45 protein-coding genes and 1 rRNA gene (1 of these 46 running past the window's edge) are annotated in these 56,831 nt (G+C 72.5%); 28 read left to right on the top strand and 18 right to left on the bottom strand.

Annotated elements, in window-relative coordinates:
• A protein-coding gene (locus ACFC1R_RS00230; RefSeq protein ID WP_375930276.1) for a peptide MFS transporter crosses the window boundary here: on the bottom strand, positions 1-634 show its 5' end (the start). Its footprint begins 878 nt before the window's first position; 634 of the gene's 1,512 nt are visible here — the first part of the coding sequence; it begins with the start codon at positions 632-634; its stop codon lies off the left edge, out of view.
• 729 nt (positions 635-1,363) lie between these two features.
• On the opposite strand from ACFC1R_RS00230, the gene ACFC1R_RS00225 reads away from it, so the two are divergent.
• Entirely contained in the window at positions 1,364-2,038 is a 675-nt protein-coding gene (locus ACFC1R_RS00225) for a response regulator transcription factor (protein WP_375930273.1), read from the top strand.
• 85 nt (positions 2,039-2,123) lie between these two features.
• On the top strand, positions 2,124-3,365 hold the full coding sequence (locus ACFC1R_RS00220; protein WP_375930270.1) for an ATP-binding protein: 1,242 nt from the start codon (positions 2,124-2,126) through the stop codon (positions 3,363-3,365).
• A gap of 75 nt (positions 3,366-3,440) precedes the next feature.
• Here the strand turns inward: ACFC1R_RS00220 and ACFC1R_RS00215 are convergent, their stop codons facing one another.
• Positions 3,441-3,962 carry a GtrA family protein gene (locus ACFC1R_RS00215; RefSeq protein ID WP_375930267.1) on the bottom strand — a complete coding sequence of 174 codons (522 nt, stop codon included), beginning with the start codon at positions 3,960-3,962 and terminating at the stop codon, positions 3,441-3,443.
• 268 nt (positions 3,963-4,230) lie between these two features.
• On the opposite strand from ACFC1R_RS00215, the gene ACFC1R_RS00210 reads away from it, so the two are divergent.
• Genes ACFC1R_RS00210 through ACFC1R_RS00200 form a run of 3 tightly spaced genes read left to right on the top strand, consistent with a single transcriptional unit; the run spans position 4,231 to position 6,846 of the window.
• Positions 4,231-5,361 (top strand): 5-(carboxyamino)imidazole ribonucleotide synthase, encoded by a 1,131-nt coding sequence (locus tag ACFC1R_RS00210; protein WP_375930264.1) that lies wholly within the window; start codon positions 4,231-4,233, stop codon positions 5,359-5,361.
• The gene (purE, locus tag ACFC1R_RS00205; RefSeq protein ID WP_375930261.1) at positions 5,358-5,891 is read left to right on the top strand and encodes a 5-(carboxyamino)imidazole ribonucleotide mutase; all 534 of its coding nucleotides are present in this window, start codon (positions 5,358-5,360) and stop codon (positions 5,889-5,891) included. The genes ACFC1R_RS00210 and purE overlap by 4 nt, the downstream gene beginning before the upstream one ends.
• Positions 5,892-5,901: 10 nt before the next feature.
• Positions 5,902-6,846: a TAXI family TRAP transporter solute-binding subunit gene (locus tag ACFC1R_RS00200; protein ID WP_375930258.1), complete on the top strand. Its 945-nt coding sequence runs from the start codon at positions 5,902-5,904 to the stop codon at positions 6,844-6,846.
• A gap of 67 nt (positions 6,847-6,913) precedes the next feature.
• Here ACFC1R_RS00200 and ACFC1R_RS00195 read toward each other — a convergent pair whose 3' ends face one another.
• From ACFC1R_RS00195 to ACFC1R_RS00185, 3 genes are read right to left on the bottom strand one after another with little or no spacing between them, the layout of a single operon-like run.
• A complete protein-coding gene (locus ACFC1R_RS00195; RefSeq protein WP_375930255.1) occupies positions 6,914-8,317 on the bottom strand; it encodes a sensor histidine kinase in 1,404 nt (467 codons plus the stop codon).
• Entirely contained in the window at positions 8,317-8,982 is a 666-nt protein-coding gene (locus ACFC1R_RS00190; protein ID WP_375930252.1) for a response regulator transcription factor, read from the bottom strand. The genes ACFC1R_RS00195 and ACFC1R_RS00190 overlap by 1 nt, the downstream gene beginning before the upstream one ends.
• A gap of 19 nt (positions 8,983-9,001) precedes the next feature.
• A complete protein-coding gene (locus ACFC1R_RS00185; protein WP_375930249.1) occupies positions 9,002-10,423 on the bottom strand; it encodes an MFS transporter in 1,422 nt (473 codons plus the stop codon).
• Positions 10,424-10,642: 219 nt separating this feature from the next.
• On the opposite strand from ACFC1R_RS00185, the gene ACFC1R_RS00180 reads away from it, so the two are divergent.
• Together ACFC1R_RS00180 and ACFC1R_RS00175 are read left to right on the top strand one after the other, a co-directional pair.
• A complete protein-coding gene (locus ACFC1R_RS00180) occupies positions 10,643-11,845 on the top strand; it encodes a dipeptidase (RefSeq protein WP_375930246.1) in 1,203 nt (400 codons plus the stop codon).
• Between the two features lie 133 nt (positions 11,846-11,978).
• Positions 11,979-12,800, top strand: coding sequence for a MerR family transcriptional regulator (locus ACFC1R_RS00175; protein WP_375930243.1), 822 nt, complete (start codon positions 11,979-11,981; stop codon positions 12,798-12,800).
• 28 nt (positions 12,801-12,828) lie between these two features.
• On the opposite strand, the gene ACFC1R_RS00170 is transcribed toward ACFC1R_RS00175, so the two are convergent.
• Both ACFC1R_RS00170 and ACFC1R_RS00165 read right to left on the bottom strand, forming a co-directional pair.
• Positions 12,829-13,236, bottom strand: a complete 408-nt coding sequence (locus ACFC1R_RS00170; RefSeq protein ID WP_375930240.1) for a CoA-binding protein — start codon at positions 13,234-13,236, stop codon at positions 12,829-12,831.
• Between the two features lie 46 nt (positions 13,237-13,282).
• The gene (locus ACFC1R_RS00165) at positions 13,283-14,623 is read right to left on the bottom strand and encodes a UDP-glucose dehydrogenase family protein (RefSeq protein ID WP_375930237.1); all 1,341 of its coding nucleotides are present in this window, start codon (positions 14,621-14,623) and stop codon (positions 13,283-13,285) included.
• Between the two features lie 223 nt (positions 14,624-14,846).
• Here ACFC1R_RS00165 and ACFC1R_RS00160 point away from each other — a divergent pair, with 223 nt between their 5' ends.
• Positions 14,847-16,001 carry an LCP family protein gene (locus ACFC1R_RS00160; protein ID WP_375930234.1) on the top strand — a complete coding sequence of 385 codons (1,155 nt, stop codon included), beginning with the start codon at positions 14,847-14,849 and terminating at the stop codon, positions 15,999-16,001.
• A gap of 113 nt (positions 16,002-16,114) precedes the next feature.
• Complete coding sequence (locus tag ACFC1R_RS00155) at positions 16,115-17,278, top strand: acyl-CoA dehydrogenase family protein (protein WP_045306354.1); 1,164 nt, start codon at positions 16,115-16,117, stop codon at positions 17,276-17,278.
• A 64-nt stretch (positions 17,279-17,342) separates the two neighbouring features.
• On the opposite strand, the gene ACFC1R_RS00150 is transcribed toward ACFC1R_RS00155, so the two are convergent.
• Positions 17,343-18,686 carry an LCP family protein gene (locus ACFC1R_RS00150; protein WP_375930230.1) on the bottom strand — a complete coding sequence of 448 codons (1,344 nt, stop codon included), beginning with the start codon at positions 18,684-18,686 and terminating at the stop codon, positions 17,343-17,345.
• Between the two features lie 449 nt (positions 18,687-19,135).
• Here ACFC1R_RS00150 and ssuE point away from each other — a divergent pair, with 449 nt between their 5' ends.
• From ssuE to ACFC1R_RS00135, 3 genes are all read left to right on the top strand, one after another.
• Positions 19,136-19,714: an NADPH-dependent FMN reductase gene (gene ssuE, locus ACFC1R_RS00145; RefSeq protein ID WP_375930227.1), complete on the top strand. Its 579-nt coding sequence runs from the start codon at positions 19,136-19,138 to the stop codon at positions 19,712-19,714.
• A 273-nt stretch (positions 19,715-19,987) separates the two neighbouring features.
• Positions 19,988-20,776, top strand: a complete 789-nt coding sequence (locus ACFC1R_RS00140) for an ABC transporter ATP-binding protein (protein ID WP_375930224.1) — start codon at positions 19,988-19,990, stop codon at positions 20,774-20,776.
• 11 nt (positions 20,777-20,787) lie between these two features.
• Positions 20,788-23,352 carry an ABC transporter permease gene (locus ACFC1R_RS00135; protein ID WP_375930221.1) on the top strand — a complete coding sequence of 855 codons (2,565 nt, stop codon included), beginning with the start codon at positions 20,788-20,790 and terminating at the stop codon, positions 23,350-23,352.
• 209 nt (positions 23,353-23,561) lie between these two features.
• On the opposite strand, the gene ACFC1R_RS00130 is transcribed toward ACFC1R_RS00135, so the two are convergent.
• Complete coding sequence (locus tag ACFC1R_RS00130) at positions 23,562-25,214, bottom strand: LCP family protein (RefSeq protein WP_375930218.1); 1,653 nt, start codon at positions 25,212-25,214, stop codon at positions 23,562-23,564.
• Between the two features lie 199 nt (positions 25,215-25,413).
• Here ACFC1R_RS00130 and ACFC1R_RS00125 point away from each other — a divergent pair, with 199 nt between their 5' ends.
• Complete coding sequence (locus ACFC1R_RS00125) at positions 25,414-26,457, top strand: glycosyltransferase family 2 protein (protein ID WP_375930215.1); 1,044 nt, start codon at positions 25,414-25,416, stop codon at positions 26,455-26,457.
• Positions 26,458-26,642: 185 nt separating this feature from the next.
• A complete protein-coding gene (locus ACFC1R_RS00120) occupies positions 26,643-27,254 on the top strand; it encodes an acyltransferase (protein ID WP_375930213.1) in 612 nt (203 codons plus the stop codon).
• Between the two features lie 178 nt (positions 27,255-27,432).
• On the opposite strand, the gene ACFC1R_RS00115 is transcribed toward ACFC1R_RS00120, so the two are convergent.
• The 4 genes from ACFC1R_RS00115 to ACFC1R_RS00100 all read right to left on the bottom strand — a co-directional run bounded on the left by ACFC1R_RS00115 (position 27,433) and on the right by ACFC1R_RS00100 (position 33,312).
• The gene (locus ACFC1R_RS00115) at positions 27,433-29,070 is read right to left on the bottom strand and encodes an LCP family protein (protein WP_375930210.1); all 1,638 of its coding nucleotides are present in this window, start codon (positions 29,068-29,070) and stop codon (positions 27,433-27,435) included.
• A 141-nt stretch (positions 29,071-29,211) separates the two neighbouring features.
• On the bottom strand, positions 29,212-30,870 hold the full coding sequence (locus tag ACFC1R_RS00110; RefSeq protein ID WP_375930207.1) for an LCP family protein: 1,659 nt from the start codon (positions 30,868-30,870) through the stop codon (positions 29,212-29,214).
• Positions 30,871-31,007: 137 nt separating this feature from the next.
• Entirely contained in the window at positions 31,008-32,384 is a 1,377-nt protein-coding gene (locus ACFC1R_RS00105) for an LCP family protein (RefSeq protein ID WP_375930204.1), read from the bottom strand.
• A gap of 136 nt (positions 32,385-32,520) precedes the next feature.
• Positions 32,521-33,312, bottom strand: coding sequence for a TIGR03089 family protein (locus ACFC1R_RS00100; RefSeq protein ID WP_375930201.1), 792 nt, complete (start codon positions 33,310-33,312; stop codon positions 32,521-32,523).
• Between the two features lie 104 nt (positions 33,313-33,416).
• Here ACFC1R_RS00100 and ACFC1R_RS00095 point away from each other — a divergent pair, with 104 nt between their 5' ends.
• Both ACFC1R_RS00095 and ACFC1R_RS00090 read left to right on the top strand, forming a co-directional pair.
• Positions 33,417-34,586, top strand: a complete 1,170-nt coding sequence (locus tag ACFC1R_RS00095) for an N-acetylmuramoyl-L-alanine amidase (protein ID WP_375930198.1) — start codon at positions 33,417-33,419, stop codon at positions 34,584-34,586.
• Positions 34,587-34,774: 188 nt separating this feature from the next.
• A complete protein-coding gene (locus ACFC1R_RS00090) occupies positions 34,775-35,683 on the top strand; it encodes a DNA-3-methyladenine glycosylase family protein (protein WP_375930195.1) in 909 nt (302 codons plus the stop codon).
• A 183-nt stretch (positions 35,684-35,866) separates the two neighbouring features.
• Here ACFC1R_RS00090 and ACFC1R_RS00085 read toward each other — a convergent pair whose 3' ends face one another.
• The 3 genes from ACFC1R_RS00085 to ACFC1R_RS00075 all read right to left on the bottom strand — a co-directional run bounded on the left by ACFC1R_RS00085 (position 35,867) and on the right by ACFC1R_RS00075 (position 38,961).
• Complete coding sequence (locus tag ACFC1R_RS00085) at positions 35,867-37,156, bottom strand: coenzyme F420-0:L-glutamate ligase (protein WP_375930192.1); 1,290 nt, start codon at positions 37,154-37,156, stop codon at positions 35,867-35,869.
• Complete coding sequence (cofD, locus tag ACFC1R_RS00080) at positions 37,153-38,160, bottom strand: 2-phospho-L-lactate transferase (RefSeq protein ID WP_375930189.1); 1,008 nt, start codon at positions 38,158-38,160, stop codon at positions 37,153-37,155. The genes ACFC1R_RS00085 and cofD overlap by 4 nt, the downstream gene beginning before the upstream one ends.
• A 132-nt stretch (positions 38,161-38,292) precedes the next feature.
• On the bottom strand, positions 38,293-38,961 hold the full coding sequence (locus ACFC1R_RS00075; RefSeq protein WP_375930186.1) for a cysteine dioxygenase family protein: 669 nt from the start codon (positions 38,959-38,961) through the stop codon (positions 38,293-38,295).
• A gap of 679 nt (positions 38,962-39,640) precedes the next feature.
• Here ACFC1R_RS00075 and ACFC1R_RS00070 point away from each other — a divergent pair.
• From ACFC1R_RS00070 to ACFC1R_RS00060, 3 genes are all read left to right on the top strand, one after another.
• Complete coding sequence (locus tag ACFC1R_RS00070) at positions 39,641-39,913, top strand: WhiB family transcriptional regulator (RefSeq protein ID WP_045305688.1); 273 nt, start codon at positions 39,641-39,643, stop codon at positions 39,911-39,913.
• A 323-nt stretch (positions 39,914-40,236) separates the two neighbouring features.
• On the top strand, positions 40,237-44,112 hold the full coding sequence (locus tag ACFC1R_RS00065; RefSeq protein WP_375930182.1) for a glycosyltransferase: 3,876 nt from the start codon (positions 40,237-40,239) through the stop codon (positions 44,110-44,112).
• 9 nt (positions 44,113-44,121) lie between these two features.
• Positions 44,122-45,813 carry a DUF5719 family protein gene (locus ACFC1R_RS00060; RefSeq protein ID WP_375930179.1) on the top strand — a complete coding sequence of 564 codons (1,692 nt, stop codon included), beginning with the start codon at positions 44,122-44,124 and terminating at the stop codon, positions 45,811-45,813.
• 156 nt (positions 45,814-45,969) lie between these two features.
• Here ACFC1R_RS00060 and ACFC1R_RS00055 read toward each other — a convergent pair whose 3' ends face one another.
• Entirely contained in the window at positions 45,970-46,428 is a 459-nt protein-coding gene (locus ACFC1R_RS00055) for a metallopeptidase family protein (protein ID WP_375930176.1), read from the bottom strand.
• A gap of 34 nt (positions 46,429-46,462) precedes the next feature.
• On the opposite strand from ACFC1R_RS00055, the gene ACFC1R_RS00050 reads away from it, so the two are divergent.
• The 7 genes from ACFC1R_RS00050 to ACFC1R_RS00020 all read left to right on the top strand — a co-directional run bounded on the left by ACFC1R_RS00050 (position 46,463) and on the right by ACFC1R_RS00020 (position 53,820).
• Positions 46,463-46,930: a DUF3499 domain-containing protein gene (locus ACFC1R_RS00050; RefSeq protein ID WP_375930173.1), complete on the top strand. Its 468-nt coding sequence runs from the start codon at positions 46,463-46,465 to the stop codon at positions 46,928-46,930.
• Between the two features lie 98 nt (positions 46,931-47,028).
• Positions 47,029-48,414 (top strand): phosphomannomutase/phosphoglucomutase, encoded by a 1,386-nt coding sequence (locus ACFC1R_RS00045; protein ID WP_375930171.1) that lies wholly within the window; start codon positions 47,029-47,031, stop codon positions 48,412-48,414.
• Positions 48,415-48,636: 222 nt separating this feature from the next.
• The gene (locus ACFC1R_RS00040; RefSeq protein WP_045305692.1) at positions 48,637-48,819 is read left to right on the top strand and encodes a Trm112 family protein; all 183 of its coding nucleotides are present in this window, start codon (positions 48,637-48,639) and stop codon (positions 48,817-48,819) included.
• A 39-nt stretch (positions 48,820-48,858) separates the two neighbouring features.
• The gene (locus ACFC1R_RS00035) at positions 48,859-50,148 is read left to right on the top strand and encodes an SIS domain-containing protein (RefSeq protein WP_375930169.1); all 1,290 of its coding nucleotides are present in this window, start codon (positions 48,859-48,861) and stop codon (positions 50,146-50,148) included.
• A gap of 223 nt (positions 50,149-50,371) precedes the next feature.
• Entirely contained in the window at positions 50,372-51,370 is a 999-nt protein-coding gene (locus ACFC1R_RS00030) for a cation diffusion facilitator family transporter (RefSeq protein ID WP_375930167.1), read from the top strand.
• 247 nt (positions 51,371-51,617) lie between these two features.
• Positions 51,618-53,066 carry an adenosylhomocysteinase gene (gene ahcY / locus ACFC1R_RS00025; protein WP_375930165.1) on the top strand — a complete coding sequence of 483 codons (1,449 nt, stop codon included), beginning with the start codon at positions 51,618-51,620 and terminating at the stop codon, positions 53,064-53,066.
• A gap of 118 nt (positions 53,067-53,184) precedes the next feature.
• On the top strand, positions 53,185-53,820 hold the full coding sequence (locus ACFC1R_RS00020; protein WP_375930163.1) for a hypothetical protein: 636 nt from the start codon (positions 53,185-53,187) through the stop codon (positions 53,818-53,820).
• Positions 53,821-53,852: 32 nt separating this feature from the next.
• Here ACFC1R_RS00020 and ACFC1R_RS00015 read toward each other — a convergent pair whose 3' ends face one another.
• Entirely contained in the window at positions 53,853-54,830 is a 978-nt protein-coding gene (locus ACFC1R_RS00015; RefSeq protein ID WP_375930161.1) for an RDD family protein, read from the bottom strand.
• Between the two features lie 334 nt (positions 54,831-55,164).
• Here ACFC1R_RS00015 and ACFC1R_RS00010 point away from each other — a divergent pair, with 334 nt between their 5' ends.
• Positions 55,165-56,169 (top strand): stage II sporulation protein M, encoded by a 1,005-nt coding sequence (locus tag ACFC1R_RS00010; RefSeq protein ID WP_375930159.1) that lies wholly within the window; start codon positions 55,165-55,167, stop codon positions 56,167-56,169.
• Between the two features lie 575 nt (positions 56,170-56,744).
• Positions 56,745-56,831 (top strand): 16S ribosomal RNA (locus tag ACFC1R_RS00005); the annotation flags it as partial.

Below are 56,831 nucleotides of genomic sequence, written 5' to 3'. Positions count from 1 at the left end.
GGCGGGTGCCGAGCAGGAACTGGCCGAGGCCGAGCGCCATGCCGACGCCGGCGAGCGCGAAGCCCAGGTGCCAGTTGACGCTCTGGCCGACGGTGCCGATGACCAGCGGGGCCGCGAAGGCACCGAGGTTGATGCCCATGTAGAAGATGGTGAAGCCACCGTCGCGGCGCGGGTCGTTCGGGCCGTCGTACAGGTGGCCGACCATCGTCGAGATGTTGGCCTTGAGCAGACCGGAGCCGATGGCGATGAGGGCCAGGCCGGCGAAGAACGACACGGAGGCCGGGACGGCCAGCAGGAAGTGGCCGATCATGATGATGCAGCCACCGACCGCAACGGTCTTGCGGGCGCCGAGGAAGCGGTCCGCGATCCAGCCGCCCGGGAGGGCCAGCAGGTAGACCATGGCCGTGTACACGCTGTACACGGCGCTGGCGACTGCCACCTTCATGCCGAGGCCGCCCTCGGCGACCGAGGCGGTCATGTAGAGCACCAGCAGGGCACGCATGCCGTAGTAGCTGAAGCGCTCCCACATCTCGCTCATGAAGAGTGTGGCGAGCCCTCGGGGGTGCCCGAGGAAGGTCTTGCCGCTGGAGGGTGCCGACTTGTCGAGGTCAGCAGCCACGGTCGTAGACGCCATAGGTATGGGGTTCCTTGCCTGACGTCGTCCGCACAGAGGGGGGTTGAGGCGGACGGGGACCAGACCACTGTACGTGCCGGTATTCCGGTCATTCAGAGGACAAAACTGGCTATGTACGTATTGTCTAAGTAAAGGATCATGGGTGTCCGCTGCGGCATTCGATGGCAAGTTCGCAATTCTTCCTTCGAACCGCAGGTTTAGCGCCAAAATTTTTCGGCCATGCCCGACCGGCCCGCCGATCGGCGGGGGCTTGGGCGGACTTTGATAACAATCACGCTCTGTGAACTAGTTCACAGTGCCCGTCAGGTGCCGGATCCGGCCCGCCACCAGCGGGAACGCGGCCCCGCACGGCACCGCGGCCGCCCCCCGGGGGGCAGGAGCGCGCGGTCCCGCCGACCGCCCGTCCCGGCTGGGTGGTCCAGCCGGCCACCGCGTCGCCGGTCGCCGTCGAGGGGAACCACGGCCCCGGCACCCGGCCGGTGCGCTCCGCCGGAGCCGGCCTGCCGGTCGGGTGCCGGGCCGGCGGGGGACGGATCCGGGCCGCGTCCGCCCCGCAACTCGGCCGCGCCGCCTGCCATCCGTCCTCCCTGACCCGTCGGCGGTGACCGGTCACGCCGGGAGCCGGGAGCGGCTCCGCCCGGCAGGACGGGGGTGCGATTGCGCCGTCCGGCGAGAATCCGCAGTCCGGGGGGCCTGATCACGGGCCGCCAAGCCGACTACCATCGCCCCATGACCTGTGTGCTGCTGGCCGAGGACGACCCGGCAATCTCCGAACCGCTGGCCCGCGCCCTGCGCCGCGAGGGCTACGAGGTCCTCGTTCGCGAGGACGGCCCGGCCGCGCTCGGCGCCGCCCTCACCGAGGAGGTCGACCTCGTCGTCCTCGACCTCGGCCTTCCCGAGATGGACGGCCTCGAAGTCTGCCGTCGCCTGCGTGCCGACGGCCGCAGCTGCCCGGTGCTGGTGCTGACCGCGCGCGCGGACGAAGTGGACACCGTGGTCGGCCTGGACGCCGGCGCGGACGACTACGTCACCAAGCCGTTCCGGCTGGCCGAGCTGCTCGCCCGGGTCCGGGCGCTGCTCCGGCGCGGCAACGTGGACCAGCTCACCACCGGCGCCCACGGCGTGAAGATCGACATCGAGTCGCACCGCGCCTGGCTCGGCGAGGAGGAGCTGACCCTCTCGGCGAAGGAGTTCGAACTGCTCCGGGTGCTGGTCCGGGACGCCGGGCGGGTGGTCACCCGCGAGGAGATCATGCGCCAGGTCTGGGACACCACCTGGTGGACCTCCACCAAGACCCTGGACATGCACATCTCCTGGCTGCGCAAGAAGCTCGGCGACGACGCGGCCAACCCCCGCTACATCGCCACCGTGCGCGGCGTCGGCTTCCGCTTCGAGAAGAACTGACCCGCCGCCCCGGGGCCGACCGACCAGCCGGTGACCAGCCGGCCACCGACACCGTCAAGCTGAACCGACCAGAGGGTGCGCCGGCGTGAAGCGCAGGATGATCAACTCACTGCTGGGCGTGGTCCTGGTGGTGGTGGCGGTGTTCTGCGTCCCGCTCGCTCTGATCGAGAAGCAGAGCATCGTCAACGCGGCGAACGACCGGGTGGACGCGGCGGCCGTCCGCGTGCTCGGCCTGGTGGAGAGCCGGCTCGCCGCGGGCGAGCCGGTCACCGGGGAGAAGTTCGCCGCCCAGGTCACCGACGGCAGCTTCGTCACCGTCGACATCCCGGGGCAGCCGCTGATCGCCGTCGGCCGCCCGGTCAGCGGCCCCGCGCTCACCGCCACCGAGCAGGGCCTGAGCGGGGAGACCGTCACCGTCGTCCAGTCCAGGACCGACGTGGACCACGAGATCGGCAACATGCTGCTGCTGCTCGGCCTGGTCGCCCTGCTCGCCGTCCAGGCGGCGGTCGCCCTCGCGGTCTGGCAGGCCAAGCGGCTCGCCCGCCCGCTCACCGACCTCGCCGAGACCGCCGAACGCCTCGGCTCCGGCGACCCCCGCCCGCGCGACCGCCGCTACGGGGTCCCCGAACTCGACCGGGTCGCCGAGGTGCTGGACACCAGCGCCGAGCGGATCGCCCGGATGCTCACCGCGGAGCGGCGCCTGGCCGCCGACGCCTCGCACCAGCTGCGCACCCCGCTCACCGCGCTCTCCATGCGGCTGGAGGAGATCACCGCACTCGCCGAGGAGCCGAACACCGTCCGCGAGGAGGCGACGATCGCGCTCCAGCAGGTCGAGCGGCTCACGGACGTGGTGCAGCGGCTGCTCACCAACCAGCGCGACCCGCACAGCCCGACCGCCGTGGTCTTCGACCTGGACGACGTCATCAAGCAGCAGATCGAGGAGTGGGGCCCCTCGCTCCGCGAGACCGGGCGCAGCCTGCGGATCGAGGGCCTGAAGAGCGTCTCGGTGATCGGGACCCCCGGTACGGTCGCCCAGATCCTGGCCACCCTGATCGAGAACTCCCTGATGCACGGCGCCGGGGCCATCACCGTCCGGGTCCGCCCGTCCGGGAACTCGGTCGTCGCGGAGGTCCAGGACGAGGGACCAGGTGTCCCGCCCGAGCTCGGCAACCGGGTCTTCGAACGTGCCGTCAGCGGCCGCAACTCCACCGGCATCGGCCTCGCCGTGGCCCGCGACCTCGCCGAGGCCGACGGCGGCCGGCTGGAGCTGCTCTCGCTCCAGCCCCCGGTCTTCGCCCTCTTCCTCAGCCGCAGCGGCGTGCGGTAGCGGCGCGCCGCGTCGGCTGCGGCCGGTGCGCCCGGCTGCTCGGCGCCTGTGCCGGTTGCCCGGTGCTTGGCCCGGTTACTTGGCGTACTGCGGCTGCTCGGCCGCGAGGAGCAGTTCGGCCTCGCCCGCGACCTGCGGCTCGGCCAGCTCCGGCATCGCCTTGAACACCCAGGTGCGGTAGGAGAAGAAGCGGAACACCGTCCCGGCGGCGAGGCCGACCACGTTCTTGGCGATCAGCTGGCTGCCGGGCGAGGTGTAGTGCAGGACGTGCACCGAGAAGGCCAGGATGCCGTTCTCGATCAGCATGCCGATCCCGCTGAAGATCAGGAAGAGCGTGATCTCCCGCTTGCGGGAGGCCGCGTCGCGCTCGCGGTACAGCCAGTACCGGTAGCCGAGGTAGTTGGTCCCGATCGCGACGGCGGTGGCGATGAAACCGGCCAGCGAGTGGATCAGGCCCTCGCCCTGGAGGCAGACCCAGAAGACCACGGCGTTCACCACGACGCCGACCAGGCCCACGACACCGAACTTGATCACTTCACCGGAGAGGCCGCGCAACCGCCGGATCAGCGAGGGCTCGGTGCTGGTGGTCGCGGTCATACCCGGCAGTCTCCTGTGCTCGCGTACGAGGGGTAGGTGGGCGCTCGCTGGGGCGCAGCGCGACGGAGCCCCTCGCGTACAAGATCGGATAGTGCTTCTTGGGGCCCGGCCCCCCAGGTTACCCGTTCTCACCAAGCCCGTTGGCGCCCAGGGCCACTCGCGGCCACCGGGCCCCGGGGCCGCCCGGCTCGGTGCACCGCCCGCCACCGGCCCGGATATCCTGGGCAGCGTGACTTTCGCGGGCAATGCAAATTTTCCAGTGGTGGGCATGATCGGCGGCGGGCAACTGGCCCGCATGGCACACGAGGCGGGTATCCCGCTGGGTGTCCGCTTCCGGCTCCTCGCCGACACCCCGCAGGACTCCGCCGCACAGGTGGTCTCGGACACCGTCCTCGGTGACTACCGTGACCTGGACACGCTGCGCCGCTTCGCGGCCGGCTGCGACGTGGTCACCTTCGACCACGAGCACGTCCCCACCGAGCACCTGCGCGCCCTGCAGGCCGAGGGCATCGCGGTGCGGCCCGGCCCGGACGCACTGGTCAACGCCCAGGACAAGGGCGTGATGCGGGCCAAGCTGGACTCGATCGGTGCGCCCTGCCCGCGTCACCGCCTGGTCGCCGATCCGGCGGACGTCACCGCCTTCGCGAACGAGCCGGGGAGTGACGGGGGCGGCTACCCGGTCGTCCTGAAGACCGTGCGCGGCGGCTACGACGGCAAGGGCGTCTGGGTGGTCGACAACGAGCAGGAGGCGGCCGCGCCGTTCCTGGCCGGCGTCCCCGTGCTGGCCGAGGAGAAGGTCGACTTCCTCCGCGAGCTGGCCGCCAACGTGGTCCGTTCGCCCAGCGGCCAGGCGGTCGCGTACCCGGTGGTGGAGAGCCTCCAGGAGAACGGCGTCTGCGCCGAGGTCACCGCCCCCGCGCCCGACCTCGACCCCGAACTCGCCGCCGAGGCCCAGGCACTGGCCCTGCGCATCGCCGGCGAGCTGGACATCACCGGCCACCTCGCGGTCGAGCTGTTCCAGACCCGCGACGGCCGCATCCTGGTCAACGAACTGGCGATGCGCCCGCACAACTCCGGCCACTGGTCCATGGACGGTGCCGTCACCTCGCAGTTCGAGAACCACCTCCGCGCCGTCCTCGACCTGCCGCTGGGCGACCCGCGCCCGCGCGCCAAGTGGACCGTCATGGTGAACGTGCTCGGTGGCGACTACCCCGACATGTACCACGCCTTCCTGCACTGCATGGCCCGCGACCCGGGCCTGCGGATCCACATGTACGGCAAGGACGTGAAGCCCGGCCGCAAGGTCGGACACGTCAACGTCTTCGGGGACGACCTCGACGACGTGCGCGAGCGCGCCCGCCACGCGGCCGCCTACCTGCGAGGGACGATCACCGAATGAGCACCAGTACCAGCCCCGTCGTCGGCATCGTCATGGGCTCCGACTCCGACTGGCCCGTGATGGAGGCCGCCGCCCAGGCCCTGGACGAGTTCGAGGTCCGCTACGAGGTGGACGTCGTCTCGGCGCACCGGATGCCGCGCGAGATGGTCGCGTACGGTGAGCAGGCCCACCGGCGCGGTCTCAAGGCGATCATCGCGGGTGCGGGCGGCGCGGCCCACCTGCCGGGCATGCTCGCCTCGGTGACGCCGCTGCCGGTGATCGGCGTGCCGGTCCCGCTGCGCTACCTGGACGGCATGGACAGCCTGCTGTCGATCGTCCAGATGCCGGCCGGTGTGCCCGTGGCCACCGTCTCGGTCGCGGGCGCCCGCAACGCCGGACTGCTGGCGGTCCGGATGCTCGCCGCCTTCGACTCCGAACTGGCCGAGAAGATGGTCGAGTTCCAGGCCGAGCTGAACACCCAGGCCACCGAGAAGGGCAAGAAGCTGCGCGCCAAGGTGGCCGGCTCCACCTCCTTCGGCTTCGGCGGCTGACCCGGCCGGCATGCCGGACCTCCCGCGCCGCACGCTGCTGGCGCTCGGCGCCCTGGGGTCCGGCGTGCTCTGCGGCTGCTCCGCCGACGGGCCGCGGGCCGCACTGCGCCTGGCAGCCGGCCCCGAGGGCGGGCCGTACGAGACCTTCGGGCAGCGCCTGGCGGCCGAGATCCACCGGGCGGACGGCGGTCTGACCGTGCAGGTGCTCGGAACGGCGGCCAGCGTCCGCAACCTCCGGCTGATCGACGCGGGCGGAGCCGAGCTGGGGCTCACCCTCGCGGACAGCGCAGCCGACGCGGTCGCCGGGCGGGCCTCCTTCACCCGCCCGGTCGCGGTCGCGGCGATTGCCCGGCTCTACCTGAACTACCTGCACCTGGTGGTGCCCGCCGGTTCGCCGGTCCACGAGGTCGGCCAACTGGCCGGCCGTGCCGTCTCGTCGGGGGCGGACGGTTCCGGCACCTCGGTGGCGGCCGAACGCGTCCTGGCCGCAGCAGGGTTGAGCTCCGCCGGCACCCGACGGCTGGGGCTGGCCGATTCGGTGGCGGCACTGCGGGCCGGGCGGATCGACGCCTTCTTCTGGTCCGGCGGCGTCCCCACCCGCGCCGTCGCGGACCTCGCCGTCGGCACCCCGGTCCGGCTGGTCCCGCTCGGCGAGACGGCGACCGCGCTGCGCCGGGCGCACGGTCCGGTCTACGAGAGCGTCTCGATTCCGGCCGGCGCCTACCGGGCGCAGCTGCCCGTCGACACCCTGGGCACGCCCAGCTACCTGGTCTGCGGCGCCGCGCTGGACCAGGACGTGGTCCGGGCGGTGACCGGGACGCTGTTCCGCAGCCGGGACCGCCTCCAGGTGCCCGACGCGCCGGGCAGCCGCCTCGACGAGCGCTACGCGATCGGCACCGGCACGGTCCCGCTCCACCCGGGCGCGGCGGCCTACTACCGCGCGGTCTACGGCTGACCCGGAAGACCCCTCCGGGAGTCCCACCCGACCCGACCCGACCCGCTCGGGCGCCGGGCGCCGGTGGTCACCTCCCGGTCTCGCGCCCGCGGCCGGCCGGGCCGGCCCCCGCGCCCCGGCCGGGTCGGTCCGCGCCCCCGGAGGGCCGGCCCTCCGGGGCCAGGTCGAGCCGGACGACCAGGCCCCGGGGCCGGTTGGGCAGCAGGGCGAGGGTGGCGCCGCAGGTCCGGGCGAGTTCGGCGGCGATGGCCAGGCCGAGGCCGCTGCCGGGGACGTTGCCCTGCCCGGGGGCGCGCCAGAACCGGCCGGGGGCGGCCTCGCGTTCGGCCGGGGAGAGGCCGGGGCCGTCGTCGGCGACGCTCAGGGTCCGGTCGGCGAGGGTGACGGCGACCCGGCCGCCGGACGGGACGAACTTGGCGGCGTTGTCGAGCGCGATGTCCGCGATCCTGGCGACCGCACCGGGCAGCGGACCCTGGTCCGCCAGATCGACCGAGAGCGTGAGCCCCTTCGCCGCGTACAGCTCCTGCCAGCCCGTCAGCCGCTCGTGCAGCCCGCTCGCCGGTCCGCTGCCGGGCAGCCCGGCGTCGGCCTCGACCCGGGCGAGGGTGAGCAGGTCCTCCAACAGCACGGTCAGCCGGTCGAGTTCGGTCAGGGCCTCCTCGTACTCGGACCGCCCGGTGCGGGACAGATGCGGTTCGAGGTTCTCCAGCCGCAGCGAGAGCACGGTCAGCGGGGTGCGCAGCTCGTGCGAGGCGTCGGCGACGAAGGCGCGCTGGCGTTCCAGCGCGGCCGAGATGCCGTCGGCCATCGCGTTGAACCGCTCCTCCAGCCGCCGGAGTTCGACCGGGCCCCGGACCAGGCCGATCCTGGCTTCGAGCCGGCCGTCGGCGATCGCCCGGGTGGTGCGGTCGAGTTCGCCGACCGGACGCAGGATCCAGCCCGCCAGGCGGCGCGCGACGACCAGTGCGCAGCCGAGCGCCGCGAGCGACCCCACCGCGAGGACGGCCCAGACCGTGCCGACGGCCCGTCGCGCCGCGGAGGTGGGCGCCCGCAGCAGGACCACGCCCGAGACCTGGGCGTCCCGCCCGGCGGGCTCGGCGACCAGGACGGCCGACGGTCCGAACGGTGTGACCAGCGGGAGCCCGTCGGTGGTGCGCCCGGACAGCGCCCGCCCGGCGGCCGCCGGTTCGTCGACGCCGCCGCCCGCCAGCAGCCGGCCGTCCCGGTCGCGGATCTCCACCGCCGTCCCGTACAGCTCGGTGTACCGGGAGACCTCGGCACCGAGCCCGGTGCTGTCGCCCTCCCGGATCGCCCGGTCGGTGAGCTCGGCGAACCGGGTGGCGTCGGCCCGGCGGGCGAGCAGCAACTGCCCGGTGCGGTGCGAGGAGTACGCCAGTGCGAGCGGCACCGCCAGCGCCGCCACCAGGCAGACGATCAGCAGGGTGGCGACCAGCAGCAGCCGGCGCTGCATCAGCCGGAGGCCAGCCGGTAGCCGGTCGCCCGCAGCGTCTCGACCAGCTGCGGACGGCCGGTCTTGGCACGGATGCCCGCGATGTGCACGTCCAGCGACCGGGAGGCGGACAGCAGGACGTCGCCCCAGAGTTCGTCCAGGATCTCCTCCCGGCTGCGCACCACGCCGGGCTCGCGGGCGAGCAGCGCGAGCACGTCGAACTCCCGCCGGGTCAGCGGGACCTCGGCGCCGTCCACGGTGACCTGCCGGGTCTCCAGGTCGATCCGGGTGTCGCCGACCTCGACCACCCGCCCGGCGGCGGCGGGCAGCGGACGGGTGCCCCGGCGCAGCACGGCGCCCATCCGGGCCACCAGTTCGGCGGTCCTGAAGGGCTTGGCCAGGTAGTCGTCGGCGCCGGAGCGCAGCCCGCGCAGCACGTCCCGCTCCTCGGTCCTGGCGGTCAGCACGATCACCGGGACGGTGGAGACCCGGCGCAGCCGGCGCAGTGCGTCCAGGCCGTCCATGTCCGGCAGCCCGAGGTCGAGCAGGACGAACTCGGCGGTGTCCTTGAGCCGCAGGGCGTCGTCGGCGCGTCCGGTCCGGACCACCTGGTGGCCGTGCCGGGCGAGCGCGGAGACCAGGGCGGCCGCGAGCCGGTCGTCGTCCTCGACCAGAAGTACTCGCATCACCTCAGCCTAGGGCCCGTCAGGGGCGCGGTCGCCGTGCCCCTACGGGCGTACCGGTTGTCCGGCGGCTCCCCGTGGTGGCCGGTGTGCCGTCGGGCAGGTGTTCGGCGGCCCGGAGCCGGGCGGTGCCGGTCTCGCGCATGCAGAGGTAGACCACCAGCGAGACCGCCGCGCAGCCGGAGACGTACCAGTAGTAGCCGGACTCGGCGCCCGCGTTCTTGAACCAGAGCGCCACGTACTCGGCCGTGCCCCCGAACAGCGCGTTGGCCAGCGCGTACGGCAGGGCGACCCCGAGCGCGCGGATCTGGGTCGGGAACAGCTCGGCCTTCACCACGGCGTTGATCGAGGTGTAGCCGGTCACCAGGACCAGGGCCACCACTGCCAGCAGCAGGGCACCCGCGAAGCTGCCGGTGTGCGAGAGCGTGGTCATCAGCGGCACGGTGCCGAAGGTGGCCCCGACGCCGAAGGTGATCAGCAGCGGGCGGCGGCCGATCCGGTCGGAGAGCGCCCCGGCGAACGGCTGGAGCAGCATGAAGACGGTCAGTGCGCAGAAACTGACCAGCGCGGCGTCGTTCTTGCTCAGCCCGACGGTGTTGGAGAGGTACTTGGTGAGGTACGTGGTGTACGTGTAGTACGCCACCGTGCCGCCCATGGTCAGCGCCATGACCAGGACGAACTCCAGCCTGTGCCGGAGCAGTCGGCGGATCGTGCCGCGCTCGGCGCCGTCCCCTCCCGCGCTCCCGCCGGTGCCCGCGGCCTCCGCCTCGGTGTACGCCTCGGTCTCCACCAGGTTGCGCCGCAGCCAGAAGACCACCGCCGCACCGACCGCACCGACGACGAACGGGATGCGCCAGCCGTACGAGTGCAGACCGGCCGGGGACATGGTGTGCTGCAGCACGATCTGCAGGCCGAGGCCGAGCAGTTGGCCGAGCGTCATCGAGACGTACTGGAAGCTGGAGACGAAGCCGCGCCGCCCGGGCGCGGAGGCCTCGGTCAGGTAGGTGGCGCTGGCCGCGTACTCGCCGCCGACCGACAGGCCCTGGAGCAGGCGGGCCACCAGCAGGACGACCGCTCCGGCGTAGCCGACCTGCCGGTACGTGGGGGCGACGGCGATCAGCAGGGCGCTCAGCGACATCATCGTCACGGTGAGGGTGAGTGCCGCCTTGCGCCCGCGCCGGTCGGCGTAGCGGCCGAGCAGCCAGCCGCCGACCGGGCGCATGAAGAAGCCGACGGCGAAGACGCCCGCGGTGTTCAGCAGTTGGGCGGTGGGGTTGCCGTTCGGGAAGAAGGCACCGGCGAAGTACGTGGCGAAGCTCGCGTAGACGAACCAGTCGTACCACTCGACCAGGTTGCCGATCGAACCGCCGACGACCGCTCTCCAGGGGGTGGCGGTGCCGCGTGCGCCGGGCGCGGTCGCTGCGGACGTGCGTGCTGAGGACATGCGAGGAGACCTCCGGAATCGGCCGGCGGCCGGGGTGGGGCCGCCGCGCTGGTGGCAGCGTCCACCAGCGGGGGAGAGCGCGGCGAGGGGACGGGCCGAGAGCTAACGTCCGGTTAACACAGCGGCCGGTGGCCCGACACGGGCACCCGGCGGCCCAACACGGGGGGCCGGCGACCGGTCCACTGCTCGCGGACGACCCGCTCGGTATAGAACAGGGGCATGACTTCAGAGCTGCTCGACCGCGCCCGCGCCGTCCTCCGCGAGACCCCGGTGGTGGACGGCCACAACGACCTGCCCTGGGCGATGCGGGCCCAGGTCGGCTACGACCTCGACGCGCTGGACCTGGCGGGCGACCAGCGCTCCCGGCTGCACACGGACCTGGACCGGCTCGGCGCGGGCGGCGTCGGCGGCCAGTTCTGGTCGGTGTACGTGCGCAGCGACTACGCGGGCGACCGGGCGGTCAGCGCCACCCTGGAGCAGATCGACTTCGTCCGCGCCCTGACCGAGCGCTACCCCGACCGGCTGCGGCTCGCGTTCACCGCCGACGACCTGGAGAAGGCCCGCTCCGAAGGCCGGATCGCCTCGCTGATGGGCGCCGAGGGCGGGCACTCCATCAACTGCTCGCTGGCCACCCTGCGGGCCCTGCACCAGCTGGGCGTGCGCTACATGACGCTCACGCACAACGACAACGTGCCCTGGGCCGACTCGGCCACCGACGAGCCGGTGGCCGGCGGGCTGACCGCGTTCGGCGTCGAGGTGGTCCGGGAGATGAACCGGCTGGGCATGCTGGTCGACCTCTCGCACGTCTCCGCGGACACCATGCGGGACGCCCTGCGGGTCAGCGAGGCACCGGTGCTCTTCTCGCACTCCTCCGCGCGTGCGGTCTGCGACCACCCGCGCAACGTCCCGGACGACGTGCTCGCCCTGCTGCCCGAGAACGGCGGCGTGGCGATGGCCACCTTCGTACCGAAGTTCATCCTGCCCGCCGCCGTCGAGTGGACGCAGGCCGCGGAGGAGAACATGCGCGCCCACGGCTTCCACCCGCTGGAGACCACCCCCGCGGCGAAGGACTGCCACCGCGCGTACGAGGCCGGGCACCCGCGCCCGATCGCCACCCCGGCCACCGTCGCCGACCACCTCGACCACATGCGCGAGGTCGCGGGCATCGACCACATCGGCCTGGGCGGCGACTTCGACGGGACCGCCTTCCTCCCGGCCGGTCTTGAGGACGTCTCCGGCTACCCCAACCTGATCGCTGAGCTCCTGCACCGCGGCTGGTCCGAGGCCGACCTCTCCAAGCTGACCTGGCACAACGCGGTCCGCGTGCTGCGCGACGCCCAGTCGGTCGCCACCGACCTCCAGCGCACCCGCAAGCCCTCGATCGCCACCATCGCCCAGCTCGACGGCCCCGCCGCGCGGTGAGGGCCCGGGGCGCGGGGAGCCGGACGGCCAGCCCCGCACGTCGGCGCCGCGCCGTCCGCCCGTCGCCTCCCGGGCCGCGCCCTTCCGGTGCCCGGTTGACCTTGCCCCTGGGGCAGGGGGGAGCGTGACGGGCGTGGAGGAAGACGCACTGCTGAGCATCGGCGTGTTCGCACGCCGGGCCCGGCTGTCCCCGAAGGCCCTGCGGCTGTACGACCGGCAGGGACTGCTGCCGCCCGACCGGGTCGACCCGGTCACCGGCTACCGGCACTACCGGGAGGGGCGGCTGGCGGACGCCCGGCTGATCGTGCTGCTGCGCGGGCTGGACATGCCGCTGGCGCAGGTCGCCGAGGTCCTGGCCGCCCCGGACCGGGAGCGTGCCCTGCTGGTGGCCCGCTACTGGGACGGCGTCGAACGGCGGCTCACCGCCCAGCGCGAGCTCGCCGTGCACCTCCGCATCCAACTCTCAGGACGCGAAGGGATTCTGGACATGTACGAGATCCAGCACCGCGAGGTGCCCGACCAGCTGGTGCTCACCGAGCGGCGCAGCGCCGGGCCGCAGGAGCTGCCGGCCTGGATCCCGGCGGCGACCGACCGGCTCACCGAGGCCGCGGCGGCGTACGGCGGCGCGGTCGCGGCACCGTTCGTGATCTACCACGGCGAGGTCGACGAGGACAGCGACGGGCCGGTCGAGGTGTGCGTGCCGATCGACCCGTCCCACGCGGGCACCCTGGCCGTGCCGGGCCGGATCGAACCGGCCCACCACGAGGTGTACACCCGGATCACCAAGGCTCAGGTCGAGTACCCGCAGATCCTCTCGGCCTACGACGCCCTCTGTGCGTGGGCCGAGCGGGAGCGGGTGCCGTTCACCGGACCGGGCCGGGAGGTCTACTTCACCGACTGGGCCGGCACCGGCGACACCGAGCCGGCCTGCGACATCGCCTTCCCGACGGCCTGAGCCGCGACCGCCGCCAGGGGCACCGCCGCTACAGCAGCGGCAGTTCGATCGCCGGGCACTTGTCCATGACCATGTCGAGCCCGGCGGCGGTGGTGCGCGCGTAGGCCGCCTCGTCGACCACGCCCAGCTGGAACCAGACGGCCTTCGCACCCGCCTCGACGGCCTGGTCGGCGACCTCGCCGGCCAGGCCGGAGTTCACGAACACGTCGACCACGTCGACGGCGAACGGGATCTCGGCGAGCGAGGGGTAGCCCTGCTCGCCGAGGACCGTCTCCGCCTTCGGGTGCACCGGCACCACCCGCTTGCCCGCCTCCTGCAGCACCCGGGCCACGCCGTGGGCGGCCCGCGCGGTGTTCGTGGACAGGCCGACCACGGCCCAGGTGTCGCCGCTGTCCCGCAGGATCCTGCGGACCGTTGCCTCGTCTCCGTACGTCATGCCCTGGTCCAACGGCCCCGGAGGCCCGGACATTCCGTACCGCCCGCTACTCGCCCGGACGCCCCATCGCCCGGTACGTCCACCCGGCGTCCCGCCACTTCTGGACGTCCAGCACGTTCCGCCCGTCGACCAGCCGGCGCTCGGCGACCAGGGCACCCACCTCGGCGGGGTCCAGCTCGCGGAACTCCTGCCACTCGGTCAGGTGCAGGACGACGTGGGCGCCCTCGACGGCCTCCAGTGCGGAGTCCGCGTAGGCCAGGCCGGGGAACATCTTCCGGGCGTTGTCCATGGCCTTGGGGTCGTAGACGGTGACCTGGGCGCCCTGCAGCTGGATCTGCCCGGCGACGTTGAGCGCCGGCGAGTCCCGGATGTCGTCCGAGTTGGGCTTGAAGGCGGCACCGAGCACGGCGACCCGGCGGCCGAGGAAGCCGCCGCCGCACTGCTCGCGGGTCAGTTCGACCATCCGCGAGCGGCGGCGCATGTTGATCGAGTCGACCTCGCGCAGGAAGGTCAGCGCCTGGTCGGCGCCCAGCTCCCCGGCGCGGGCCATGAAGGCGCGGATGTCCTTGGGCAGGCAGCCGCCGCCGAAGCCGAGCCCGGCGCCGAGGAACTTGGCGCCGATCCGGTCGTCGTGGGCGAGCGCCTGGCTGAGCTGGACCACGTCCGCGCCCGCGCTCTCGCACACCTCGGCCATCGCGTTGATGAAGGAGATCTTGGTGGCGAGGAAGGAGTTGGCGGCGACCTTGACCAGCTCGGCGGTCGGGAAGTCGGTGACCACGAACGGGACGCCCTCGGCGATCGGCGTCGCGTACACCTCGCGCAGCAGCTGCTCGGCCCGCTCGCTGCGCACGCCCGCCACCAGCCGGTTGGGGTGCAGGGTGTCGCCGACGGCGTAGCCCTCGCGCAGGAACTCGGGGTTCCAGGCGAGTTCGGCGTCGGCTCCGGCGGGGGCGAGCTCGGCCAGCCGGTCGGCCAGGCGGGCGGCGCTGCCGACCGGGACGGTGGACTTGCCGACCACCAGGGTGGGCCGGGTCAGGTACGGCGCGATGGAGTCGAGCGCGGCGTCCACGTAGGACATGTCGGCCGCGAACTCGCCCTTCTTCTGCGGGGTGTTGACGCAGATGAAGTGCACGTCGCCGAAGTCGGCGAGCTCCTGCGGCGAGGTGGTGAAGCGCAGCCGCCCGGTCGAACCCTCCTGCCCGGCAACGTGCTTGAGCAGCAGTTCGCCCAGGCCCGGCTCGTACATCGGCACGCGTCCGGCGGACAGGGCGGCGACCTTCTCCGGGTCGATGTCCAGGCCGAGCACCTCGAAGCCGAGCTCCGCCATGCAGGCGGCATGCGTCGCGCCGAGGTAACCGGTGCCGATCACCGTGATGCGGAGGGTCACGCGCTTCCCCTTATGTCAGGTGTGCCGGAACCGTGCAGGTCTGCGTCCGGCCGCAGGGGTCGATGGTATCCGGCGGCCGGACGGGCTCCGCAGCGGTCCTCGCCGGGCGCCGGGAGCGGCAGGCCGCCGGTCGGTAACGATGTTGTTCCCGCGTGGTTGCGGACCGCCCGGAACTGCCGTTCCGATGACGGGAATCCGTGTGACTGGCGGCAGAATGCCCGGCATGGATTCGAAGGACGACACGCAGCACGACCCGGTCGCGGAGCAACCCGCCCACCTGAGCCTGTTCGACGACCGGTCCGCAGCGGAGTCCGACGGATCCGGGCCGGCGGAGCCGGCCGGCGCCGGGCGCAGGCGCCGCACCCGGCGGGTGCTGCTCTGGGCGCTGGTGGCCCTGCTGGTGGTGCTCGGCAGCGGGGTCGGCGCGCTCTACTGGACGGCGAACCACTACGCCTCCTCGGTGCAGCGCATCCCGAACGCCTTCCCGACCCTCCCGGAGTCCGCCCAGCCGCAGGCCGTTCCGCACAGCGGCATGACCTTCCTGCTGGTCGGCCTGGACGCCCGCTCGGACGTGCCGACCACCGGGTCCGAGGCCAAGGGCCCGGCCTGGAAGGAGGGGGCGGCCCGCAGCGACACCATGATGCTGATGCACATAGCCGCCGACCGCAGGAGCGTCTCGGTGGTCTCGATCGCCCGTGACACCTGGGTGGACATCCCCGGCCACGGCCAGGCGAAGATCAACGCCGCGTACTCCTGGGGCGGCCCGGCCCTGATGGTCCAGACCGTGCAGAACCTCACCGACATCCGGATCGACCACGTCGCGGTGATCGACTGGGACGGCTTCCGTTCGCTGACCGACGCGGTCGGCGGTGTGGACATCACCATCCCCAAGACCATCGAGGCGGTCGGCGGCGCCCGCCACTGGGACGCCGGCACCCAGCACATGGACGGCGACACCGCCCTCCAGTACGTCCGCGAGCGCCACGGCCTGCCCAACGGGGACCTGGACCGCACCAAGCGTCAGCAGAACTTCCTGCGGGCCCTGATGAAGCAGACCATGAACTCGGGCACCCTCTCCAGCCCGACCAGGCTCGGCGGCCTGCTGCAGTCGGTGGGCGACGTGGTCAGCGTGGACGACAAGCTGAGCAACAGCGACCTGTACGACCTGGCCTGGAGCATGCGCAGCCTGCGCGTCGGCGACGTGAGCTTCATGAACGCTCCCTTCGGCGGCTTCGCGACCATCGACGGCCAGTCCGCGGTGAAGCTGGACCGGCAGGCGGCGGCCCCGCTCTGGGAGGCCATGCGCAACGACCGGATGAGCGAGTACCTCGCCGCCCACCGCACCAGTGGTGACGTGCTGGGCGACAGCGTCCGCTGACCGCGGGGCGGGGGTGTCGTGGACGTCACGTACGGGGTAGACAGGGAGCGAGCCTAGAATGAGGGTCAATACTGCTACTTAACGGTAACTAACACGGTCAAGGGGCGAGGCAGATGGCGGGCAACTCAGGGGCGGACTTCGACCTGTTCCGGCTCAGCGACGAGCACGAGATGCTCCGCGAGGCGGTGCGTTCGCTCGCCGAGGCGAAGATCGCCCCGTTCGCGGCCGAGGTCGACGAGCACGGCCGCTTCCCGCAGGAGGCGCTGGACGCGCTGCAGGCCAACGACCTGCACGCGGTCCACGTCCCCACCGAGTACGGCGGCGAGGGCGCGGACGCGCTGGCCACCGTGCTGGTGATCGAGGAGGTCGCCCGGGTCTGCGCGTCCTCCTCGCTGATCCCGGCCGTCAACAAGCTGGGCTCGCTGCCGGTGCAGCTCTCCGGCTCCGAGGAGCTGAAGCAGAAGTACCTCGGCGCCCTGGCGCGCGGCGAGGGCATGTTCTCGTACTGCCTCTCCGAGCCGGACGCCGGTTCGGACGCCGCCGGCATGAAGACCCGTGCCGAGCGCGACGGCGACTTCTGGGTGCTCAACGGCGTGAAGCGCTGGATCACCAACGCGGGCGTCTCGGAGTTCTACACCGTCATGGCGGTGACCGACCCCGAGAAGCGTTCCAAGGGCATCTCGGCCTTCGTGGTCGAGAAGGGCGACGAGGGCGTCTCCTTCGGTGCGCCGGAGAAGAAGCTCGGCATCAAGGGCTCGCCGACCCGCGAGGTCTACCTGGACAACGTCCGGATCCCCGCCGACCGCATCATCGGCGCCGAGGGCACCGGCTTCGCCACCGCGATGAAGACGCTGGACCACACCCGCATCACCATCGCCGCGCAGGCCCTCGGCATCGCCCAGGGCGCCCTCGACTACGCCAAGGGCTACGTCAAGGAGCGCAAGCAGTTCGGCAAGGCCATCGCCGAGTTCCAGGGCGTCCAGTTCATGCTGGCCGACATGGCGATGAAGCTGGAGGCCGCCCGCCAGCTCACCTACGCGGCCGCTGCCAAGTCCCAGCGCCTGGACGGCGACCTGACCTTCTTCGGCGCCGCGGCCAAGTGCTTCGCCTCGGACGTCGCCATGGAGATCACCACCGACGCCGTCCAGCTGCTCGGCGGCTACGGCTACACCCGCGACTACCCGGTCGAGCGCATGATGCGCGATGCCAAGATCACCCAGATCTACGAGGGCACCAACCAGGTCCAGCGCATCGTCATGGCGCGCAACCTGCCGTAGTCACCGGCGACGCGAGGGCCCCGCCGACGGAGCGTCGGCGGGGCCCTCAGTGCTGCCCGGCGGGCTACTTGACGTCCGGCACCGGGGTGTCGTTCCTGAAGGCGTCGAAGACCTCCTTGGACTTCACCGGATCCCACTTGAGCGCCGACTCGCCGTCCGGGGTGCGGTAGTTGGCGTTGCCGACCGGGACGGTGATGGTCTTCCCGCTGCCGCCGGACACGCCCTTCATGGCCAGGAAGAACGAGCCGAGGTCGGTCAGGCCGGTGTCGTTGTCCACGATCAGGGTGCCGAGGCCCGAGCTGATCATCGGGTAGAGCGTGAACGGGTTGAGCAGGGTGGCCGGGGAGGACGCCTGCTTGCCCAGCGACGAGAGGAACTTCTGCTGGTTGCGCATCCGGCCCAGGTCCTGGTCGGCCATCTGGTGCCGCTGCCGGACGAAGGCCAGTGACTGGGTGCCGTTCAGGGTCTGGCAGCCGGCCTTCAGGTTGAGGCCCGAGTCCTGGTCCGAGATGTCCTTGTCGATGCACATGTTCACACCGCCGACCGAGTCCACGATGCCGACGAACCCGGCGAAGCCGATCTCGGCGTAGTGGTCGATGTGGATGCCGGTGTTGGTCTCGATGGTCTGCACCAGCAACTGGCCGCCGCCGTTGTTGAAGGCCGCGTTGATCTTCGCGGTGGTGGCGGGGATCGTCTTGCCGTTCCCGTTGGTGTTCAGGTGCTGCGGGATCGGCACCCAGGAGTCGCGCGGGATGCTCATCAGGGTGTTCCCGCTGTCCCCGATGTGCAGGACCATCATCGAGTCGCTGCGCTTGCCGGTGTCGGTACCGGTGTGCATCGAGTCCTTCTGCGCGTCCGTGAGCCCGTCCCGGCTGTCCGAACCGACGATCAGCCAGTTGGTGCCCTTCCCGGCCGGCGGCCGGCCCGGGTACGAGGCCAGGGTGTTCTCGTGGTTGAGCTTGGAGTCGGCCCAGAAGTAGGTGCCGAGCCCGGTCACCAGCAGCGCGCCGACCACCGCCAGCGCGGTCACCTTGATCTTCCGGCTGAGCGGCCAGCGCGGGTTCGCCCCGCCCCCGGGCGCCACCCGGGGCGGCGGCACCGAACCGGGCGGCACGGAACCGGGGGGTACGGGGCCCGACGGCACGGCACCGGGGGGCACCGCCCCCTGCCGGGGCACGCCCGCGGCCGGCATCCCGCCCTGCCGCGGCGGGTACCCGGGCGCGGCGCCGTAGCCGCCGCCCTGCGGTGCCGCGGGCTGCGGACCCTGGGGCGCGCCGGGCCCGCGCGGGTTGAGCGAGGGCGGCAGCGGCGGCTCCGCGCCGCTGCCCCGACCGTAGGAGCCGGCGCCGTTGCCCTGACCGTACGAGCTGCCGCCGCCGCTCGGGCGGTCCTCCTGCCACGTGTTCATGTGGGGAAGGATGCCCCAAAGCCGTACCCGGCAGTGCGGCCGGGGTGCCCAGCGGCCCGCTTGTAGCAGATTTGATGCACGCATCGGATGGTTCCGCCGCATGGTCACCGCCGTGTTCACCTGATGGGACCATCCTTGACCGGTCCGGAGCACGCGTGTTTGCATGGCGCGCATGGAACAGCGCTGGATCCTCACCCGTCGGCGGCACGTCGACCTGCTGCGGGTGTCCTGTTCGCTGTGTCGTGGCTGACCGCTCGCCACCGTTCGACCCTCGCTCCCGCCGCGGCGCCCGCACCGGAGGCGCCCGCCCCTTCCGCTCCCGCCTGCCCGGCCGCCTGCCCGGCCGACTTCCGTCCGACTTCCGGCCGCCCCTGACTCCCGTGGTCGGGACGGTTCGGGCAGGCGTCCTTGCCCGGTCCTGCGCCGTGCCCTGCCCCGAGGTGAACTCCATGGCCACCGTCCTCTCCGTCTCCGGCTCCCCCTCACCGGCCTCCCGCACCACCCGCCTGCTGCGCCACGTCGACGCCCGCCTCACCGCCCACGGCCACCGGGTGGTCCCGTTCGAGGTCCGCAGCCTCCCGGCCGAGGCGCTGCTCACCGCCGACACCTCGCACCCCGAGCTGGCCCGCGCCCTGGAGCTGTTCGCCCGGGCCGACGGCGTGGTGATCGGGACGCCCGTCTACAAGGCCGCCTACTCGGGCCTGCTGAAGACCCTGCTGGACGTGCTGCCCCAGTACGCCCTGGTGGGCAAGACCGTGCTGCCGCTGGCCACCGGCGGATCGGCCGCCCACGTCCTCGCGGTGGACTACGCGCTGCGCCCGGTGCTCGCCTCGATGGGGGCCGAGCACGTCACCCGGGGCTGGTTCGTGCTGGACCGGCACATCGTGGTCCGCGAGGACGGCAGTACCGCCGTCGAGCGGGAGACGGACGTCCTGCTCACACCGGTGGTGGACGCCTTCGCCGCCGCCCTGGACCGGCACACCGGTACGAGCGCCGAACCGGCCGCCGGAGCGGCCCTGGCGGGCTGACCCCGAGACGGGCGGCCAGGCCCCCTAGGGGAGGGGGCCCGCATCCCGTACAGCGGGCGTCGTCCGGCTTCCTCCCGGCGGATGACGATTCACTCGCGGGGCGCTCCTAACGTGGTGTTTATCTCCCCACTCCACCGGACGGCGGTAACGCCGGCCGCAGCTCAGGGGTGGGGTCAACCCGAGAACGAAGACGGAAGCCTGCACCATGTCGGCGGGCGGGTGGTCTGCGTCAGGCTCGGGTCAACGGGTGGACCACAGATCGAGGAGACTCCAGTGACGACGGCAGCGACAGCCGTACAGGACCCACGGCTTCCCGGCGGTGAGACCGCTCCGGCGGCCTCCGCACGGCAGTTGACCAAGGCGTACGGCGCGGGGGAGACCAGGGTCACGGCGCTCGACTCGGTCGATGTGGACATCCAGCGGGGCCGGTTCACCGCCATCATGGGGCCGTCCGGCTCGGGCAAGTCGACGCTGATGCACTGCCTGGCGGGCCTCGACACCGTCTCCTCGGGCCGGATCTTCATCGGCGACACCGAGATCACCGGACTGAAGGACCGTCAGCTCACCCGACTCCGCCGGGACAAGATCGGCTTCATCTTCCAGGCCTTCAACCTGCTCCCCACGCTCAGCGCGCTGGAGAACATCACGCTCCCGATGGACATCGCCGGCCGCAGACCCGACCGGGCCTGGCTGGACCAGGTCGTGGCCACGGTCGGCCTGGCCGACCGGCTGAAGCACCGTCCGACCCAGCTCTCCGGCGGTCAGCAGCAGCGCGTCGCGGTCGCCCGGGCGCTGGCCGCCCGCCCCGAGATCATCTTCGGGGACGAGCCGACGGGCAACCTCGACTCCCGCTCCGGCGCCGAGGTGCTGACCTTCCTGCGCCGCTCGGTGGACGAGCTCGGCCAGACCATCGTCATGGTCACCCACGACCCGGTCGCCGCCTCCTACGCGGACCGCGTGCTCTTCCTCGCCGACGGCGTCATCGTCGACGAGATGCACGCCCCCACCGCCGACTCCGTCCTTGAGCGCATGCGTCGTTTCGACGGCAAGCGCACCAGCTGAGGGGCCCTCCGATGCTGCTCAAGACCTCACTGCGGAGCTTCCTCGCCCACAAGGGGCGGATGGCGCTCTCGCTGATAGCCGTGGTGCTCTCGGTCGCCTTCGTCTCCGGCACCCTGGTCTTCTCCAACACCGCCACCACGACGTTCGACAAGCTCTTCGCCTCCACGGCGTCCGACGTCTCGGTCCGCCCGCACAGCGACGACACCGCGGACCAGCAGGTCGGCGGAAAGGTCAGGACGGTCCCGGTCCAGACCGTGCAGAAGGTCTCCGGCCTGCCGGGCGTCGGGTCCGTGGTCGGCGAGGTCATGGTGTCCAGCACCGTCCTGGTCGATCCGGCCACCAACAAGACGGTCGGCCCCACCAGCGGCGCCCCGACCCTCACCGGCAGCTGGGTCCAGACCCCGCGCAAGTCCCTGGAGATCACCTCCGGCCACGCCCCGCAGGGCCCCGGCCAGGTCCTGCTGGACAGCGACACCGCCAGGAAGGCCGGCCTCGGCCTGGACAGCCCGCTCCGCCTGATCACCACGACCGGCAGCTACGACCTCAAGATCTCCGGTATCGCCACCTTCAGGACCACCAACCCCGGCGCGGCGCTCGCCTTCCTGGACACCCCGACCGCCCAGCGGCTGCTGCTCGACTCCACCGCCTACACCTCGGTCGAGGTCTTCGGCGACGGCAGCCGCAGCAACGACGACCTCAGGACCGAGGCCGCCACCGCCGTCGGCACTGGCTTCGACCTGAAGACCGCGGCCGAGCAGAAGGCGGAGAACGCCAAGAGCGTCGGCTCCTTCCTCGACTTCATGAAGTACGCCATGCTCGGCTTCGCCGGTGTCTCGCTGCTGGTCGGCGGCTTCCTGATCATCAACACCTTCTCCATGCTGGTCGCCCAGCGCACCCGTGAGATCGGCCTGCTGCGCGCCATCGGCGGCAGCCGGGGCCAGGTCAACGGATCGGTGCTGGTCGAGGCCCTAATCCTGGCGGTGCTCGGCTCGACGCTCGGCCTCTTCGGCGGCATCGGCCTGGCCATGCTGCTGATCCGGCTGATGAGCGCGGTCGGTATGAACCTGACCTCCGCCGCCCTGGAGATCGGTGCCTCCGTCCCGATCGCCTCGTACACCGTCGGCATCGTGATCACCCTGGTGGCGGCCTTCATACCGGCCCGCCGGGCCGGGAAGATCTCCCCGATGTCCGCCCTGCGCGACCACGGCACCCCGACCGAGGCCAGGGCCAACCGGATCCGCGCCGCCGTCGGCCTGGTGCTGACGGCCGGTGGCGCCGCCCTGCTGGTCGCGGCCGCCCGGGCGGGCGAGGCCGCCACCGGCGGTGCGTTCCTCGGCCTCGGCGTGGTGCTGACGCTGATCGGCTTCGTGGTGATCGGCCCGCTGCTCGCCACCGGCCTGATCCGGGTGCTCGGCGCAGTACTGCCCGCACTCTTCGGCCCGTCCGGCCGCCTCGCCCAGCGCAACGCGATGCGCAACCCGCGCCGGACGGGTGCCACCGCCGCGGCGCTGATGATCGGCCTGGCGCTGGTCATCGGAGCCTCGGTCTTCACCTCCTCGATGGTCAGCTCGACCAATGCCCAGATCGACAAGTCCGTCGGGGCCGACTACGTCGTGCAGGGCAACCAGAACGGCCTCACCCCGGCCATGGTGAGCGCCGCGAAGTCCGCCAAGGGCCTCGCCCACCTCACCGAGGAGAAGGAGCTCGCCGCCACCCTCACCCTGCCGGACGGCAGTACGAGCAAGAGCCGGCTGACGGCCGTCTCGCCGACCTTCGTCGACGACTTCCGGCTCCCCGCCAAGGCCGGCTCGGCCACCACGATCACCGGCGGCGGCATCTCGGTGGACGAGGACTTCGCCACCCGGCACCACCTCGCGGTCGGCGACCGGCTCACCGCCGACTACGGCCAGGGCCACACCCAGAGCCTGGTGCTCGGCCTGATCACCGCCAAGGGCAACTCGTTCTCCGACGGCAACCTGTTCGTCGGTCTCGACACCGTCACCAAGGCCGTCCCGGCCGCCGAACTGCCGCAGGACGCCGCGTTGTTCGGCAAGGCCGGGGCGGGCGCGGACAAGGCTGGGACGCTCGACGCCCTGCAGGAGGCGCTCAAGGCGTACCCGCAGCTCACCGTCCAGGACCAGGCCGGTTACAAGAAGATCGTCCAGGATCAGGTCAACACCCTGCTCTACATGGTCTACGGCCTGCTCCTGCTCGCCATCGTGGTCGCGGTCCTCGGTGTGGTGAACACCCTGGCCCTCTCGGTGGTCGAGCGGACCCGCGAGATCGGCCTGCTCCGCGCCATCGGCCTGTCCCGCCGTCAGCTGCGCCGGATGATCCGGCTGGAGTCGGTGGTCATCGCGGTCTTCGGCGCCCTGCTCGGCACCGGTCTCGGCCTGGCCTGGGGCATCACCGCCCAGCGGGTCCTCGCCGACCGGGGGCTGAGCACCCTGGCCATTCCGACCGAGAAGATCGTCGTCGTCCTGCTGGCCTCCGCCGTGATCGGCCTGCTGGCCGCACTGCTCCCGGCCTTCCGGGCCGGACGGATGAACGTTCTCGCGGCGATCGCGACGGACTGACCGCACAGCGACCGGCCGGGAGCGGCCGGATCGGGGAACGGGTGGCCGGGTGCACAAGCACCCGGCCACCCGTTGTTCCAGGAGCGCCGACCGACGGGTGCTGCCTGACCGACTTCCCGGCCGGCTGCGTGACCGACTGCCTGATCAGCTGCCTGGCCGGCTGCGCGGCTGCCGGCGACTGCGGGCCTGCCGACCGTTCCGGGTGCCGGTCACGGGCACCCGATCTCGCTGCCCGTGGCGGCCGAGACGGTCGGCGAACCCGAACCTGAGCCCGATCCCGACGCCAGTCCCGATGCCGGCCCCGCTGCCGACGCCGCTGCCGACGCCGATGCCGGCCCCGACGCCGGTGCCGACGGTGCACCCGGCAGCGCAGTCACCCCCAGGTAGTCGCTGCCCGCGATCACCAGCAGGGTTGCCCCCAGTCCCGGCGTCCGGACCAGCTGCGCACCGGGCAGCGCGGCCGCGATCGTCCGTGCCGACTCGTCCCAGCGCGGGTCGTACCTGACCACCGTCCTGGTCGCGCCGCCGATGCCATCGGCGTTGGACGGCGTCCCAGTGGTGGCGAAGCCGAGCTTGCGCAGGTCACCGTCCGCCCGGGCGCCGAGTCCCGGCGTCCCGGCCCCGTTGAGCACCTGCACCCGGATCTGCCCGGGCTGCACGCTCAACCCGGGGGAGGCGGAAGCATCCGCCGAACCCGCCGAACCCGATGCGCCTGCTGAACCCGATGCGCCCGCCGTACCCGGTGCGGGCGACGGCCCCGTGGGAGCCTCCGGGGGCCCGGTGAGCGGCCTGCCCTCGCGTACGGCGGTGAACAGGGCCTTGGCGGCGCGCTGGTCCCACAGGACGGTCGAGCCCACGCCGGGGACCTGGTGGTCGACGACCGAGAGCGGGACGGTCGCGAAGTCCGCGTTGGCCGCCGAGAGGTCCTTCAGCCGGTCGGCCAGGGCGAGCAGGTCGTCGGCGGAGAGCCCCCTGTCGACCTTGACCGACTTCAGCAGGCTGTCCACCACCCGGCCGAGCCGTCCCGGGTTGAGCAGCGTGCCGGTGTCGGTCGCCTGGCGCAACAGCTGTGCCAGCAAACGCTGTTGACGGTACATCCGGCCGAGATCGGAGCTGCCGTCCACATGCCGGGCGCGGACGTACCTGAGTGCGCCCGCGCCGTCCAGTCGGGTCGTCCCGGCGGGCAGGTCCAGGCCCGCGAACTCGTCCTTCAGCGGCTTGGCGGTGCACACCTCGACCCCGCCCAGCGCGTCCACGGTGGAGACGAAGCCGAGGAAGTCGGCCTGGAGGTAGTGGTCGATCCGCAGGCCGGTGTTCTGCTCCACGGTACGGACGGTGAGCGGTGCGCCGCCCATCCCGTACGCCGCGTTGATCCGGCCCTTCCCGGCCGGGACCCGCCTGCCGGTGGCGGGGTCGCGGTGCGCCGGGATCGTGACGTAGGAGTCACGCGGGATGCTGACCACGCTGGCTCGCCCGCCGTCCCTGGCGAGCTGGACGAGCATCATGGTGTCGGTGCAGTGGCACGACTCGCCGCCCGCGTGCAGCACGTCCTTGAGGGTGGCCTCCGGGATGCCCTCCCGGTCGTCGGTGCCGACCACCAGGATGGTGGTGCCCCCGTCGTCGTCGGGACGGTCCTCGGCCCCGGCGAAGGCGTCCACCCGGCCGATCGAGCTGCCGACCCCGTTGAGCACCGCCCAACCCGTACCGGAGGTGGCCAGGACGGTCGCCGACACGCAGGCGGCCAGCCAGAGCCCGCCCCGGCGCCGGCCGGGACCGGACGGAGCGGGATCGGACCGAGCCGGACCGGACCGGGCGGCGACCGCGCCGGGCGGAGCGGGGGGTCGGCGGGCTGAGGAGGCCATCTCTCGGATGGTAGGCGCGCCGCCGCACGGCCGGTCGGGGGCGCGCCGAGGCGGGCGGACAGGGAGGCGAAACGTTCCGCCATGGCGCCGAAGGAAACCGGGCCGGCCGGGTGACCAGCCGGGGCGGACCGGCCGGGACGATCGCTCGGGCGAACCCGAACCTGACAACGAAGGTGGGCCGCCGGTACGGTTGGCCACGATGAACACCAAGGCTGCTGAGGAGCTGCCGGCGGTCTCCGTGATCATGCCGGTGCTCAACGAAGAACGTCACCTGCGCACCGCGGTCCGGCACATCCTGGAGCAGGAGTACGCCGGCGACCTGGAGGTGGTGATCGCTCTGGGCCCCTCGTCCGACCGTACGGACGAGATCGCCGCCGAGCTGGTCGCCGAGGACCCCCGGGTCCGTACCGTGCCCAACCCCACCGGTCGCACCCCCGCCGGGCTGAACGCGGCGATCCGCGGCTCCCGCCACCCGATAGTGGTGCGCGTGGACGGCCACGGGCTGCTCACCCCGGGGTACGTCGACACCGCCGTCCGCCTGCTCGGCGAGATGGAGGCGGCCAACGTCGGCGGCATCATGCACGCCGAGGGCGAGACCGAGTGGGAGAACGCGGTCGCCGCCGCCATGACCTCCAAGATCGGGGTCGGCAACGCGGCCTTCCACACCGGCGGCCTGGCCGGTCCGGCCGAGACCGTCTACCTGGGCGTCTTCCGCCGTGAGGTGCTGGAGAAGCAGGGCGGCTACAACGAGGAGTTCATCCGCGCCCAGGACTGGGAGCTCAACTACCGCATCCGCCAGGACGGCGGGCTGATCTGGTTCACCCCGCAGCTGCGGGTGACCTACCGGCCCCGGCCCAGCGTGCGGGCGCTCGCCAAGCAGTACAAGGACTACGGCCGGTGGCGCCGGGTGGTCACCCGCTACCACAAGGGCTCGGTCAACCTGCGCTACCTGGCCCCGCCGGCCGCGCTGTTCGGCGTCGTCGCCGGCCTGGTGCTGGGGGCGGCCGTCCACCCCGCCTTCCTGGTGGTGCCCGGCGGCTACCTGCTGGGCATACTCGGCGGCTCGGTGGTCGAGGGGCGCGGGCTCTCCGCCAAGGCCTGGATCCAGCTGCCGGTGGCACTCGCCACCATGCACATGAGCTGGGGCTTCGGCTTCCTCACCTCGCCGCGCTCGCTGGCCCGCCGGGTCATCGACAGCAAGCGTCCGACGCCGATGGGCAGCGCCGCGGCCAACCCGAAGTAATCCGCACTCGGGGTCACTCCCCCAGGGGCGCGGGCAATCGCGCGGGCAACCTGCCGAGGAAGTCGCAGGTTTGGCCGCGTGGTTCCCCGCGCCCCTCTGCCGTGTCCGGCGGGCGCGCACCACTCGGGACATGAACTGCCCGGTATCGCCCTCCCGTTGGGGCGTGGGCCGCTATGTTCGGCGGCATGGCGATTTCTGATGGATCATCAGTGCGTATCGAGTCCGGTGCCGATGTGGACGAGCGGGCCGCGATCGGTCCCGGCAGTACGGTGTGGCACCTGGCGCAGGTCCGCGAAGGGGCCGAGATCGGTGCCGACTGCATCATCGGACGCGGTGCCTACGTCGGCCCCGGCGTCCGGATCGGCGACCGGGTCAAGCTGCAGAACCACGCCCTGGTCTACGAGCCGGCCGTCATCGAGGACGGCGTCTTCATCGGCCCTGCGGCCGTGCTGACCAACGACATGTACCCGCGCTCGGTCGACCCGGACGGCAAGCTGAAGCGCGGCGAGGACTGGCACGCCCAGGGGGTGACGCTTCGCCGGGGCTGCTCGGTCGGCGGCCGGGCGGTGCTGGTCGCCGGGGTGACGGTGGGACGTTGGGCGCTGGTGGCGGCCGGTGCGGTGGTGCACCGGGACGTCCCGGACTTCGCCCTGGTGGCCGGGGTTCCGGCCCGCCGGATCAAGTGGGTCGGCCGGGCCGGCGAGCCGCTGACGGACGCCGGTGGCGGGCGCTGGCGCTGCCCGCGCACCGGCGAGGAGTACGTCGAGGCCGACGGGCTGCTGACCGAGGCGCCCTAGGCTCGGTCCTGCCGGGCGCACGACCTTCCGGGCGCACGACCTCGCGGGCGTGACCGGGCGTCATCCGGCCCGGCGCACCGGCGCACCGGCGAACCGCCCGAGCGCGCCCGGGCCCGGCCCGGCCGAGCTCGGACGGCGCGTCCCGGCCCGGCCGGCCCGGATCCGTCTCGGGTTTGGCTCAGTAGGTGTAGATGTGGCCCTGCGGGTTGACGGTCATGCAGCTCTTCTCGTCGTCCGCAGTGGTGGACTCCACCGACTTCGGCAGCTTGTTCGGCGCCGGCTTGGCACTGCCGGAGGCGCCGCCCGAGGCCGGGTAGCTGGTGCCGCTGGTCCAGTCGGAGCCGATCACCAGGCTGAGCGTCTTGCTGCTGCCGGACTCCTTGAGCGCGTCGGCGGGCAGGTCCAGCGCCGTGGCGATCGCCTGGGCCTGGGCGCTCTGGCCGCTGCCGTACGTGAGCTGGGTGCTCTCCTCCGAGCCGCCGCCGCCGATCGCGGTCGCCTTGCCGAAGCCGGCCTCGACCAGGGCGTCCCTGATCTCGGTGGCGCGGGCGGTGGCGCCGGAGGCGTTCTGGACGGTGACCGCGACCGAGCTCTTGTTGATCTCCCGAGCCGGCGCGGCCGCCGTGGTGCCGCTGGGGGAGGGGCTGGCCGAGGCGCCACCCGAGGCACCGTCACCACCCTTGAGCGACTTGCCGTCGATCGGAGTGTCGGCCAGCAGCATCTTCCAGATCTGGTCGGTGTCCTGCTTGTGGAGCACCAGGCGGTCCGGATCAGTGGGTGCGGTGTCCACCGGCACGGTCAGGCTGGTGGTCCGCTCGGTGGGCACCGAGCGGAGGTCGTTGCCCAGGTCGTAGAGCTTCTTGATGTCGGCGATCGGCTTGTCCACGGTCAGCGACTTGGTGGCGGCCTCGGCCAGCGACATCAGTCGGCCCGGGTCGCTCAGCGAACCGTTCTTCTTCAACTGCCGGATCATCGCGCTGAGGTAGAGGTGCTGCGCCTTGGTGCGGCCGATGTCGTCGCCCCAGGCGTCGCGCATCCGCAGCCACTGCAGGGCCTGCTCGCCCTTGATGTAGGTGGTGCCCTTGGGCAGCTTGAGGTTGGTGCCGCCGACACCGGGCTGGTAGCGGTCGTAGAGGTTCATGTTGACGCAGACCGGGACACCGCCGACCGCGTCGGCCATGTTCACCACCCCGGCGAAGTCGACCATCATGTAGTGGTCGATGTCCAGGCCGGTCAGCTTGACCCAGGTGCCGAGCACGCAGCCGGGGCCGCCGCGCGGCAGCGCCTCGTTGATCATCGTGTGCTTGGTGGCGGGGTAGGTGGTCTTGCCGTCCTCGCTGTGACAGGTCGGGATGTCCACCAGGGTGTCGCGGGGGATGCTGATCATCGAGGCGTTGGTGCGGTCGGCCGAGACGTGCAGCAGCATCTGGACGTCCGCGAGGCCGGGCCGGCCCGCGTCGTCGGCGGCTCCGCCGAGCGCGACGTCCGCAGCGGAGCCGCGGCTGTCGGTGCCTATCAGCAGGATGTTCAGCGGGGTCTGCCCGGCGGAGTTGGGCGCGGTCCTGGAGCCCTTGGCGTCGCTGAGGTTCTTGCTGCCGGACTGGATGTTGCCGTTGAGGTGCTGGTAGTAGAGGTACGCGGCGCCGCAGCCCGCCACCAGGGTCAACCCGAGCGTGGCCGCGGTGATCCGTATCCAGCGGCGGCCGCCCTTGCGCCCACCCTGTCGGGCCGCCTGCCGGGCGGAGGTGCGTCCGCCAAGCTCGGGTATGCCGGAGTCGGCTGAGGACTCGCCGGACATCGGCTCGACGTTGGTCATGACTGGTCAGCTGCCTCTCGTGAATCGGGCCCCCGTCGGCCGCCTCACGGGAACCTACCGGACATCACGAGCTGGACTGAATTTTGTTACATGATCAGAACGTCACTCTTATTGAAGTTTGACTGTGGGTAGAACACTTCGTTACTTGGCGCACACATCGGTGTCGTCGGCCTGAACCCGCTGGAGGTTCTTCGGGGCTTCGGTCGGCGCCGGGGCGGAACCGGACGTCTTGGTGAAGTCTTTGCCGAGCACCAGTACCAGCGGATCGGCCGGCCCGTACCGGGAGTTCTCCCGCACCGCGTCCGCGGGCAGCCCGAGTGCCGCTGCCAGTGCGGCGGCCTGGTCGGCCAGGCCCGGCGGGTGGGAGAGCGTACTGGTCGCAGTCACCTCGGCGTCCCGTCCTGCGGCGGCCCGGTCGAAGCCCCGGCCCTGCAACGCGGTGACGGCTCTTGCGGCCTGGCCCGTCTGTCCGGTGCCGTTGCGCACCGTGAGTCTGACCTCGGCCGGGTCGATCCGCGGGGCGCCGGGAGCGGCGTCCGGGGGGCTCGACGCCGAAGGGCCGGCGGACGGCGAGTGGGCGGCGGTGGTGAGCGGGCGGTCGGCCGCGACCAGCGAGAAGAGGCGGTCCGCGTCGGGCTTGAGGAGCGTCAGCCGGCCCTCCTGCTCGGGGTCGTCGATCACCGGCACGGTGGTGAAGGTGATGTTCCCGGGGTTGACCCGCCGCAGGTCCAGGGCCAGGTTCCTGAGCTTGTCGATGCCCTTGAGCTGCGAGTCCACGGTCAGCGCCCTGGTGCCGGCCTCGGCCAGCCGCCAGAGCTTGGTGGGGCTGGTCAGGGTGTCGCTGCTCTTCATCCTGCGGATCACCGAGCCGATGAACTGCTGCTGCAGCGGGATCCGGGTCAGGTCGCCGCCCAGGCCGACCGAGTGCCGGGTGCGGACGAAGGCCAACGCCTCCTCGCCCTGGACGGTGTGCCGCCCCTTGGTCATCCTCAGGTGCGAGCCCGGGTCGTCGATGTCCTTCGCCGCGCAGACCTCGACCCCGCCCACGGCGCTCGAAAGGGTCTTCACCGCCTCGAAGTTGACCATCACGAAATGGTCGACCCGGATGTTCGTCAGCTTCTCGACGGTCAGCCAGGTGCAGCCCGGGTCCCGGCCGGCCTGGCCCAGGCTGGTGTTGAACATCGCCCGGCTCTCGCCCGGGATCTTCCTGGTGCCGTTCCGGCAGTCCGGGATCCGCACCAGCAGGTCGCGCGGGATGCTGATCACCGTCGCGTTGCTGCGGTCCTTGGCGATGTGGAACAGCAGGGTGGCGTCGGCGTGCCCGGAGCTGCCCTCGTCGCCGTAGTCGCGGCCGAGGCCCTCGCGGCTGTCGGTGCCGATCACCAGGATGTTCAGCGCGTCCGTGGCGCCGGCCGGCCGGTCGGCCTCGTCGCCGAGGTTCACCTCGACCGCGGAGATGTTCCGGTTGAAGTGCTGATACGCCAGAAAGGCGCCGCCGCAGCCGACCACCAGGGCCAGCGAGCCGGCGCCCGCCGTCCATCTGAGGGCGCGTCGGCTGCCGTGCGAGCCTGCCCGGGAGCGGCGGCGGCTGGCTCTGCCACCGGGCGGGCCGTCGTCGGACCGTCGGCCCGTAGCCTCGGCGGGCTCCCCGGTCCGGGGTCGCGGCAGGGTGGGCGGACGGCGTTCCAGGTCCAGCCGGAACTCTCCGGTGGCCGGGTCGAGCACCCACTGGTCGGCAGGGTCGACCTCGTGCGGAGTTTCGTTCGAAATGCCGCGACTGTACCGGTTTCCGCTGTTCACCTGGCACACCCTAGACGAGCCGCCGCAGCCGAACGCCCTTGGCGGACAAGGCAGTCCGGGTGGATGCCGACCGAAGCCGGATGGAACTGCCGTACGTCGGAGCCGGGTTGTCGTCGGCGGACCCGTCCGCCGGGGCGTCAGTGCATGCTGCACAGGTCCCGGTCGGCGGTGCTGCCCTGCAGGGTCGGACCCGTTGCGGGGACGGCACTGCCCGATGCTGACGGCGCACCGGAGGATCCGGGGGGCGCGGAGGGCGAGCCGCCCGCCGTCGGGCCGGCGCTGGACGCCGTGCCGTCCTCGCTGCCCGCGACCAGGTTCGCGCCCGGGGTCACCGGACCGCTCGCGGAGCTGCTCGCCCGGACCCCGGCGCCGGGGGTGACCCCGAGGCTCGGCCCGGGGCTCGTCCGCGGGGCGCCGCTGTCCGCCCCGTCGTCGAGGAGACCGCCCCCGGCGTCGGCGGTGGCGGCCGGGGCCGTGGTGGCGCCGGGGGGCACGGTGGCGGTGTTGGTCGGCGCGGGCGCGTACGGACTCACCGCCACCCGCCGGTCCTCGCGCAGCGCGGCGAACAGCTGGTCGGTCTGCGGCTGGACGAACTGGTCCCGGTCCGCGTTGCCGGGGTACGGGCGGCGCGGGGTGGTGAGCAGTGCCAGGTTCGCCGGAGGGATGTTGCGCAGGTCCTCCGCCAGGTCGTAGAGCGCGCTCAGCTTGCTCAGCCCGGGGTCGGCGGTGACCGCGGAGGTCGCGGCGTCCAGCAGCGGCCAGAGCCGGACCGGGTTGAGCAGCACACCCTGGGACTGAACCTTGCGGGCCAGTGAGGCCAGGAACTGCTGCTGGCGCGCCATCCGTTCGGTGTCGCTGCCGTTGCCCAGGCTCTCGCGGACCCGGACGTAGCCCAGCGCCTGTTCGCCGTGCAGGGTCTGCCGCCCGGCCGCCAGGTCCAGTTTGGCGTCCCGGTCGTGGATCGGCCTCGGCACACAGACCTCCACGCCGCCGACGGCGTCCACCATCTTCTTGAAGCCGGTGAAGTCCAGGATCAGGTGGTGGTCGATCCGGATGCCGCTGAACTTCTCCACGGCCCGGATGGTGCAGGCCGGTCCGCCGAGCTCGAAGGCCCAGTTGAACTGCATGAGCCGGGTGGCCGAGCGGCTGCCGTCGGGCAGCTGACAGGGCGGCACCGTCACCATCACGTCCCGCGGGACGCTCACCGCCGTGGCGTGCTGCCGGTCACCCGAGAGGTGCAGCAGGATCGTGGTGTCCGAGCGCTGCCCGCTGTCCGAGCCCGGTGTGCCGTCCGATCCGTACGCGGCGTTGGCACCGGCCCGGGAGTCGCTGCCGATCAGCAGGATGTTCAGCGCCTGCCCGGCCCGGGTGTCCCGGCTGGGCCGGTTCGGCTCGTCGCTCTGCAGCCGTCGGCCGGTGACGTCGTCCGTCCCGATGTTGCCGTCCAGCTTGCGGTACGCCAGCCAGGCCAGCGCTCCCGCGGTGAGCAGCAGGAGGGCCATGGCACCGGACACGATCAGCAGAAATCGGCGGCGCCCCCCGCCTTTCGAGGTCGGGGGGCGCTCGCCGGAGTCATCCGTACCGGGGTCGTCTCTGGGGTCATCCGCTGCCATGTCGGGGATGCCTACCCACGTGGCCGGGCGGGCGGGGTCAGCCCAGACGCAGAGTCACCCGTTCGGATTCGATCCGCTTGTCCCACTGGGCTGCCGTCAGATCGCCGGAGTTCCGGCAGAGCACCACCGAGGCGCCGACCGACAGCGGGGCCAGCAGACCGGCCTCGAGGCCGGCCCAGTCCTGGTACGAGTGGGTGCTGAGCACCCGGCTGCCGGGGCCCAGGCCGAGCCGCAGCGCGCCCTCGCGGGCGAGCTGGACGGTCTGGTCACCGGTCAGCTTGAGCGGCAGGCCGTCGACGGTGGTCTCCAGCGCCGGGCTGTCCGGGTCGACCGGGGAGTACGGGGCGAAGCGGTCGCCCTGGCCGGGCACCTCGGCGGCGTAGTCGAGGAAGCCGTCCGGGCGCTGCGGGAAGCGGCCGCCCAGCGGGCGCAGGGCGAGGGCGACCCGTTCACCGGTGCAGGCCTGGGCGGCCTCCAGGCCGTCCGGGCCGCTGATGACCAGGTCGGCAGTGGCCGGGTCGCCGCCGGGTACCGCCGTGACGCCGACCGACCAGCAGGCCAGCAGCCAGACGGCGCTCTGCCAGTGCGCGGGCAGCAGCAGGGCGGCCCGGTCGCCGGGCCCGGCGTTGAGTTCGTCCTGAAGGAGGTTGGAGGTTTTGGCCACCCAGTTGTCGAAGGTCTTGGCGGAGAGCTCGACTCTCTCACCGGTGGCGTCGTCGTAGAAGGTGACCAGGGGACGGGAGGGATCCGCATCGGAGGCCCCGGCGCGCAGGTAAGCGTGCAGCAGCTCGGCGGGGGTGCGGGCGTCGGCAGCGAAAGGCGCAGTCATGGTGCCGTCCAGCCTACGACCTTCCGGTAAGCCCCCGAGAGGGGGAGGCGCCACCTTGACCAGTGGCATGGCGTCAGAAGTGATTTGCCCCCAATATCCCCTTTATGCGCATCTCTCTCCTCGCAGCCCTCGGCGCGACCGCTGCCGCCCTGCTCGCCCCGCCCGCCGGCGCGGTCCCGGTCGCGGCCCGCCCGGCGCCGGGGAGCATCACCACCCTGCCACTGGTGCCGTCCCCGCCGGGGACGGACGCCCGGCGCGGGACACCGGCCGGACCGCGGTCGGCCGACCCGTCCGGAGCAGGCGAGACACGTGAGATCCAGGCCCGCCGCACCGGTTCCTTCGCGCTGGTCGGCGTCAGCTGGGACGACCCACGGGTCACTCTTGCGGGTAGCGTCGAGGTCAGGACCCGCAGCGCGGCGACCGGAGAGTGGAGCGGCTGGTACCGGCTCGCCGCCGACTCCGAGGACGGGCCCGACCCCGCCGAGCACTCCAGCCGGGGGGCCACCGCCCCGTTCTGGGTCGGACCGAGCGACGCCATCGCCGTCCGCGCCACCGCCGAGGACGGCCCGCTGCCGGCCGGACTGCGGGCCGAACTGGTCGACCCCGGAACCGACCCCGGCAGGGCCGCGGCCACGCGGCCGGGGGCTCCCGCACGCCGGGCGGCGCACGGTGCACCCCGCCCGGGTATCGTCACCCGCTCCGGCTGGGGCGCGGACGAGTCGCTGCGCCAGGCCGGGTTTGTGTACACGGGCAACGCCAGGACGGTCTTCGTCCACCACACCGACACCGCCAACGGGTACACCTGCGCGGACTCCCCGAAGCTGATCCGGGCGATGTACCAGTACCACGTGAAGACCAACGGCTGGCGCGACATCGGCTACAACTTCCTGGTCGACAAGTGCGGCACCGTCTACGAGGGCCGGGCGGGCGGGGTCGACCAGCCGGTCCTCGGCGCGCACACGCTCGGCTTCAACGCGAACAGCTCGGGGGTCGCCGCGATCGGCACCTACACCGACGCGTCCGTCCCGCAGGACCAGCTGGACGGCATCGCCAAGATCGCCGCCTGGAAGCTCGGCCTGACCGACGTCGACGCCAGGGGCACCACCAACCTGGTCTCCGCCTCCGACAGCAGCCGCTACCCCAAGGGCCAGTCCGTCGGCTTCAACACCATCTCCGGCCACCGGGACGCCTTCGTCACCGACTGCCCCGGCGACGAGCTCTACACCCGCCTCCCCGGCATCCGCTCCACCGCCGCCCACCTCCAGGGCAGGTGAGCCGCCGGGCGCGCCGTCCCGTGCCACCCCGGCCGCCTCCGGGCGGCCGTCGTGCTTCCCCGCCCGTACCGGCCGTCGGAGCCGCCCGGCCTCGCGCGTATCGTTCAGAACCCCGGACCACGAGCTCTCGCAGCCCGGGAGCGGCCGGAACGGGTCGACGACGGTCGGGCGAGAGGCGGTGGACAGGCATGCCGGGAACGGAACGGCGCTGGCAGCCGGGCTACCCGCTCGACCTGGCCCGCACCCTGCTCCCGTTGCGCCGGGGACCGGCCGACCCCGCGTACCGGAGCAGCGGCGACGGTGCGATCTGGCGGGCCTCCCGTACGCCTGCCGGGCCCGGCACCCTGCGGATCGCCGCCCGTGCGGGCGAAGTGACGGCACAGGCCTGGGGGCCGGGCGCCGACTGGCTGCTCGACCGGGTGCCCGCCCTGCTCGGCGCCGAGGACGAGCCGTCCGGGCTGGTGCTGCCGCCGGGGCCGCTGCGCGAGGCGCAGCGCCGTCACGCCGGGGTGCGGCTGGGCCGGACCGGCCTGGTGCTGGAGTCCCTGGTGCCCGCGATCCTGGAGCAGAAGGTCACCACCGACGAGGCGTACCGGGCCTGGCGCACGCTGCTGCGCGACTTCGGCACGCCCGCGCCGGGGCCTGTGGAGGGGATGCGGGTGGCGCCGTCGGCCGGCGAGTGGGCGCGGATCCCGAGCTGGGAGTGGCACCGCGCGGGGGTGGACCCCAAGCGCTCGGCGACGATCCTGCGGGCCGTCAGGCTGGCACCCCGGCTGGAGGAGGCGTCCGCCTTCGGCCACGCCGAGGCGCTCGCCCGGCTCACCGCCGTCCCCGGGATCGGCCTGTGGACGGCGGCCGAGACCCTGCAACGCAGCAACGGCGACCCCGATGCGGTCTCGGTCGGCGACTACCACCTCCCCAACCTGGTCGGTTGGGCCCTCGCCGGACGTCCGCGCAGCACCGACGAGCAGATGCTCGACCTCCTGGCCCCCTACGCGGGCCACCGCCACCGCCTGTGCCGCCTGCTCCTGCTCACCACTGCCCACGCCCCCCGCTACGGCCCTCGCCTGACGCCGAACGACCACCGCCGCCGCTGAAGGGCCCTTCTCCAGGGGCGCGGGGAACCGCGGGATGCGGAGGGCACCGGAGCGCGCCCGGCCCCGGCACCGTCGGTTGCACCGCCCACCCCACCAGGGCCCTCCCGCAGCCCCTGGGAGTTGCCTCCCCTCAGGCCCCGGGGGTTGCACCTCCAAGCCGTTCGAGCCCCGGCGGCGGCCCGCTCAGCGGACGGTGACGAACTCCTCCGCCGTACGGGCCGGCCGCGTCCTCGGGGCCTCGGCCGGGCGGCCGACGGCGACGGCGCCCATCGGGTCCCACCCGGCGGGGAGGTCGAGGACGGTGCGGACGGTGTCCCGGCAGAACATGGTGGACGAGACCCAGGCCGAGCCGTACCCCTCGCCGGCCAGGGCCACCAGCAGGTTCTGCACGGCGGCCCCGATCGCGACGGTGAACATCTCGCGTTCGGCGGCGGCCCGCCGCCCGTCCGGGTAGGCGTGCGAGCCGTCCATCACCAGGCAGGGGACGACCAGGTAGGGCGCGTCACGCAGCACGTTCCCCCGGGCGGTCCGGCGGGCGATCTTCTCCGCGTCCCAGCCGTCGAGTTCGCGCAGGTCGCGCTGCCAGGCGGCGAGCATCGCGTCCAGCAGCCGGGTCCTGACCCCGGGCGTCTCCAGCAGGACGAACCGCCAGGGCGTGGTGTGGTGCGGCGCGGGTGCGGTGACGGCGGCGGCCACCGCGCGGCGCACCGCGCCGGGGTCGACGGGCTCGGCGGTGAACGAACGGATGGTCCTGCGCAGCGTCACGGCCTCGCGGACGGCTTCGGAGGTGCCGAGCCGGAACATGTCGTCGGCGGCCGGGCGGATCAGCGGGCGGGTGCCGGCGCCGTCCTCGTCGGTGACCAGGTGGCCGAGGCCGCGGACGACCGCGACCGGAGTGCCGGTGGCCTTGCCCTTCACCAGGTCGGCGGCGGCGGCCAGTTCGTCGGCGGTCGCGGTGACGGTCATCGCCAGCTCGTTGCCGTGGCTGTCGGTGCGGCCCCGGTGGTCATCCAGGACGGGCAGTCCGGCGGCGCCGACGGCGACGTCGGTGAGTCCGTTGCGCCAGGGGCGGCCGAAGGTGTCGGTGATCAGCACGGCGACCCGGTGACCGGTCAGCTGCCGGATCCTGGCGCGCAGTCGGCGGGCCGAGGCGTCCGGGTCCACCGGCAGCAGCAGGACCGTGCCGGGCGCGGTGTTGGAGGCGTCCACCCCGGCGGCGGCCATCACCAGGCCGTTGCGGTTCTCCACGATCCGGACCGGACCGCGCCGGGCGACCACCCGGACGGTCTCCGCGTCGATCGCGGCCTCCCGGTCGGCGGCCTGGAGCATCCGGCCCTCGGCCTTGCTGACCACCTTGGAGGTGACCACCAGGATGTCGCCGTCCTCGAACCCGCCCGCCTTGGCGATCAGCTCGGCCAGGTCGGAACCGGCGTCGATCTCGGGCAGTCCGGTGACCGGCAGCAGCCGGATCACCTGCGGACCTGCTCGGCCAGTTCCAGCGCGGCGCGGGCCATCGAGGCCGTCGCTTCGACGTCGGTCATCAGCAACGGGACAGCCCGGCAGGTGATCCCGGCCGCCTCGACGGCGGGGACGGCGGCCTCGTCCGCGGTGTCCACCAGCCATCCGTCGAGCAGGCCCGCAGGCCGTCCGGCGTCGTGGGCCGAAGTGCCGGTGGCCGCACCCCTGTGCCCGTAGTGCCCGGCCACCGCCTCCGCGGTGGTCTCCACGCCGACGGCGGCGAGCACCTTGTCGGCCATCCCGCGCACCGGTGCCCCGCCGATGATCGGGGAGAGCCCGACCACCGGCGCGGCGGCCGAGGCGATGGCCTCCCGGATACCGGGGACGGCCAGGATGGTGCCGATGCTGACCACCGGGTTGGACGGCGGGAAGAGGATCACGTCCGCCGCGGCGATGGCTTCGAGCACACCGGGGGCGGGCTTGGCGGTGTCCGCGCCGACCGGCACGATCGCCTCGGCGTCGACGGCGGCGTGCAGCCTGACCCAGTACTCCTGGAAGTGGACCGCTCGGGTACCGGCCTCGTCGGTGATCTTCACATGGGTCTCGACCCGGTCGTCGCTCATCGGCAGCAGCCGGACGCCCGGCTGCCAGCGCACGCAGAGCGCCTCGGTGACCTGGCTCAGGGTGTATCCGGCGGTGAGCATCTGACTGCGCACCAGGTGGGTGGCGAAGTCCCGGTCGCCGAGGCCGAACCACTCGGGTCCGACGCCGTACTCCTTCATCTCCGCCTTGATGGACCAGGTCTCGTCGGTCCGGCCCCAGCCCTGTTCCTCGTGGATGCCACCGCCGAGGGTGTACATCACGGTGTCGAGGTCGGGGCAGACCTTCAGACCGTAGAGGTGGATGTCGTCGCCGGTGTTGCCGATGACGGTGATCTCGTCCCCGGGGGCGACGGCCGCCTTCAGCCCGCGCAGAAAGCGCGCCCCGCCGATCCCGCCTGCCAGTGCCACGATGCGCATGGCCCCATCCTGCCAGGACCTCTGACGCTCCACCGCATCCGCACGACCTCCCCGGGGGCGGGGAGGCGGCGGTTCGGCAGCCCCGGTTCCCTGCGGCCCGCCGCGCCCCGCCCCCGGGGGGGGCGGCCGGGGTCAGCGGATCTCGGGCTGCCGCTCCGGGGCCCGGGTGTCGGTGTACTGGTTCATCTCGACCAGTCCGGGGGAGTAGAGGTGGATGCTGACGGCGGGTTCGAGGGAGGTGTTGACGACCTCGTGCAGATAGCCGGAGGAGAAGACGCGCTGACCGCCGGGGCGGAGGGTGCGGACGCCCTCGCCGGCAGGGGCGCCCTCGGTCGCGGGCTGGGGGAGGGTGAGGGAGCGCTCGACCAGTTCGCCCTGGACGACCGTCATCACACCGGAGGACCGGCCGTGGTCGTGGAAGCCGCTGCCCTGACCCGGCAGCCAGCTGAGCAGCCAGACCTCGTACCCGGGCCCGGTCTCCAGCCGGGCGTACCAGCGGGTGAGCGCGTCGTACCTGACCAGCGGCGCCCAGCGGTCGCGGTCGGCGGCGAGCTCGCGGACGAGCCGCGCGTACCCGGCCACGGTGGTGGGGTGCCGGGGCAGGTCGGTGCGGGCGAGGTGGGGGAAGGCGAGCGGGTCGCCGGCGATGGAGACGTCGCTCAGGCCGTCGGCCCAGCTGGGGAGGGCGTGCCCGGACTGGTGGGAGGTGTCGGCGCGGCGTGGCGGGGCGACCCGGACCAGGTGGTGGCGGGCGGGCTTGCTGCGGTCGCGGTTGCGCTTGCGGATGCGCGGCATTCGCATGGGATTCCTTGGGCGGCTGGTCGTGGTCTGGGGATCAGCCGGATCCGCGGAGGAAGCAGGGGGACTGTCGTCGCGGGCGGCCTCGATGCTCGTGCTGGGCGGCGCGCGGTGGGACGCGGGCGCCTAGATACAGCAGGAACAGAGGCGACAACAGAGCGAGTTCGCGGCACGGCGGAGCGACGCCTGGCGGGCGCTCCGGGGGATGGCGAACTGCGACATGGGTGCAAGGAGACCGCAAGAGGGTCGACAGTGTCAACCCGAGTCATCCGACATATGGGACAGACTCGCAATGAACCACCAGATGGAGTGATAAATCACCCTCTATGTTTCGATGCGAAGATCGCCGGGAAGGCAGCCGAATGACCCGGCAACCAGGCGGTTGCGCGCCGCGTCCCCCCCTTGAGGGGATGGTCGGGTCCGCGGCACTCCGTGTTGACCGTGAGTCAGCGGACGGGTGGTTCCGGGCGATTGATGGCTATCGGAGCAGTAGGTTCCGAATGTCCGGATATGTACACTTGTCGTAGTGCCTTGGTTCCGGGGAGTGAATCCTGGGCCCAATACCAGAGCTCGGCTTGACTGGGCCAGAGTGACGCACATGTAATTTCACTCGTGTCGTTCCGCCGCTCCAGGCAACGGCAACACCACGGGGACGCCAAAAGGGGCAGAGGAGGCGCGCCAAATGAGCGAGCTCTTTGAGCTGTTGATCGGTGCGGGCATCGAAGAGGAAGAAGAAGAACTCGGCTGGCAGGAGCGGGCGTTGTGCGCCCAGACCGATCCGGAGTCGTTCTTTCCGGAGAAGGGTGGATCCACCCGCGAGGCCAAGAAGGTCTGCCTCGCCTGCGAAGTCCGTTCGGAATGCCTCGAATACGCGCTCGCAAATGACGAGCGTTTCGGAATCTGGGGTGGCCTCTCCGAGCGCGAGCGCCGTCGGCTGAAGAAGAGCGCGGTCTGAGCACACCGCCAGCGCAGCACTCCGGGCCGACCGCCACGGACACGACCTCCACCGCGACCACCGCTGTACCGGCCGGGTCCGTCACAGCAGTTCTGCCAGCGCCTCACCGGGACGGTGGGGCGCTTTCGCATTCCCCGAACACCGTCTGCACAGACTCCGGGAGCAATCCCGCCATCGGGAGCCGTTAGTGTGGTGGGCCACCCGGATGCCCGGCATCCGGCCCGCGCGCCGCCGCCCGGCCCGTACTCCACGGCCCATCAGGACGGCATCGCACACCACCCGCCGTCCACCGGCTGCGTCCACTGGCTGCGTCCACTGAGAACTTGGGGCCCGCGCACTCGATGACCGTCTACAGCCACCAGAGCGGTTTCTCCGCCGCCAGGCCGCCCGCGTACCCGCGCCATCTGGTCACCGCCGTGATCGTCTCGCACGACGGAGCCCGCTGGCTCCCGCAGGCGACGGCGGGTCTGCTCGGCCAGGACCGACAGGTCCAGCGCATCATCGCCGTCGACACCGGTTCGACCGACACCTCGCCGCAGCTGCTGCAGGACACCCTCGGCGACTGGCTGCCCGACAGCGGTCCGCTGATCCTCGGCCGGCGCGCCGGATTCGGCACCGCCGTGGGACAGGCCGTCGCGAGCGCGCCCCCACTACGGCCCGAGGACCTGTCCTACAGCCTCGACCCGTCCGGCTACGACCCGGTCACCGGCGACTGGGACGACTTCGGCGACCCGCTCGGCGCCCAGGACGACCTGGGCCGGGGCGGCCCCCGCGAAACTCGCCCGATCGAGTGGCTCTGGCTGCTGCACGACGACTGCGAGCCGCAGACCGACGCCCTGCGCCGCCTGCTCCAGGTCGCCGACTCCACCCCCAGCGCCGCCGTGATCGGACCCAAGCTGCGCAGCTGGTACGACCGCAGGCAGCTGCTGGAGATCGGCGTCAGCATCGCCCGCTCAGGCCGGCGCTGGACCGGCCTCGACCGCCGCGAGCAGGACCAGGGCCAGCACGACCAGGTCCGCCCGGTGCTCGCCGTCTCCACCGCCGGCATGCTGGTCCGGCGCGACGTCTTCGAGGAGCTCGGCGGCTTCGACAAGGCCCTGCCGCTGATGCGCGACGACACCGACTTCTGCTGGCGGGTCAACGCCGCCGGCCACCGCGTGGTCATCGCCCCCGACGCGGTCCTGCGGCACGCCGAGGCCGCCAGCCGCGAGCGACGCGCCATCGACTGCGGACCGGCCCACCCGCACCGCGTCGACAAGGCCGGCGCCGTCTACACCCTGCTCGCCAACTCCAAGGGCGTGCTGCTCCCGTACGTCCTGCTCCGGCTGGTGATCGGCACCCTGCTGCGGGTGATCGCCAACCTGGTCGGCAAGGACCCGCGCCAGGCCTTCGACGAACTCGCCGGCCTCGGCCACGAACTCGTCCGGCTACCGCGGGTGCTGGTCGCCCGCAAACAGCGCAAACGGACCAGGAGCGCGGACCCGCTCGACGACCGCACGCTCTTCCCGGCCCCCGGTGCCACCGCCCGGCTCGCCGTCGAACAGGCCATCAGCTCCCTCGGCATCGGCACCACCGACGGCTCCGGCGCGGGCCGCCACGGCTCCGTCGAGTCGGGACCCGGCGACGACGACAACGACGACCTGGTGGTCGAGCAGTTCGCGCTGATCAAGAAGCTGGCCAGGCGCCCCGCGCCGCTGCTCTTCACCGCCCTGCTGCTCTTCGCCCTGGTCGCCTGCCGCAGCCTGCTCGGCAGCACCGGCAACCTGCTCGGCGGCGCTCTGCTGCCCGCGGCCGACGGCGCGTCGGGCCTGTGGAACATGTACGCCGACTCCTGGCACCCCATCGGGACCGGCTCCACCGCCACCGCACCGCCGTACCTCGCCGTGCTCGCGGTGCTCTCCTGGCTGCTGTTCGACCACGCCGACCTGGCGGTCACCCTGCTCGTGGTGCTCTCCGTCCCGCTCGCCGCGGTCAGCGCCTACCTGGTCTCCCGGCCGCTGATCGGCTCCAAGCTGGTCCGCGCCTGGGCCAGCGCCAGCTACGCCCTGCTGCCCGCCGCCACCGGCGCACTCGCCCAGGGCCGGATCGGCACCGCCGTCCTCGCCGTCGTGCTCCCGCCGCTGGCCCGCGCCGCCGCCGTCACCGCCGGACTCGGCATCCGTACCGAGACCGCCGCCCGCGGAGGCCGCCCCGGCTGGCGCAGCACCTGGACGACGGTGCTGATGCTCACCATCGCCACCGCGTTCGTGCCGCTCACCTGGGCCATCGCCGTCCCGCTCAGCCTCGCCGCGCTGCTGTTCGCGGTGGTGCGCGGCGGCGCCTTCGGCTCCGGCCTGAGTGCGGTGCGGCTGCTCGGACTGCGCGTCCTGGTGATCCTCGGGGTGCCCGTGCTGGTGCTCGCCCCCTGGTCCATCCAGGTGCTCACGCACCCGTCCCGACTGCTGCTGGAGGCCGGACTGCCCGGCTTCAGCGGCCGCGCAGCCACCCCGCTGGGCCTGATCCTGGTCAACCCGGGCGGCAACGGCGTCCCGCCGGTCTGGCTCTCCGCCGGTGTGGTGCTCGCCGCGCTCGCCGCCCTGCTGCGCGCCGACCGCCGCCGCGCGGTGCTCGCCGCCTGGGGCGCGGCCGCCGCCGGGCTGCTGTTCAGCGTGGCCGTGGCCGGGGCCACCGTCACCCCCGCGTCCGGCGGACCCGCCACCGCCGCCTGGGCCGGACCCGCCACCCTGCTCACCGGTGTCGCCCTGCTCGCCGCCGCCGCGATCGGTGCGGACGGCGCCAACGCCCGCGTCTCCGGCATCGCCTTCGGCTGGCGCCAGCCGGTCGCCGCGCTGGTGCTGGCCACCGCCGTGCTCGCGCCGCTGGGCACCGCCCTCTGGTGGTCCGTGGTCGGCGCCGACTGGCCGCTGCGCCGCGGCGACGCCACCCAGGTCCCCGCGTTCGTCGCGGAGGAGGCCTCCACCAGCGACCGTTCCCGCACCCTGCTCCTCGACGGTGACCGCCGCGGGGTCGACGTCCGCTACAGCCTGGTCCGGGGCTCCGGACTGAGCCTCGGCCAGGCCGAGTCCACCGTGAACAGCGGCGACGCCGACCAGGACAGCCTGACCAAGCTGGTCGGCAGCCTGCTCGCGGGCTCCGGCGGCGAACAGGCCAAGGCCCTGGCGGGGTACGGCATCGGGTACGTCGAGACCAGGGACCCGCTGACCGAGAAGGCCAAGGACGTCCTGGACACCACCCAGGGCCTGACCAGGCTCAGCGAGGAGGACGGCACCGCGCTCTGGCAGGTCAGCGGCGCGGTGGCCACCCGGGCGGTGATCACCAGCCCCAAGGGCGCGCCGGTCTCCGTGCCGGCCGGTGAGCACGACATCTACACCGACATCCCGGCCGGCCCGGCCGGCCGGGTGCTGCGCCTGGCCGAGACCGCCGACCCCAACTGGCAGGCCACCCTCGACGGCACCGCCCTCGAACGCGTCACCGTGGACGGCTGGGCCCAGGGCTTCAAGCTCCCGGCCACCGGCGGCCGCCTGGACGTCACCCGCGACAGCAGCCTGCTGCACAGCGGCTGGATCTGGGTCCAGCTGCTGCTCGGCACCACCGTGCTGGTGCTCGCCCTGCCCGGACGCCGCAACCACAACGACGACGACCTGCCCGACGAGGTGGTCGCCGCCCAGGCGATGTCCGCTGCCCAGGCACCCCCACCGGCCCCCGGCAGCCGTCGTGCCCGCCGCCTCGCCGAGCGCGGCGAGGGCGAGGGCGACGAGCCGGAGACCGGCGTGTACGCGGCGTCGATCCCCGCCCAGTCCTCCGGCGAGCCGACGCCCGCCGCACCCGCCGCGGACCAGGGCCAGTACACCCGGGAGCAGTTCCAGCAGGAGCAGTTCCAGGACCAGTACCAGCAGGCCGACCCGTACGGCCAGGCCGATCCCTACAGCTGGGACCAGTACGACCAGCCCGTGGAGCAGCAGTACGGGCAGCAGCCCTACCCCGACCAGCCCGCCGCCCAGCCGCAGTACGGGCAGCAGCAGCCGTACCAGGACCAGTACGGCGGCCAGTACGGCTACGAGCCCTACCAGGGCTACCCGGAGGCCGAGCAGCCGCAGCAGGCCTGGGCACCTGGACAGCAGCAGCCCGAGACCTACTACGACCCCAACGACCCCTACGGCACCGGTGGTCACCCGCACCACAACGGAACGGGGAGCTGACCCGAGCTCATGAAGAAGCCCAGCCTCAAGGCCCCCGGCCTGAAGAAGCCGTCCTTCGGCAAGCCCGGCAAGTCCGGCGAGCCCGGGGAGAGCACCGCAGAACCGGTGGCGGCGAAGCCCGCCGCGAGCCGGCCGTCATCCGGCGTCGGTCCGCGCACCGGCATCTCGCTGCTCGCGGCGGCGGCCATACTCGCCGCTGCCTTCGGGATCGCCGAGCTGCGCCCGCCGGCCGCCCCGGCCGGCACCGTCAACGCGGGCGGCACGACCCCCGAGCAGGTCGAGCGGACCTCGCTGGTCTGCCCGGCACCGTTCCAGGGCGTCACCGGCAACACGGACCTGACCCTGTTCACCCCGGCGGGCGGCTCGGCGAGCGGCGGCAGCGCCACGCTGACGGACATCGGCAGCCAGTCGGCCGCTCCGTCGGACCAGGCCTCCACCCCGGCCGCGCCCTCGGGCTCCCCCTCGGCGGGCCCGTCCGCCCCGGCCGGGTCCGGGGGTGCCAGGCTCTCGCTGAGCAAGGTCGGTGTCCCGGCGACCGGCAGTGCGGCCTCCGGTGACAGCCCGCCCGGCGCCATCGCGGTGGCCGGCGGCGCCTACGCGCCGGGTTTCACCGTGAGTCAGACCACCACCGTCACCGACTCCCGCACGGTCGGCCTGTCCGGCGTCGACTGCGCCCCGGCGGGCACGGACTTCTGGTTCGCCGGCGCCAGCACCGTCGCCTCCCGGACCGACTACGTCAACCTGGTCAACGCCGACACCACCGCCCCGGCCGTGGTGGACCTCAAGTTCTACGGCGACAAGGGCCAGATCGAGGTGGACGCCGCGACCGGCCTCACCGTCGCCCCCGGCAGCACGCAGTCGCTGCGGCTCTCCTCGCTGGTCAAGGACCCGGTCACCGACCTCGCGTTGGAGGTCGTCGCCCGCAGCGGCCGGGTGGGCGCCGCCCTGCACGCCATCGATGAGGGCAAGGGCGCCGACTACATCCCCGCGTCCACCGCCCCCGCACCCACCCAGGTGCTGCCCGGCCTGCCCGCCGACACCGCCTCGGCCCACCTGGTGGTCGCCGCGCCCGGCGACGACGACGCCGACCTGAAGATCCAGGTCTCCGGCAAGAACGGCTGGTTCACCCCGGCCGGGCACGAGACCGTCCACGTGAAGGCCGGGATGATCGCCGCCGTCGACCTGCAGCAGGTCACCCGCGGCGAGGTCGGCGCGCTGCGGCTGAGCCCGAGCGACCCGGCGCACCCGACGCCGGTGGTGGCCGGACTGCGGGTCGACCGCACCCAGAACGGCAAGTCCGACGCCGCCTGGATCAGCGGCAGCGCCCCCGTCGGCAAGCGGGCGAGCATCGCCGACAACCGGGCCGGCGCGTCGACCCTCTACCTCACCTCGACGGGTGACGCGGCCACCGTCCGGGTGACCTCCTCGGCGGGCAGCGGCGGAGGCACGCCGGTGAGCAAGGAGATTCAGGTCCCGGCCGGTGCGACGGTCGGTCTCGCGGTGCCCGAACCCGGCGGCCTGAACGGCGTCTTCGGCCTCACCGTGGAGACCGTCTCGGGCGGTCCGGTGGTGGCCGCCCGGATGCTCGCGGTGAACACCAAGGACGTCCCGATGTTCACCATCCAGGCGCTCACCGACGACCACAGCACCGTCCAGGTCCCGCACGCGGTCCAGGACCCGGCCATCCTGAACCGCCCCTGAACGACCCCTGAACGCCCCTCCAGGGGCACGCCGGAAGCGTCCTGGGAACGGCCCGGAGCCGACCGGAGCGCCGCGCGGGGAACCTGCCACGAAGCAACCGGGTTCCCCGCGCGCTCTTCCGTGCCCGCAGCTCGCCCTGCTCCGGACGAAACCGGTTCAGTCCTCGTCGTAGCGGGGGTCGATCGCGTCGGGGGAGAGCCCGAGGAGGTCGGCCACCTGCTCGATGAGGACCTCGTGCACCAGCGCGGCCCGCTCGTCCCGCCCCTTGGCGCGGATCTCCACCGGCCGGCGGTAGACCACGATCCGGCTCTTGTGCCCCTGCTTCGCCGGGATCAGCCGGCCGAGCGGCACGGTGTCCGGCTCCGGCGCGCCCGGCTCCGGCAGCGGCACCTCTTGGACGGCGAACTCCACGTCCACGAGCTGCGGCCAGCGCCGCTCCAGCCGCTCCACCGACTCGCGCACGTAGTCGTCGAACAGCTCGGAACGGGTCAGCGAGATCGGCACCTGAGGCGGTGCCAGCGGCCCGCGCAGGCCGCGGCCGTGTCGGTCGCGGTGCCCTGAGCGCCGTGACGGACCTGTCGGCTCTGCCGATGAACGGTGTGCGGAGCTGTCCATATCAGTACCGAGCGTAGTCCTCCCGCGCCCGGAAGTGGACCACCCCGACGGCCCCGCGTCGGCGACACACGACACTCGGCAGGGGGAGGGTCTTCGCGACCCGGTCGAGAGTGCTGTACCGTCCACCCTCGTGAGCTCTGTACGTCGTTGTTCGCGGACCGCGTGCGGCCGACCGGCCGTCGCGACGCTGACGTACGTCTACGCGGACTCCACCGCCGTCCTCGGGCCGCTCGCCACCTACGCCGAGCCGCACTGCTACGACCTGTGCGCCGAGCACGCCGAGCGCCTCACCGCCCCGCGCGGCTGGGAGGTGGTCCGCCTCGCTCCCGACGCCGGGCCGCTGCGCCGCACCAGCGACGACCTCGAAGCGCTCGCCAACGCCGTCCGCGAGGCCGCCAGGCCGCAGGAGCGCACGCCCCGTCAGGGCCGCAGCCCCGAAGGCGATCCGACCGAGGTCGGCCGCCGGGGGCACCTCAGGGTGCTCCGTTCACCGGACAACTGACGGGCTACCGCCTCCGGTCCCGCGGAGTTCACCTGGACCGCGCCACAGCCCGGTACGCTGCGCTACGTCCTAGTTCCCAACAATCTGGTGGAGCGGTTGTGCGTGACCTGACGCAGCTGGTGAAGGCGTACGACGTCCGGGGCGTGGTGCCGGATCAGTGGGACGAGTCCCTGTCACGGGCGTTCGGTGCGGCCTTCGTACGGGTGACGGGCGCTTCGGCCGTGGTGGTCGGTCACGACATGCGGCCCTCCTCGCCGTCGCTGTCGCGGGCCTTCGCCGAGGGCGCGGCCTCCTACGGGGCGGACGTGGTCGAGATCGGCCTGTGCTCGACGGACCAGCTGTACTACGCGTCGGGATCGATGGACCTGCCCGGCGCGATGTTCACCGCCTCGCACAACCCGGCCCAGTACAACGGGATCAAGATGTGCCGGGCGGGCGCCGCCCCGGTGGGGCAGGACACCGGCCTGTCCGAGATCCGCGAGCTGGTGGAGTCCTGGACCGGCGCCGACGGTGCCGTCGCCATCCCGCCGGCCGAGGTGGAGCCGGGTCGGCTGTCCGCCGTGGACACCCTGCGCGGCTACGCCGACCACCTGCTGTCGCTGGTCGACCTGACCGCGATCCGGCCGCTCAAGGTGGTCGTGGACGCGGGCAACGGCATGGGCGGACACACCGTGCCGACCGTGTTCGACGGGCTGCCGCTCGACCTGGTCCCGCTCTACTTCGAGCTGGACGGCACCTTCCCCAACCACGAGGCGAACCCGCTCGACCCGAAGAACCTGGTCGACCTCCAGGCCAAGGTGACCGAGGTCGGCGCCGACCTGGGCCTGGCCTTCGACGGCGACGCCGACCGCTGCTTCGTGGTCGACGAGCGCGGCGAGCCGGTCTCCCCGTCCGCGATCACCGCGCTGGTCGCCGCCCGGGAGATCGCCCGCGCCAGGGCGGCGGGCGAGGAGCAGCCGACGATCATCCACAACCTGATCACCTCCTGGACCGTGCCCGAGGTCGTCCGCGCCCTCGGCGGCAAGCCGGTCCGCACCCGGGTCGGCCACTCCTTCATCAAGCAGGAGATGGCCGCCACCGACGCGGTCTTCGGCGGCGAACACTCGGCGCACTACTACTTCCGCGACTTCTGGCGGGCCGACACCGGCATGCTCGCCGCCCTGCACGTGCTGGCCGCGCTCGGCGGGCAGGACGGGGCCCTGTCGGGGCTGACGGCCGAGTATGACCGCTACGCGGCCTCCGGAGAGATCAACTCCACCGTCGCCGACCAGGCGGACCGCGCCTCGGCCGTCCGGGCCGCCTACGCGGACCTGGAGGGCGTGAGCGTGGACGAGCTCGACGGGCTGACCATCGCCGGTGCCGACTGGTGGTTCAACCTGCGGGCCTCCAACACCGAGCCGCTGCTGCGCCTGAACGTCGAGGCCAAGGACCCGGCGAAGATGGCCGAGGTCCGCGACGCCGTCCTCGCCATCGTGCGCGGCTGAGCCCGCCCGGGAACCCGGTGAGCGCGGGGCTATGACCTCGCGGGTGCCCCGGCCGGTAGGGTTGCCACCGGCCGGGGCACACCGCTGTTCCGACCCCGCGCGACCGGGTTCCGGAGAACCGCCATGACCGGGTTCCCAGGAAAACCGCCACGAACCGCCCTGAACCGCCAAGATTTGCCGAGATCCGCCGAGATCCGCCGAGAACCGTGGAGCAGAACGTCCATGAGCCTGCCGTCCTTCCTGCTGGAGATCCTGGTCTGCCCCGAGTGCCACTCCGCCCTCGCCGAGTCCGGCCAGGACGACGAGCACGAGCTCCGCTGCACCGGTGAGACCTGCGGCCTGATCTACCCGGTCCGCGAGGGCATCCCGGTGCTGCTGGTGGACGAGGCCCGCCGCCCCTCCTGACACCCCGTCCGATGTGAGGCCCACTGGGAGGCCAGCCGCATGTTCGACGACACCCTGCTCGACGATCCGGCCGCCCTCCAGCGCGCCGACCGCGACCACGCCCTGCTCGCCCTGGCCGGGACCGGCGCCCGGGTCCGTACCGCGCTGCGACTGGCCGATGCGGCCGGTCTCGCCGGACTGCGTCCCGACGGTCGCCCGCGCACCGTCCTGGTGGCCGGTCACGGCAGCACCCTGGCGGCGGGCGCGGTGGTGGCCGCGCTGGCCGTCACCGGCTGCCAGGTCCTCCCGCTGGCGCCCGGCGACGCGGCTCCGATCGAGCGCGGTGAGTTCGGTCCGGCGGCCTTCACCAGTGGCATGGTCTGGCAACTGCCGGGCTGGGCAGGTCCGTTCGACCTGGTGGTGATCGGCTCCGCGCAGGGCGGCGAGCAGGGTCTGATCAGCCTCGCCGAGCAGGTGTACGCGCGCGGCTGTGCCGTGGTGGTGATCGCCCCGGAGGGAAGCCTGCTCGCCGAGGCCGCGCTCCAGGTGCGCGGCCTGCCACTGCCCTACGTCCCGTCGGCCTCGCCGGGTCTGCCCGAGGACGAGCCGCGTGCGGCCGGGGACGAGCCCGATCTCCCCGCCGAGGACCCGGGGGCGCTCTGGGCGCTGCTGGCGCCGCTGCTCGCGCTGACGGAGAAGGTCGGGGTCACCCAGTTGCCCCCGGGTTCGCTGGAGGCCGCCGCCGACCGGCTGGACGAGGTCGCCGTGCGCTGCCGGCCGGACGCCGCCGGTTACCTCAACCCGGCCAAGGAGCTGGCCGGCCGGATCGCCGGCACCGTCCCGCTGCTCTGGGCCGAGGGCGCGGTGGCAGGCGCGGCGGCCGAGCGCTTCGCCGCGATGCTGGCCGAACGGGCGGGCCGTCCGGCGCTCACCGGGCTGCTGCCCGGCGCGATCACGGCCCACCGGGGCATGTTCGTCGGCCAGCTGGCCCCGGCCGCAGCAGATCCGGACGACTTCTTCCGGGACCGGGTCGAGGAGCCCGACCCGCTCCAGCTCCAGGTGCTGCTGCTCCGCACCCCGGGGGAGAACGGCGGGGAGAACACCTGGGGGAACAACGGGGGAAACAACGGGGGGAACGGCGGCGAGAGGGGCCGGGAGGGCGAGCCTGGAGCGGGCGTGCGGCCGGGCGGCCACAGCGTCCTGCGGGCCCACCGGCTCGCCGAGGCGCACGAGGTACGGCTCACCGAGTGCACCAGCGGCCGTCCTGACCCGCTCCAGGCGCTGGCCGAGCTGATCGGTCTGACCGACTTCGCCGCCGTCTACCTGGGCCTGGCTTCCTCCTCGGGCTGAGGACCGGGCCCTGCCACCGGGCCGGGCAGTGGTCGGGTCATCGGCCCGACCGGTGGCCAGGTCAGCAAGCGGTCAGCGGTCGGGGCACCGGACCCGTGGCTCCGGGAGCGTCCTCATCGCGGTCGCCGCCGCCCCCCGATGCGGCCCCGGGATACTGTGTGCGGTCATCAGACCGAGCGAGGGCCGGGGCAACGGCCCGGTCGGAGGGAGACCGGAACCGGGTATGAGTACCGAAGGCGGTACCAAGGCACTGGTCGCGGCGCTGTCCGCGAACCTGGCGATCGCGGCGGGCAAGTTCACCGCCTTCGCCTTCACGGGATCCTCGTCGATGCTCGCCGAGGGCGTCCACTCGGTGGCCGACTCCGGCAACCAGGTGCTGCTGCTGGTCGGCGGCAAGCGGGCCGCCCGTGCGGCGGACCAGGAGCACCCCTTCGGGTACGGCCGCGAGCGGTACATCTACGGCTTCCTGGTCGCGATCGTGCTGTTCACCGTCGGTGGCCTGTTCGCCTGCTTCGAGGGCTACGAGAAGATCAGGGAGCCGCACGAGCTGGAGGGCTGGCCCTGGGCCGTCGGGGTGCTGGTCTTCGCCATCCTGATGGAGGGCTGGTCCTTCCGTACGGCCTACCGGGAGGCCTCCGCGATCAGGGGGGCGCAGAGCTGGCCCCAGTACATCCGCCGGGCCAAGGCTCCCGAGCTGCCCGTCGTGCTGCTGGAGGACACCGGCGCGCTCATCGGCCTGGTACTCGCGCTGTTCGGCGTCGGTCTGACCGTCCTCACCGGCAACGGGATCTGGGACGGTATCGGCACCCTGAGCATCGGCGTCCTGCTGGTGGTGATCGCGGTCGTGCTGGCCCTGGAGACCAAGTCGCTGCTGATCGGCGAGTCCGCCGACAAGACGGTGGTCCGGCAGATCCGTGACGCGCTGGTCGACCACGACTCCGTCACCGGGGTGATCCACATGCGCACCCTGCACCTGGGCCCGGAGGAACTGCTGGTCGCCGCCAAGATCGGGGTCAACGCGGAGGACAGCGCGGCCCAGGTCGCCCAGGCGATCGACGCCGCCGAGGCACGGGTCCGCCGGGCCGTGCCGATCGCCCGCGCGATCTACCTGGAGCCGGACATCTACAGCGAGGAGAAGGCCGCCGCCGGGCCCGACCCGGAGGCCACTCCCGGCGGCCCGGGACCGGACCACCACGCCGACGGTGCGACGGACGGCCACTGACCGAATCCGCCCGTACCGATCCCGCCCGTGCGCGCCGTCGGTGTAGATTCGTCACCAGAGCCAAACGTCGCTGCTGATGGCGGTCGATTCGGTGACACGGTCGTCGTACCGTGCGTACCGGTCGAGGGAGAGAGGTCCTCCGACGGATTGTGCCGCAGCAGGGCGCCGAGCCGTCGGGCACTCTGCCGCCGAGCACACCCCGAAACCAGAGACCTACGCGCAACCCCACGCAGCGAGGAGCTGACGCATGTCGTCGAACACCACCGGTGACTTCAAGGTCGCCGACCTGTCCCTCGCGTCCTTCGGGCGCAAGGAGATCCAGCTGGCCGAGCACGAGATGCCCGGCCTGATGTCCATCCGCAGGGAGTACGCCGCCGCGCAGCCGCTGGCGGGTGCGCGGATCACCGGCTCGCTGCACATGACGGTGCAGACGGCGGTGCTGATCGAGACCCTCACCGCGCTGGGTGCCGAGGTCCGCTGGTGCTCGTGCAACATCTTCTCCACCCAGGACCACGCCGCCGCCGCGATCGCGGTCGGCCCGGAGGGTACCCCCGAGGACCCGCAGGGTGTGCCGGTGTTCGCCTGGAAGGGCGAGACGCTGGAGGAGTACTGGTGGTGCACCGAGCAGGCGCTGACCTGGCCGAATGGCCAGACGCCGAACATGATCCTGGACGACGGCGGTGACGCCACCCTGCTGATCCACAAGGGTGTCGAGTTCGAGAAGGCGGGCGAGGCTCCGGACCCGTCGACGGCGGACAACGACGAGTTCCGGATCATCCTGGAGCTGCTCAACCGCACCCTGACCGAGTCGCCGTCCAAGTGGACCGAGGTCGCGGCGACGATCAAGGGTGTGACGGAGGAGACCACGACCGGTGTCCACCGGCTGTACGAGATGCACCGGGACGGCAAGCTGCTGTTCCCGGCCATCAACGTGAACGACTCGGTGACCAAGTCGAAGTTCGACAACAAGTACGGCTGCCGGCACTCGCTGATCGACGGCATCAACCGGGCGACCGATGTGCTGATCGGTGGCAAGGTCGCGGTGGTGTGCGGTTACGGTGACGTGGGCAAGGGCTGCGCGGAGTCGCTGCGGGGTCAGGGCGCGCGGGTGATCGTGACGGAGATCGACCCGATCTGCGCGCTGCAGGCGGCGATGGACGGCTACCAGGTGACCACCCTGGAGGAGGTCGTCGAGACGGCGGACATCTTCATCACCACCACGGGCAACAAGGACATCATCCTGGCGTCGCACATGGCGCGGATGAAGCACCAGGCGATCGTGGGCAACATCGGCCACTTCGACAACGAGATCGACATGGCCGGTCTGGCGCAGCTGCCGGGTGTGGTGAAGACCGAGGTCAAGCCGCAGGTCCACGAGTGGCGCAAGGAGGACGGCCGGACGGTCATCGTGCTGTCCGAGGGCCGTCTGCTGAACCTGGGCAACGCGACGGGCCACCCGTCGTTCGTGATGTCCAACTCCTTCGCGAACCAGACGATCGCGCAGATCGAGCTGTTCACGAAGACCTCGCAGTACCCGGTCGGGGTCTACGTGCTGCCCAAGCACCTGGACGAGAAGGTGGCCCGCCTCCACCTGGACGCGCTGGGCGTCAAGCTCACCACGCTGACCGAGGACCAGGCCGACTACATCGGAGTCCCGGTCGAGGGCCCGTACAAGGCCGAGCAGTACCGCTACTGATCCAGTAGCGATCCGGCCTCGGCCGGAGGACCTCCCGTACGGCCGGTGCACCCCCGTGGTGCACCGGCCGTACGGCTCTGCGCGGGTGCCCTCGCCCGGCCCACGTAGGCTTCGGTCCATGCCCAACGGCCGTTACTCGCTGCACGACACACACGACCACGTCCTGCTGGGCGAGGAACGCTTCAGCTGCGCCCCCGGGCCGGCCGGCTGGCGCTACGTGTCCAAGACGTACGGTCCCGACGGCGCCGTCATCGCCACCACCGACCTCACTCTCGACTCCCGCAGCCGCCCGCTCCGGCTCGAACTGCGCTCCGGGGGCTGGCAGGTGCGGGGCGGAGCGGTGGACGGCGTGGCCTGGGTGCGGGCGGACGCCGCCGACCCGGCGGGCGAGCAGGCACTGGAGGGCCACGACCGGGCGCACGCCTTCACCGGCAGCTCCCCGGCCTTCCTGGTCGCCACGGCCCGGCTGCTCCGCCTGGAACCCGGCGCGAGCGCGCGGGTGCGGCTGGTGTCCTTCAGCGAACCCGTGCTCGCCCCGCGGACCCTGGACCAGGGCTGGCTGCTGGAGTCCGTCGAGACCCACCAGACCGACAGCGGGCCGCTGGTGGTGGAGCAGTACCAGGTCGCCGACCTGGAGACCGGCGAGCAGCAGATCGTCCACCTCGCCGGGGACGTCGTCCTCTCGGCGGCCGGGATCGAGCTGGAGGAGCTGGAGTCCCCGCCGAACTCCTGGCCCACCGACCACTTCGGCTGAGCGGGCGCAGGCCCGGAGCACGCGGGGAGTTCTCAGGCCGGCGGTGCGAACCCGCCTGCTGTCTGCGGGGGTTGGGGCTGCTGCGTCGGCTGCGTTGGCGGTGCGGGTGCGGGTGCAGGCGTCTGGGCTTGGGGGAGGTGCTGCTGCGGCTCCGGCTGGGGCGGCTGGTACGGCTGAGCTGATTGGTACGGCTGGTGTGCCGGGTACGGCCCCTGGGGGTGCGGCTGCTGCGCCGCGATCCCGTGGGCGCCGGCCGCGCGTGCCCACTCACGGCGCTGCCGCTCCGCCAGTACCGCTCCGAGGTACGCGGCCGGATGGACTCCGTACGGTGCCGCGTGTCCGGTGCGCGAGACCAGGTCCCCGACCAGCCGCTGCGCCATGCCCAGCGCCACCGCGGGATCGAGCTGGTCCAGCCGCGCGAGGTACTGCCGGACGGCCAGCCACAGACCGTCCGGTACCGCCGAGAGGTCCAGCGCGACCAGTTCGCCGCCCAGCGCCTGCATCAGCTGCGGCGGCAGCGCGGGCAGCGCCTCGCGTCCCCGGCCGGCGCCCGGCACCCGCTCACGGACGACCAGGCTGCCCGAGAAGATGTCGCCGAGCCGCCGTCCCTGCGAGTCGACCAGCGAGGTGATCACCGCTGGGATGCCCGAGAAGAAGATGATCTCGAAGAACCCCACCAGCCCGCGCACCAGCGAGTGCCGGAACCGCACCGGGCCGCCGTCGCTGCGCACCACGCGCAGACCGAGGGCGAGCTTGCCCAACGACCGCCCGCGCGACAGTGTCTCGATCAGAATGGGCAGCGCCACCAGGAAGAAGACCACCAGCCCGAGCGAGATCGCCGCCCCCGCCGCCGAGTCGAGGTCGGGGGTCAGGGTGCCCACGGTGATCAGGGTGACGAAGAGCGCGACCACCTCCACGAGCAGGTCCAGTGCGATCGCCAGTGCCCGGCTCGGCAGCTTCGCCGCCCGCAGCCCGAGGATGACCGCCTCGCCCGTCACAAGGTTGCTCACAACACCCCGCCCGTTCCCTCTTCGACTCTGATCCGCGCGGATCCGCGGGTCTGCCGCGTACCCGTGCCCCGCACGCACCCGGCCGTCCGGCGCCCCCACGATCTCCAGCCGCAAACATACGGTGGTGCGCAGGCCCCCGGAAGACCGGACCCGCACCGGGCGGGTATCCGATGCGTACGGTCGTGTGCCCTCTGGCAAGCTAGCCCCCGCAGGCCGGCTGCCCGTGCCGCTGTCCCTGTTCCGCGTTCCTGCTCCGCGTTCCTGTACCGCCTGTCTTTCCGCCCGTCGCGCACCCCGCTCTCCACCTCCCACCCCGCACCCTGGAGTGAGCCGCATGGACCTGGACGTCTTCGTCGCCTCCCACCAGGCGGAGTGGCACCGTCTCGAGGTCCTGAGCAAGCAGCGCAGACTCAGCGGAGAGGAAGCCGACGAACTCGTCACCCTCTACCAGCGGGCCACCAGCCACCTCGCCCAGGTCCAGGCCGCCGCACCCGACCCGACACTGGAAGGCCGGCTCACCACCCTGGTCGCCAGGGGCCGCAGCGCGGTGACCGGCAGCCGCAATCCGTCCTGGCGCGACGCCGCCCGCTACTTCGCGGTGAGCTTCCCGGCGGCCCTCTACCGGTCGCGGCGCTGGTGGGTCCCGGTCGCGGTGATCTCCCTGCTGGCCTCGGCCCTCATAGGCTGGTGGGTCGCCGTGCACCCCGAGGTCCGCGACAGCCTCGCCGCCCCCGACCAGATCCGTGCCATGACCAGGCCCGGCGGCCAGTACGAGACCTACTACTCGGACCGCCCCGCCACCTCCTTCGCCTTCCAGGTCTGGACGAACAACGCCTGGATCGCCGCCACCTGCCTGGTCTTCGGAGTCGTGCTGGGCATCCCGGTGCTGTGGGTGCTCTTCGGCAACGTCATGAACCTCGGGGTGGCCCTCGGCCTGATGGCCTCAGCCGGCCGCCTGGACTTCTTCCTCGGTCTGCTGCTCCCGCACGGCCTGCTGGAACTGACCGCAGTCTTCGTGGCCGCCGGAATGGGCCTCCGTCTCGGCTGGACCGTCATCGATCCGGGCCCCCGCCCCCGGTCCACCGCCCTCGCGGAGGAGGGCCGCGCCACCGTCGGGATGGCCCTCGGGCTGGCAGCCGTCCTGTTTGCCAGCGGCATCCTGGAAGCTTTCGTGACACCGTCCGGCTTGCCCACCTGGGCCCGGATCGGCATCGGAGTCGTGGCCGAGGTGCTCTTCCTCCTCTACGCGCTGGTACTCGGCCGCCGCAGCGCAGCGCGCGGCGAGCTCGGCGATGTCGAGGAGTCCGACCGGACGGATCTGAATCCGGTGGCGGCCTGACCGCTGATGTGCTGGTCACCCGTCTGACCTGCTAGTCTCGTGATCATCCCGCCGAGCCATTGACGTGGTCTTGACGGGCTAGTAGGTTTGAACGGTTGAGACGGGCTGGACAAAGGCCCGCATCAAGCGCTAGTGTCTACGACACAGCCAAGTCGAGGCAGTGCACCGTCCACGGACGGAGCGCCCGGCCAGGCGAAAACCTCCGAGACTTTGCAGTCCGAAACCTTTGATAGGCTTCACCGCGAAGTTGAAGGAAATCCCCCCAGTGGGAATTCAGAGAATAGAAACTCCGGAAAACGGAGCGGAAAACATCTGATAAGCTGGAAACACGAAAGAACGAAGCGCCCGGAGGGCCCGCTGGAAGGCGGCCTGAAGGAAGCGTCCGTTCCTTGAGAACTCAACAGCGTGCCAAAAGTCAACGCCAGATATGTTGACATCCCCGGCGAGGCCGTCATGGTCTTGTTGGAGATTCCTTTTGAAGTAAAAACACAGCGAGGACGCAGTGCGCGGGGCCGCCCTATTCCGGTGGTTGCCGTGCCGCTCAACGCGAGTGTGCACCCGATTACGGGTAATCATTCACGGAGAGTTTGATCCTGGCTCAGGACGAACGCTGGCGGCGTGCTTAACACATGCAAGTCGAACGGTGAAGCCCTTCGGGGTGG

Origin of the sequence: Kitasatospora sp. NPDC056138, assembly GCF_042264695.1 — a bacterium.
In the GTDB taxonomy this organism is placed as follows: domain Bacteria; phylum Actinomycetota; class Actinomycetes; order Streptomycetales; family Streptomycetaceae; genus Kitasatospora.
The sequence above is the reverse complement of the archived record's forward strand: the minus strand, read 5'-3'. Positions and strand labels throughout refer to the sequence as shown.

What these genes read in the sequence shown, in the direction of transcription:
- ACFC1R_RS00225 (WP_375930273.1), top strand. Translation starts at nt 1,364, where the DNA reads ATGACCTGTGTGCTGCTGGCCGAGGACGACCCGGCAATCTCCGAACCG.
- ACFC1R_RS00215 (WP_375930267.1), bottom strand. Translation starts at nt 3,962, where the DNA reads ATGACCGCGACCACCAGCACCGAGCCCTCGCTGATCCGGCGGTTGCGC.
- ACFC1R_RS00210 (WP_375930264.1), top strand. Translation starts at nt 4,231, where the DNA reads ATGATCGGCGGCGGGCAACTGGCCCGCATGGCACACGAGGCGGGTATC.
- purE (WP_375930261.1), top strand. Translation starts at nt 5,358, where the DNA reads ATGAGCACCAGTACCAGCCCCGTCGTCGGCATCGTCATGGGCTCCGAC.
- ACFC1R_RS00200 (WP_375930258.1), top strand. Translation starts at nt 5,902, where the DNA reads ATGCCGGACCTCCCGCGCCGCACGCTGCTGGCGCTCGGCGCCCTGGGG.
- ACFC1R_RS00195 (WP_375930255.1), bottom strand. Translation starts at nt 8,317, where the DNA reads ATGCAGCGCCGGCTGCTGCTGGTCGCCACCCTGCTGATCGTCTGCCTG.
- ACFC1R_RS00190 (WP_375930252.1), bottom strand. Translation starts at nt 8,982, where the DNA reads ATGCGAGTACTTCTGGTCGAGGACGACGACCGGCTCGCGGCCGCCCTG.
- ACFC1R_RS00185 (WP_375930249.1), bottom strand. Translation starts at nt 10,423, where the DNA reads ATGTCCTCAGCACGCACGTCCGCAGCGACCGCGCCCGGCGCACGCGGC.
- ACFC1R_RS00180 (WP_375930246.1), top strand. Translation starts at nt 10,643, where the DNA reads ATGACTTCAGAGCTGCTCGACCGCGCCCGCGCCGTCCTCCGCGAGACC.
- ACFC1R_RS00170 (WP_375930240.1), bottom strand. Translation starts at nt 13,236, where the DNA reads ATGACGTACGGAGACGAGGCAACGGTCCGCAGGATCCTGCGGGACAGC.
- ACFC1R_RS00160 (WP_375930234.1), top strand. Translation starts at nt 14,847, where the DNA reads ATGGATTCGAAGGACGACACGCAGCACGACCCGGTCGCGGAGCAACCC.
- ACFC1R_RS00155 (WP_045306354.1), top strand. Translation starts at nt 16,115, where the DNA reads ATGGCGGGCAACTCAGGGGCGGACTTCGACCTGTTCCGGCTCAGCGAC.
- ACFC1R_RS00150 (WP_375930230.1), bottom strand. Translation starts at nt 18,686, where the DNA reads ATGAACACGTGGCAGGAGGACCGCCCGAGCGGCGGCGGCAGCTCGTAC.
- ssuE (WP_375930227.1), top strand. Translation starts at nt 19,136, where the DNA reads ATGGCCACCGTCCTCTCCGTCTCCGGCTCCCCCTCACCGGCCTCCCGC.
- ACFC1R_RS00135 (WP_375930221.1), top strand. Translation starts at nt 20,788, where the DNA reads ATGCTGCTCAAGACCTCACTGCGGAGCTTCCTCGCCCACAAGGGGCGG.
- ACFC1R_RS00130 (WP_375930218.1), bottom strand. Translation starts at nt 25,214, where the DNA reads ATGGCCTCCTCAGCCCGCCGACCCCCCGCTCCGCCCGGCGCGGTCGCC.
- ACFC1R_RS00125 (WP_375930215.1), top strand. Translation starts at nt 25,414, where the DNA reads ATGAACACCAAGGCTGCTGAGGAGCTGCCGGCGGTCTCCGTGATCATG.
- ACFC1R_RS00120 (WP_375930213.1), top strand. Translation starts at nt 26,643, where the DNA reads ATGGCGATTTCTGATGGATCATCAGTGCGTATCGAGTCCGGTGCCGAT.
- ACFC1R_RS00115 (WP_375930210.1), bottom strand. Translation starts at nt 29,070, where the DNA reads ATGACCAACGTCGAGCCGATGTCCGGCGAGTCCTCAGCCGACTCCGGC.
- ACFC1R_RS00100 (WP_375930201.1), bottom strand. Translation starts at nt 33,312, where the DNA reads ATGACTGCGCCTTTCGCTGCCGACGCCCGCACCCCCGCCGAGCTGCTG.
- ACFC1R_RS00095 (WP_375930198.1), top strand. Translation starts at nt 33,417, where the DNA reads ATGCGCATCTCTCTCCTCGCAGCCCTCGGCGCGACCGCTGCCGCCCTG.
- ACFC1R_RS00090 (WP_375930195.1), top strand. Translation starts at nt 34,775, where the DNA reads ATGCCGGGAACGGAACGGCGCTGGCAGCCGGGCTACCCGCTCGACCTG.
- cofD (WP_375930189.1), bottom strand. Translation starts at nt 38,160, where the DNA reads ATGCGCATCGTGGCACTGGCAGGCGGGATCGGCGGGGCGCGCTTTCTG.
- ACFC1R_RS00075 (WP_375930186.1), bottom strand. Translation starts at nt 38,961, where the DNA reads ATGCGAATGCCGCGCATCCGCAAGCGCAACCGCGACCGCAGCAAGCCC.
- ACFC1R_RS00070 (WP_045305688.1), top strand. Translation starts at nt 39,641, where the DNA reads ATGAGCGAGCTCTTTGAGCTGTTGATCGGTGCGGGCATCGAAGAGGAA.
- ACFC1R_RS00060 (WP_375930179.1), top strand. Translation starts at nt 44,122, where the DNA reads ATGAAGAAGCCCAGCCTCAAGGCCCCCGGCCTGAAGAAGCCGTCCTTC.
- ACFC1R_RS00055 (WP_375930176.1), bottom strand. Translation starts at nt 46,428, where the DNA reads ATGGACAGCTCCGCACACCGTTCATCGGCAGAGCCGACAGGTCCGTCA.
- ACFC1R_RS00040 (WP_045305692.1), top strand. Translation starts at nt 48,637, where the DNA reads ATGAGCCTGCCGTCCTTCCTGCTGGAGATCCTGGTCTGCCCCGAGTGC.
- ACFC1R_RS00035 (WP_375930169.1), top strand. Translation starts at nt 48,859, where the DNA reads ATGTTCGACGACACCCTGCTCGACGATCCGGCCGCCCTCCAGCGCGCC.
- ACFC1R_RS00030 (WP_375930167.1), top strand. Translation starts at nt 50,372, where the DNA reads ATGAGTACCGAAGGCGGTACCAAGGCACTGGTCGCGGCGCTGTCCGCG.
- ahcY (WP_375930165.1), top strand. Translation starts at nt 51,618, where the DNA reads ATGTCGTCGAACACCACCGGTGACTTCAAGGTCGCCGACCTGTCCCTC.
- ACFC1R_RS00020 (WP_375930163.1), top strand. Translation starts at nt 53,185, where the DNA reads ATGCCCAACGGCCGTTACTCGCTGCACGACACACACGACCACGTCCTG.
- ACFC1R_RS00010 (WP_375930159.1), top strand. Translation starts at nt 55,165, where the DNA reads ATGGACCTGGACGTCTTCGTCGCCTCCCACCAGGCGGAGTGGCACCGT.